This is a genomic window from Streptomyces sp. NPDC047043 (assembly GCF_040644055.1).
Lineage (GTDB): Bacteria > Actinomycetota > Actinomycetes > Streptomycetales > Streptomycetaceae > Streptomyces.
On sequence record NZ_JBEYVO010000004.1, the window covers coordinates 335,568 to 390,012 of the forward strand.

A 54,445-nucleotide genomic window follows, 5' to 3' on the forward strand; every position below is an offset into this window, starting at 1 on the left:
GACGGGGCGCCGGGATGTCGTACGGCGGTCCGGTCACCCTACGCGAGCAGCGCGGACGGTCAGCTGCCGGACCGGATCAGCCCGGTCAGGTACCGCCACAGCGACGACCGCCGCTTGGCCGCCTGGTCCGGGACATCCGGTACGTCCGCTGCGGGCGCCACCGGCGCCGGGGCCTCCGGCACCGGTCCGGCGAGCTCGTACCGCACCGGAAGCGAGCGCAGCCCGCGCATGAACGGCGAGGAGCGCCAAGGGAGTTGGTCGACCGGGAGGGCGAGCTCCAGGTGCCCGAACCGCTCGAAGACACGGCTCACGCCCGCCGCGGCGATCGTCGAGGCCAGCTCACGGGCCGGGCACTGGCGGCGGCCCGCACCCCACGACAGGTGCGCCCGGCTGCTGATGCCGGCGCCCGGTGCCATCTGTCCGGCGAAGAGGGGGTCGGCGTGCGCGGCGGCGGAGGAGACCCACACGGGGTCGCCGGCGCGGATGGTGTAGTTCCCGAGCGGTGTGTCCGCGGCGGCGAACCTCGGCACGAAGTTGACCAGCGGCGGCTTGCGCATGACCACGCGGTTCATGGTCTCGCGCACCATCCCGGCGGACAGGGTGGTGCGCACCCCGCCCTCGTTCTCGCCCGCGATCACCTCGACGACGGTGTTGGAGATGAGGATGCCGACGTGGTCGGAGGTCATGCCGAGCAGCATGAACAGCTCGCGGGCCAGCTCGTCGACCGACAGGTCCGGGTGGGCGGCGAGCAGGTGGGAGGGGAAGTCGTCGCCCGGCTTCTCGATCTTCGCGGCGGCGAGTTCACCGAGCGTCACCAGCAGGCGTGCCAGGGCGGGTTCCGCGTCCGGGCCGGCGTCCAGCACCCGCCACATGTCCATCAGGGCGTCGTCGCCCTGGGAGCCGGGGAAGCCGAGCAGATGACTCGCCGCCATCAGCGGGAGCGGGCGGGAGAACTGCGCCGACAGGTCGGCGAGGCCGGTGCCGCCGCCCTGCGCGAGCAGGGTGATCAGCTCGTCGGCATAGCCGGTGACGGCCGCCTTGAGCCGCTTGGCCTGCGGGTTGCGCGGGTCCTGGAACGGCCTGAGGGCCGCGTCCCAGGCGCCGCGCAGCGTGGGGTAGCCGGGGCCGCCCTGGATCAGTACATGGTTGACCTCGAGGGAGGGGCCGAGCGGCCAGTCGGCGGGGACGCGGCCCTCCGAGCGGGCCCGCCAGTTCTCCAGACCCTTCGGCCAGGCGGCGTCGTCCTGCAGCACCTGCAGCGACTCCCGGTAGCCCAGCACCAGCCACGCGGGCACGCCCAGCAGGTCGACCGGGGCGACCGGGCCGTGCCGCTCGCGCAGTCCCTCGTAGACCCGCGCGGGACGCGTCTCGTAGTCCCGGCTCAGCAGGGGTTCCGGCGCCAGGTCCTCCAGCCGCGTGCCGTCCGGCTCCGCGCCGCCCTCGTCGACCAGGTGGATTTCCATGCTTCTGCCGCCCCCTCGACACCGCCGGTGACCGGTCCGCAGCGTGCGGGTGCTCGCGGACCCCGAGGACCGTACCTCAGGCGTCACTCAGGTCACACTGCGGGGTACTCGCCGGTAGCAAACGAGGCCCCCTCAGCCGTCCTCCCCCTTCCCGGCCACCATGCGTTCCAGCCGGTCGAAGCGTTCGTGCAGTACGCGCGTGGTCTCCTCGCTCAACTCCCGTGCGGCACGCGCGAGATGGTGGCGCCGTCTCTGCTCCCGGCCGACGAACCAGGTCGCGAGGGCCGCGGTGACCATGCCGTACGTGGTGATGCCGACGACCATCACGATCGCGCCGATGACGCGGCCGCCGAGGGTCACGGGGTAGAAGTCGCCGTAGCCAACGGTCGTCGCCGTCTCGATCGACCACCACAAGGCCTGCGGGTACGTTCTCAAGTTGGCGCGCGGTGCGCCCTGTTCGGCGTCGACGACGGCCCACGCGCCGATGAGCATCACCACCGCCAGCACGACCGTCGCCCCGCCCGCCGCCCGCACATGCAGCGACCGCCCCTCGCGGCCGAGCAGCAACTCGACCGCCCTGGCGAGGAATCCGGGCAGCATGGTCACTCCTTGGGGGACGGCGGCATGGGGTCAGTGTCGCCGCGGGGACCGGAACGGGCACGCCGGACGGGGCGTTCGAGTTGCCGTACGACCTGGGGCGTTGTCCGCTGGAGCGGCACCCGTACCGCTTGTCTCCCGACGGAGGACCGAGTCCATGGCAGCGGATCCCCGCTCGGTACCGGAGACCTACGGCTTCGCATGCGCGGACTGCGGTCACGTCTGGACGGCCACCTTCCTGCTGATGTTCTTCACCGACCCGCTGGACGCCTCGGGCCTGACCACCCAGGAGTACGTCGACGAGGCGGGCCGGGCCGTCCGGTCCCCGCTCACCGAGGCGGTCTGCCCGAAGTGCGGTGGGCGCAAGGTGCGCGTGCGCGAGGAGCGCAAGCCCACTTGACGTTCCGCTCACCCGGACGGGCCAGTGCGCCTGGTGGGCGCGTGGGGCCGGTGGTGCGCTGAAGGGGACCCACCGGCTCCGGCCTCTGCGGCCTTCTGGAGGCACCCGAGATGACCACTCGTCCCTGCCGACCCGCCCGCGTGCTCGCTTCCGCGCTGGCCGTGAGCGCGCTGCTGACCACCGCGGCCTGTTCGGACGACGGCGACGACGGCGGTTCCGCGGCCTCCGGCGTCGTGGCGTCGCCCGTCGCCGAGAAGTCCCCGACCGCCTCGCCGAGGGTCACGCGGACGCCCACCGCCTCGGTGCCGCCCCGCCTCACCTCGGCCGGGGCGCGGGCCGCGCTGATCACCGAGGGCGACATCGAGGACGACTGGAACCAGGTCAAGGACGCCGCCACCTGGGGCGACAAGCTCCTCGTCGGCAAGGTCGACGTGGCCGCGTTCCTCACCGCGAAGGCCAACGCCGCCGAATGCCAGCGGCTCCTCGACGCCCTCTACGACGACGACCTGCTGGGCAAGCCGTCCGGCGCGGACGCGCTGACCGGCTTCGAGCAGGACGACTCCCGGCTCCTCTACCAGGTCGGCGCCTACAACGCCGTCCGGCTGAGCGCCTCGCTGGCCTGGCTGAAGTCGCTGCCGGTCAAGTGCGACCAGTTCACCGCGACCGACGCCAAGGGCGGCAAGCGGACGGTCCAGGTGACCACGGCCTCGGTGCCCAACCAGGGCGACGCCCGGCAGGGCCTGCACGTGACGGTGCAGGGCACCGCGAACGGCGAACCCGCCACGCTCACCCTGGACGTGGCCGCCGTGCGCGTGGGCAATGACGCGATCACCGTCACCGCCGGCGGCCTGGACGGCGGCGAGCACGACTCCCTCGAGCTGGCGGTGCGCAAGGGCGCCCAGCGGCTCAAGGACGTCCAGGCCGGAAAGACACCCGCCCCGGGCCCCGGCCGGACCGGCTGAACGGACAGCAACTGGCCGATTCCGCACACCTGATCAGCCGATTCCGGGGACACATTGATCACCGGGCGGCACAATGGCGACGACAACAGGCAGTGCGAGAAGGAGCTGAGCCGTGAGCGAGAGCCACACCCCGTCGGACGTGTCGGCGAGGCTGAACACCGGCGTGGCGCACAACGCGCGGGTGTGGAACTACTGGATCGGCGGCAAGGACAACTACGAGGTCGACCAGCAGGTCGGCGAGCAGGTCGCCGGGATGTTCCCGATCATCCGGGAGATCGCCCGCGCGGACCGCTGGTTCCTGGGCCGCGCGGTGCGGTTCCTCGCCGAGGAGCGCGGGGTGCGGCAGTTCCTGGACATCGGCACCGGGCTGCCCACGGTCGACAACACGCACGAGATCGCCCAGCGCATCGCGCCCGACGCGCGGATCGTGTACGTCGACAACGACCCGATCGTGCTCGTCCACGCCCGCACGCTGCTGACCAGCAACTCCGGGGGCGTCACCGACTACATCGACGCCGATGTGCACGACCCGGCCGCGATCCTCGAACGCGCCGCAGGCACCCTCGACTTCACCAAGCCGGTCGCGGTGATGATGCTGGGCATCCTCAACTTCGTGCTGGACACCGAGAAGGCGCGGGAGATCGTGCGCGAGGTGATGGCCGCCGTTCCCGCCGGCAGTTTCCTGGTGCTGACCCATCCCACCTTCGACGACGACCTCGGCGGCGCGGCCCAGATCCCGGCCATGAAGTTCTGGAACGAGAACGCCACCCCGCCGATCACCGCCCGCAGCGGCGAGGACATCGCCGCGTTCTTCGAGGGGCTCGACCTGCTCGAGCCGGGCCTGGTGTCGTGCTCGCGGTGGCGTCCCGAGCCCGGATCGCCCGCCGTGGTACCGCAGTTCGGCGCGGTGGCCGTGAAACCCTGAGGGACGTGCCGACCCTGGAGGACGTATGACCACCCTTGCCGATCCCGTCCCCGGCGGACGCCCGGGTGACGTCGACCGGGCCACCGCGCTGAGCGGCGAACTGTCGGGGCGGGGCGTGCACGGCATCGTCCTGGCCTACGTCGACACCGCGGGCATCGGCCGGGTCAAGACGATCCCGACGGCGAAGCTCGCCTCCGCGGCGGCCTGGGGCGTGGGCATGTCGCCGGTGTTCGACACGTTCCTGGCGAACGACTCCATCGTCACCACCGACGTCCTCGGCTCCCCGGACGGCGATCTGCGCCTGTACCCCGACCTCGACCAACTCGTCGTCCTGGCCGGGCAACCGGGCTGGGCCTGGGCCCCGGTCGACCGCATCACGCAGGAGGGCGAGCGGCATCCGGGGTGCAGCCGCACGGTGCTCCGCCGCATCGTCACCGAGGCCGCCGAGCGGCACGGCCTCACCTTCAAGGCCGCCGTCGAGGTCGAGTGGGCGGTCGGACAGGGCCCGTCCGCCGACGGCGACTTCGTACCGGCGCTCTCGGGACCGGCGTACGGAGCAACCCGCCAGGTCGAACTCAGCGACTACACCGCCGACTTGCTGTCCGCGTTCGCCGCGCAGGGCGTGGATGTCGAGCAGCTCCATCCCGAGTACGCGGCCGGGCAGTTCGAGATCTCCGTCGCTGCCCTCGACCCGGTGGCGGCGGCCGACCGCAGCGTCCTCGTACGGCAGACGATCCGCGCGGTGGCCCAGCGCCACGGGCTGGTGGTCTCCTTCGCCCCGGCGGTCTTCGCCCAGGGCGTCGGCAACGGCGGCCACCTCCACCTGTCCGCGTGGCGCCACGGCGTGAACCTGCACTCCGGAGGAGCGCACCGCTACGGCATGACGGCCGACGCCGAGTCCTTCGCGGCCGGCGTGCTCGCTCACCTCCCGGCCCTCACGGCGGTGACCGCGCCCAGCCCGGCCAGCTATCTGCGGCTCAAACCCTCCCAGTGGGCGGGGGTGTTCACCGCCTGGGGCCGGGAGACCCGCGAGGCCGCGGTGCGAGTCGTCACCGGCACGGCGGGCCTGCACGACCAGGCCGCGAACCTGGAGGTCAAACCCGTCGACCTGGCCGCCAACCCGTATCTCGCCCTCGGCTGCGTGATCGCGGCCGGGCTCGACGGCCTGACCTCGTCCGCACCGCTGCCCGAGGAGATCACCGGCGACCCGGCCCGCCTGGGCGAGCCGGAGGCGGCGGCCCGCGGAGTCCGCCGGCTGCCGACCTCACTCCAGGAAGCCGTCGAGGAGTTCCGCAAGGACGAACGGCTGCGCGCCGCCCTCGGGCCCGTCCTCGCGGACGCCGTGATCGCCGTACGACAGGGAGAGATCGCTGCGGTCGACGGACACGACGACGAACGGGTGGCGGCGGCCTACCGCTGGAAGTACTGAGATGAGCGGCCCGGTCCAAGAGGCGCTCGACGCAATGGAGTTGGTGGACCACCACTGCCACGGGGTGGTCACCGCCGACCTTGACGCCGGCCGTTTCGCGTCACTGATCACCGAGGGCGAGGCATGGCCGGGCGTGTCGCCCTTCGACAGCCCGGTCGGCCTGGCCGTCCGCCGCCACTGCGCTCCCCTGCTGGACCTGCCGCGCCACGCGCCCGCCGAGGAGTACCTGGCACGGCGGTCCGAGCTGGGCCGGCGCGAGGTGCACCGCCGTTTCCTCGCGGCCGCGGGGACCGGCGTGTTCTGCGTGGACACCGGGTACGCGCCGGACGCTCTGACCACTCCGGCGGAGCTGGCCGAGACCGCGGGCGGCACGGCGTACGAGGTCGTACGGCTGGAGGGTGTCGCCGAGGCGGTGACCGCGAAAGGCGTCGAGCCCGACGAGTACGGGACCGTCTTCCGCACGGCCGCGCAGGAGGCAGTGCGGCGGCCGGGCGTGGTGGGGGTCAAGTCCGTCGCCGCGTACCGCACCGGCTTCGACCTGGACCCGGCGCGCCCCTCGGACGCGGACGTCACCGAGGCGGCCCGGCACTGGCTCGCGCGGGGCGGCCGACTGGACGACCCCGTTCTCGTACGGCATCTGCTGTGGACCGCGGTCGACCTGGGGCTGCCGCTCCAACTCCACACCGGCTTCGGGGACAACGACATCCGGCTGCACCGCGTCGACCCCACCCACCTCACCGACTGGCTGCACCTGACCGCCGGCACGATCCCGGTGCTGCTCCTGCACTGCTGGCCGTACCAGCGTCAAGCCGCCTATCTGGCAGCGGTGTTCGAGCATGTGTACCTGGACCTGGGCCTCACCCTGCACTACGTCGGCCCGGCGCGTGCCCGGGCGATCGTCGAGGAGGCCCTCGAGATCACGCCGTTCCGCAAGCTGCTGTACAGCTCCGACGCGTACGGTGTGGCGGAGTTCTACTGTCTGGGTGCCCTCGCCTTCCGGCAGGGTCTGGCCGGTCTGCTGCAGGACCGGGTGGACGCCGACGAACTGAGCCTGTCCGACGCGCTGCGGTTCGCGGAGTGGGCGGGAGCACACAATGCACGCCGGGTCTACCGCTTTCCCGGCACCTCCTGAAAGTATGATCAAGCAATGTCTGACATGACCGACACCACGCCCGGCTGGCTCTCCCCCGACGAGCTGGAGATGGCGCGCGCCCGGATGCCGATCCTGTACGTCGAGGCCGTGCCCGTGCGCGTCGACGACAGCGGCGAAGTCACCAGCGTCGGCCTGCTGCTGCGCATCGGCCCGGACGGGACGGTCAGCCGGACCCTGGTCTCCGGCCGGGTACTGCACCACGAGCGGGTCCGGGACGCCCTGCTGCGCCACCTGGAGAAGGACCTCGGCCCGGTGGCGCTGCCCCGGATCCCGGCCTCCCTGCAGCCGTTCACCGTCGCGGAGTACTTCCCGACGCACGGTGTCACGCCGTACCACGACCCGCGCCAGCACGCGGTGTCCCTGGCCTACGTCGTCCCCGTCACCGGCGACTGCCGGCCCCGTCAGGACGCCCTGGACCTGGTCTGGTTCAGCCCGCAGGAGGCCGTGTCGGAGACGGTGCAGAGCGAGATGCCGGGCGGGCACGGAGTGCTGCTCAGGCAGGCCCTGGCGCACGTCGGCTGCTCAGTTTGAGCATCGCGCTGAACGGTGTGACGGGGCGCTCCAGCCGCTCCCCGTCCACGGTGATGTCGACGGCCTCGTTGTAGAACGCGAGGAGATCCTTGATCGGGCCCACTGCGGGCAGCGGGACCGGGTAGCTCCAGACGACGTTCGGCGGCACGTCGGCCTCGCCGCGCAGCGACCAGTACTGGGCCGTGCCCTTGTACGGGCAGCCGGTGTGGTGGTCGGTGGGTTCGAACAGGTCGAGTCGGACGTCCTCGGCGGGAATGTAGTAGCGCGTCGGCAGGCCGGTCTCGAAGAGCAGCACCGGCCGGTGGGTGTCGGCGACGACCGTGCCGTCGACGGTGATCTGCACGTGGCGGCTGCTGGGCAGGGCGTCGACGCGTTTGTGCGGGTCACGGGGGTGGATGAAGATCTCTTCCTCCTCCTCGTACCAGTGGTCCAGGCCCTTGCCGCTGCGCCGGAACCACTCGAAGGCGATGTACTCGGCCAGATCGGCGGCCGGGAAGGTCCAGGCGGCGTTCTCCAGCAGCTCGCCGTCGACCTCGAGGTCGTAGAAGATCTGCGATCCGGTGTGGCTGCCCGTCCGCGGGTTCTTCGCGGGGCGCAGCAGGTCCTCGCGTACGTCGCCGCGCGGGAAGGCGTACTGCGGCACGGGCAGTGACGGCTCCCAGACGAGCAGGGGGTGGCGGCTGTCGACGACGGTGACATCGCCCTTGCGGCCGCGGACCCAGCGTTCGCTGGGCTCCCACAGGAGGCCTTCGGGGGTGGTGCGGAGGGATCGTTCGGTGGGGAGTGCACTCATGACCGCTCTCCTTTCCTCGGTCCATGATGAACCCCATGGACCTTGAGCCGTACCGGAGCGAACTGATCGCGTACTGCTATCGGATGTCGGGTTCCTTCCACGAGGCCGAGGACCTGGTGCAGGAGACGATGCTGCGCGCCTGGAAGGCCCGGGAGCGGTACGACGCCTCGCGCGCGTCGGTGCGGACGTGGCTGTACCGGATCGCGACGAACGTGTGCCTGACCGCGCTGGAAGGGCGGGCGCGGCGGCCGCTGCCCTCGGGGCTGGGCGCGCCGAGCGAGAACCCGGGGGCGCCGCTGACGCCGGCCTTCGACATCCCGTGGCTGCAGCCGTTCCCCGATGCGCGCCACGACGTCGAGGTGCGGGCCGAGCTGCGGCTGGCGCTGGTGGCGGCGATGCAGGTGCTGCCCGCGCGGCAGCGGGCGGTGCTGGTGCTGCGGGAGGTGCTGGAGTTCAGCGCCGCGGAGGTCGCGGAGCAGCTCGGGACCACGGTCGCCGCCGTCAACAGCGCGTTGCAGCGGGCGCGGGCGGCCGTGGCCGACGTGGGCGACCCGGGCGGGATCGGTGAACCGGACGATGCCGGGGCGCGGGAGGTGGTCCGGCGGTACGCGCTCGCCTTCGAGGCCGCGGACGTGCCCGCGCTGGTGCGGCTGCTCACCGACGACGCCGTGCTGGAGATGCCGCCGGTGCCGCTGTGGTACCGCGGCCGCCGCGACTACGGCCGGTTCATGGAGCGGGTCTTCGAGATGCGCGGCACGGGGTGGGCCGTGCGCCACCTCACCGCGGGCGGCGAGCCCGCGTTCGCCGCGTACGCGCCGGGGCCGGAGGGCGGGTTCCGGCTGCACACGCTGCAGGTGTTCACGGTGGCCGGCGGCCGGATCGCACGCAATGTCGTGTTCGCCGATCCGCGCGTGTTCGAGGCCTTCGAGCTGCCCCTGGAGATTTCTCCGGACGAGTTCGTTCCTGGCCGATGAGTCCGGTCGGTGGCGCCGGTATGTACCGGTGACCACCGACCGAGACACAGAAAGGACAGCGCCATGAGCGTCGTCGTCATCGAGTTCATCACCCTGGACGGGATCGTCTCCGACCCGGACGGCCGGGCCGGCACACCCGGCGGAGGCTGGGCGTTCCGGCACGGCCCCGAGACGGTCGCGGGGGACAAGTTCCGGCTCGGGGCCACCTTGGACGAAGGGGTTCTGCTGCTGGGGCGCACCACCTGGGAGTTGTTCTCCCGGCTGTGGCCGGGACGCGACGACCCGTTCTCCGCGCGCATGAACGCCGTACCGAAACTGGTCGCCTCCCGCACCCTGACCGACGCCTCGGCGTGGGCGAACTCGCGGATCCTGGACGGCGACCTGGCGGACGCGGTCAAGCGCGAGCGGCGCGACGTGATCGTCACGGGCAGCCTGAGCGTCGTGCACGCCCTGATGGCAGAGGACCTGATCGACGAGTACCGCCTCCTCACCTTCCCCACGGTCCTCGGCACCGGCGCCCGCCTCTTCCCGGCCGGCGGCCCGCCCGCACATCTGGAGTGCCTGTCGGCCGAGCGGTCCGGCGCGGCCGTGCTCGCGAGCTACCGGAGGGACGCGTAGGTCAGTCGGTCTCCTCCGGCTTGCGCTGCGTGGTGCCGGGTTCGCCCGTGTCGCGGTGCCACTCGACGACCAGTTCGTCCTTGGTGCCGAAGCGGACCAGGTGGCGGCCCACGACGTCCTCGAGCAGGGCGAGGTTGTCGGCGTCCGTTTCCACCGTGAGGAGCAGGGCGCCCTCCGTTGCGGTGAGGGTGCCGGCGCCGTTCTGGAAGACGATGCCGCCCTCGCCCTTCTCCTCGTCCCAGCTGGTCTCGCTGCGGCGGCCCAGGTGGGAGGCGAGCTGCTTGGCGTAGCGGTGCGGGCGGTCGGTGGCGACGCGGGCTTCGGAGCGGGGCATGACGGACTCCCGGGGTGCGGTGGGCGGTACGAGTCGATGGTGCCTGAGGTGTGGGCCGGGCAGCTGCATTCCCGCCCGTCCCACGTCGCAAGGTATGGATGCCTCTCGCGTCGTCCCCGTCCCGTCAGTACGCCGCGTCCAGCCGGGCCCGCTGGTCCGCCGACAGTTCCAGGTCCACCGCGGCCAGGTTCTCCTCCAGCTGGGCCACCGAGGAGGCACCGGCCAGGGAGATGACCGGGAGTTCACCGCCCATCTGCCAGGCCAGTACGACCTGGTTGGCGGTGGCCCCGGTCTCGCGGGCGACCTCGTGCAGCACGGTGAGGCGGGCCGGGGTGCCGGGGTGGTCGTAGTCCGAGGGGAGCCTGTCCGGGTGGGTGTAGGTGCCCTTGAGGAGCGGTGAGTACGCGACCAGGGTCAGGGCGGGTTCGGCCCGAAGGTAGCCGAGCAGGTCGGGGCCCACGTGGCCGAGGCTGCCGTCCGGGAACATGTCGCTGGGGACGTCGGTGCGGGGGCGGAGGTAGCTGTGCGCGTACTGGAGCATCTCGTACCCCGGCAGCCCGGCCGCGGCCGCGATCGCGCGGGCCCGTTCCACCCGCCAGACGGCCTGGTTGCTCACGCCGAGCAGGCCCACCGTGCCCTCGGCGACCAGTTCCGCGAAGCCCTCGACCGTCTCGCGCTGAGGCACGGTCGGGTCGTCGATGTGGGCGTAGAGCAGGTCCAGCTTCTCCACGCCGAGGCGCTCGCGGCTGCGTTCGGCGGACTCGCGGATCACCTTCGCCGACAGGCCCTCCGGGTTGTCGGTGAAGCTGGTGCCGGGGGCGAGCGGGCGGGCGCCGAGCTTGGTCGCGATGAAGATCTCGTCGCCGATGCCGCGGCTGCGCCGCCACCGGCCGAGGAGTTCCTCGCTCTGGCCGCCCTGGCCGCCGTCGACCCAGAAGGCGTAGTTGTCGGACGTGTCGATGAAGTTGCCGCCGGCCTCGACATAGCGGTCGAGCAGGGCGAAGGACGTCTCCTCGGCGGTCCGGGAGCCGAAGAGCATCGCGCCGAGCGCGAGCACGCTCACCTCGCGGCGGTCCGCCGGGGCACTTCCGATCGTGCGGTACTTCATGGGTGTCCCTCCCGTACGCACCCGCCGGTGCGGGCACATACGGGAGTCTTCAGCTTGGAGCGCACGCGAAGTCAAGGGACCGCGCACCCTACTTGCTGAACGGCCCCTCCAGCGCCGCCCACTGCAGCAGCATGATGGTCTTGGCGTCGTTGATCTCGCCGGTGCGGATCATCTCCAGGGCCCGGCGGAAGGGCAGTTCGACGATCTCGATGTCCTCGCCCTCCTCGTCCAGGCCGCCGCCCTCGTGGGTGCGGGTCGAGGGGCCGTAGGCGGCGGCGTAGAAGCTGACGCGTTCGGTGACCGAGCCGGGGCTCATATAGACGTCGAAGACGTGCTGGACGTCGCCGATGGTGTGCCCGGTCTCCTCCACCACCTCGCGGCGGACGGCGAGTTCGGGGTGCTCGTCATCGTCGTCGAGGAGTCCGCCGGGGGTCTCGATCAGCATGCCGTCGGGGTGGCCGTTGACGTAGACCGGGAAGCGGAACTGCCGTGTGAGCAGGACGGTTTCGCGTTCGGTGTCGTAGAGCAGCATGGTGGCGCCGTTGCCGCGGTCGTGCGTCTCGCGCTGCTCGGTGCTCCAACTTCCGTCGGTGTGCTGGAAGTCGAAGGTGGTGGCGCGCTCGACGTACCAGTGGCTGGAGAGCAGTTTCACGTCCCGCACCTTCACGCGGGGGTTGCCGGTCAGGTCGAGGCCGGTGCGGTCCAGGCCGGTGCGGCCGCGGCGGTCCGGGGTGTCGATGCCGGCGGTCATCGCAGGCCGCCGGTCGTGCGTGAGTGGGTCATGTTCGCTGTCTATCACGGCCGTCGTTCAGGTCACGGTGAGCACATGGGTGTGCCAGGCGGGCAGGTCGACGAACAGGCCCGGGGCGAGCAGGGCGCCGCCGTCGCGGTCGTACGTCTGGTCCGAGAGCAGGTCGGACAGCCGGCAGGGGCGTCCGGCGAGGTCGGGCCAGGGCAGGGGGACCTGTCCCTGGGCCGGGGCGTCGGAGTAGTTGACGATCACCACGTGGCGGCTGTCGGTGCCGGTCCAGCTCCAGGCGAGCAGGTTGCGGTGGGTGTCGTTGTCCGGCCAGCCGGTGGTGGTCAGCAGGCGCCAGTCTCCGTCGCGTACGGCGGCCGCCGCCGGGATCAACTGGCCATAGAAGGTGCGGAGTTGTTCGTCCACGGGTTCCTGCGGCCGGCGGGAGAGGAACACCGGGAGGCGGACCTTGCGGCCCTCGAACTGGCCCTCGTGCCAGAGAGTGGCTCCGGGGAGGGTGGCGACGGTCACGGCGGCCGCGCGGTGCCGGGCGGCGTCCGGGAAGCCGGCGGCGGCACGGGGTTCGTCGTGGTTCTCCAGGAAGCGGACCAGGCCGCGCTGGTAGGCGAGGTCGGCCTGGAGGTGGGCGCGGGTCGACTCGGCGCGCTCGTGCAGGAGGCGGTCGTAGAGCCGTTTGTCGTAGCAGTGGTCGAAGCCCTGTTGCTGGAGGGCCCATTCGAGGTCCCAGTAGGCCTCCGCGACGAAGAGGAGGTCGGGATGGCGGGCGCGGACGCGCGGGACGACATACGGCCAGAAGTCCTCGGCGGGAGCGGGTCCGGCCCGGTCGCCCCAGGTCTTGGCGAAGACGTCGTTCATCAGCAGCATCGCCATGTCGCAGCGGACTCCGTCCGCCTGGTCGCCGATGGAGACGAGGGTGTCCACGGTCGCGGTGCGCAAGTCGCTGTCGAACGCGTTGAGTTGGACCACGTCGTGCCAGGGCGCGAAGAACGGGTCGCGGCCGTTGGCGTAGATCCGTCCGCCGACGTCGAGGAAGCCTTCGGGTGCCCGGGCCAGGTCTTCGCGGGTGCCCTGGATCAGACGCTCGGGGTGTTCGGCGAGCCAGGGATGGTCGGGGGCCACGTGGTTGGGGACGTAGTCGAGGATCAACCGCACTCCCCGAGACGCGAGTTGGGCACGGGCCTCGGCCAGGCCGTCGGGGCCGCCGAGGCTCGCGTCGACCACGTAGTCGCGTACGCAGTACGGGGATCCGGCGATGTCCGCCTCGGTGAGGTCGGGCAGGGCGTCGCGGAACGAGGCGCGCAGGGGCTTGTCGCGCAGGGCGATCGCGAGGCCGGCCGGGCTGCGTTCCCAGACGCCCATCAGCCAGACGGTGTCGATGCCGGGCCGGGCGACCTCGTCCCAGACCTCGCCGGGTACGTCGCCCAGGGTGACGCGGCGCCCGTACCGTGCGCCCAACTCGCCCAGCCAGACAAGGGTGTTGATCTCGTGGATGACGGTCATGACAGGGGCTCCTCCTCACCGGCGCCTTCGAACCGCTCGTCCACCGACCGTTCGTCCACCGGTCGCAGGGACTCGCGGCCGCCGCGGTGCCAGTCGTCGGCGCTGATGGCGTGGAACAGGGTCGCGGTGGCGGCCACCAGTCCCGTCCAGCCGGTCTGGTGGGAGGCGCCGAGGCCCGCGCCGTTGTCGCCGTGGAAGTACTCGTAGAAGAGGATCAGGTCCTTCCAGTGCGGGTCCTTGGCGAACTTGGGCTGTGCGCCGTGCACCGGACGGTGGCCGTCCTCGCCGGTCAGGAACGTGGCGGTGAGCCGGTCGGAGATCTCGCGGGCGACCTCGTAGAGGTTCTTCCGCCGTCCGGAGCCGGTGGGGCACTCCACGGTGAAGTCGGGGCCGTGGTAGCCGTGCAGGTTCAGCAGGGCGCGGATGAGCAGCAGGTTCATCGGGAACCACACCGGGCCGCGCCAGTTGGAGTTGCCGCCGAACATGGCCGAGTCGGACTCCGCGGGCAGGTAACCAACGCCGTACGTCCGGCCGTTGACGTCGAAGTGGTACGGGTGCTCGGCGTGGTACCGGGAGAGGGACCGGATGCCGTGCGGGCCCAGGAACTCCTCCTCGTCGAGCATGCGGGCCAGGATGCGGCGCAGCCGGTCCTCGCCGAACAGGGCGAAGAGGTAGCGGCCGTTCCTGTCGGCCTCGCCCAGCTCGTGCTGCTGGACGACGGCCTCGACGGCCGGGTGCCGCCTGATGAACTCCTGGGCTCCCTGGACCAGTTCGGGGAAGCGCTGGTCGGCCCGGCCGCCGATCACGCTGGTCGCCGCCAGCGGTATCAAGCCGACCAGGGACCGCACCTTCAACGGGGTGGCGCTGCCGTCGGGCAGCCGCAGGACGTCGTAGAAGAAGCCGTCCTCCTCGTCCCACAGGCTGGCGTTGTCCTTGCCGATGCGGTTCATGGCGACCGCGATCCAGGCGAAGTGCTCGAAGAGCATCTGCGCCTGCTCGACGTAGACCGGGTTGTCGACGGCGAGTTCGATGGCGATGTCGAGCAGGTTCTGGCAGTACAGCGCCATCCAGGCGGTGCCGTCGGCCTGGTCGAGCTGACCGCCGGTGGGCAGGGGTGCGCTGCGGTCGAAGACGCCGATGTTGTCGAGGCCGAGGAAGCCGCCCTGGAAGACGTTGTTGCCGTCGGCGTCCTTGCGGTTGAGCCACCAGGTGAAGTTCTTGATCAGCTTCTGGAAGGCGTTCTCGAGGAAGGCGCGGTCGGCCCGGCCGGTGCGGTGCTTCTCCAGTTCGTAGACGAAGAGGACCGCCCAGGCGTGCACGGGCGGGTTGACGTCGCCGAAGTTCCATTCGTACGCGGGGATCTGGCCGTTGGGGTGCAGGTACAGGCGGCGCAGCAGCAGATCCAACTGGCCCTTGGCGAAGCCGATGTCGACCATGGACAGGGCGAGGGTGTGGAAGGCGAGGTCCCAGGCCGCGAACCACGGGTACTCCCAGGTGTCCGGCATCGACATGATCTCGTCGTTGACCATGTGGTACCAGGCGCTGTTGCGGACCTTCGGGTCGGCGGAGAGCGGGTCGACGCCGTGTTCCGCGAGCCAGCGCTCCACGTCGAGGTAGTAGTACTGCTTGCTCCACAGCATCCCGGCGAGTGCCTGGCGCACCAGTCGGCGCTCGTCCTCGCCCATGCCGTCCGGGACGACGTCCTCGTAGAAGGCGTCGGCCTCGGTCCGGCGCATGTCCATGACGGCCGCGAACTCGGCCCAGGGGTCGGCGAGTTCGGTGTCGGTCAGACGGAGGCGCACGGTCGCACTCTCGCCCGCGGGGATCGTGATCGTGTGATGGACGGCGGCCTTGGTGCCGGTCTGCGCCGGGTTTACGGCACCGGTCTCGCCGTGGACGACGTGGCGGTCGATGCCGTCCTTGACGTACGGCGTGCTGTTCGAACTGCCGAAGATGCGCTCGTTGTTGGTCTCGTTCTCGGTGAACAGGGCGGGGGCGTCGGTGTCCCAGTACAGCCACCGCGGGCCGAGTTCCTCGTGGTCGGCGCGGATGGCGTTCGGTGTCCTGCGGAGGCTCGGGACGGCGGTGCCGCCGGCCCAGGACCAGGTGTGCCGGAACCAGAGGGTCGGCAGCAGGTGCAGGGAGGCCTCGTCGGGGCCGCGGTTGTGCGCGGTGATCTCGATCAGCAGGTCTTCCGGTCCCGGCTTGGCGTACTCGACGAAGACGTCGAAGTAGCGGTCCTCGTCGAAGACGCCGGTGTCGAGCAGCTCGTACTCGAAGTCGCGGCGGCCGCGGGCCTTGTTGGTGGCGACGAGGTCGGCGTAGGGGAACTCGCCCTGCGGGTACTTGTAGAGGTACTTCATGTACGAGTGGGTGGGCGTGTTGTCGAGGTGGAAGTAGTACTCCTTGACGTCCTCGCCGTGATTGCCCTCGGTGTTGGTCAGGCCGAACATCCGCTCCTTGAGGATCGGGTCGTGGCCGTTCCACAGGGCGAGCGCGAAGCAGAGCCGCTGCTTGTCGTCGCTGACGCCGGCGATGCCGTCCTCGCCCCAGCGGTAGGAGCGGGAGCGTGCCTGGTCGTGCGTGAAGTACGACCAGGCCTCGCCGTCCGGGCTGTAGTCCTCCCGGACGGTCCCCCACTGACGCTCGCTGAGGTAGGGGCCCCAGCGCCGCCATGCCTCTCGTCCGGCGTCGGCCTCCTGGAGCCGCTGCCGTTCGGCGCCCGTCGTGCCGCTGTCAGCCACCATCGTCCGCCGCCTCCTCACCAACCGGGCATCGCTCCCAGACTCGGACGTCCCGGACGGGCCTGCAATGGGTGGGCGGCGGAGGGGTTACTTCCCTATCCGGCGGTGGCCACCGCGGCCGGCTCCGGTTCGGCGACCGGCGGATGCGCGAGGTCGTAGGCGCTCTCGGCGTGCAGGTGGACGTCGACGCCGCCCTCCTCGACCTCGGGGCGGACCCTGAGGCCCATGGTCTTGTCGAGGGCCTTGGCGATCAGCCAGGTGACGGCGAAGGAGTACGCCAGGACGGCGAAGGCTCCCACCGCCTGCTTGCCGAGGAGGCCGAGACCGCCGCCGTAGAGCAGTCCGTCCACGCCGTTGGGGGCCTCGGAGGTGGCCAGCACGCCCACGAGCAGCGTGCCGGTGATGCCGCCGACCAGGTGGATGCCGACGACGTCGAGGGAGTCGTCGTAGCCGAGCCGGTACTTGAGGCCGACCGCCAGGGCACAGACCGCGCCGCCGATCGCGCCGAGGGCGAGCGCGCCGAGCGGGGAGACGGCACCGCAGGACGGGGTGATGGCGACCAGGCCGGCGATCGCGCCGGACGCGGCGCCGAGGCTGGTGGCGTGACCGTCGCGCAGCTTCTCCACGACGAGCCAGCCGAGCATCGCGGAACAGGTCGCGGTGAAGGTGTTCAGTACGACGACGGAGGCGGCGTTGGACGAGGTGAGCGCGGAGCCGCCGTTGAAGCCGAACCAGCCGAACCAGAGCAGGCCCGCGCCGAGCATCACGAGGGGGAGGTTGTGCGGGCGTTCCGCGCCGCCCTCCTTCTTCCAGCCGATCCGCTTGCCGAGGACCAGGATCACCGCGAGGGCCGCCGAGCCGGAGTTGATGTGGACCGCCGTACCGCCCGCGAAGTCGATGGCGCCGAGCTTGTTCACGATCCAGCCGCCGACCACGCCCTTGCCGTCGAAGGCGAACACCCAGTGGGCGACCGGCAGATAGACCAGCGTCACCCAGATGCCGGTGAAGGCCATCCAGGCGCCGAACTTGATGCGGTCCGAGATCGCGCCGCAGATCAGCGCGGCGGTCAGCGCCGCGAACAGGGCCTGGAAGGCGGCGAAGATCGAGAGCGGGATGACGGCCTTCGGGTCGTCCTTCATCACGCCGCTCATGCCGAAGTACTCGGTGATGTCACCGAGGATCCCGGCGCCGCCGATCGAGTCGCCGAAGGAGGCCGAGAAGCCGTAGACGACCCAGATGCAGCCGACCAGGGCGACGGATCCGAACGTCATCATGATCATGTTCAGGACGCTCTTGGCGGCGACCATGCCGCCGTAGAAGAGCGCGAGGCCCGGCACCATCAGACAGACGAGTGCCGTGCTCGCGAGCATCCAAGCGGTACTTCCGGTGTCCATGCGCACACTCCGAAGAGAGGTCCAACCCAGGGAAACGGTGTTTCACCGCAGTAGACCGAAGGTGCGTTACAGGACAGTTCCGTGGCTGATTAAGGCCGGGTTTCAGTGCTGGGGGCTGTCCCCGAAGGCCGTCACGGTGAGGAAGCGGATGGGGAGTTCGAGCAGGGTCTCCGGGCCGTGCGGGGCCTCGCCGTCGAACTGGAGGGCGTCGCCGGGGCGCAGCGTGTAGCTGGACTTGCCGTGGCCGTAGATCATGACGCCTTCGAGCATGTAGATGATCTCGGTGCCGGCGTGCTGGAAGAGCGGGAAGACCTCGCTCTGCTCGGTCAGGGTGACCAACAGGGCGTCCATCCGCTTGTGGGCGCCCCGCAGCGAGCCGAGCTGGGCGTACTCGTGGCCGACCTTGGTACCTCGCCGGACGATCCGGGCGCCGTGCCCGGCGGGGACGAAGACCGCCTCGCGTTCGTCGTCCATGCCACGGAACAGGGCGGTGACCGGGACGTCGAGACCGCGCGCGAGCCGGGAGAGGGTGGTGAGGCTGCACGCGGTCTGGGCGTTCTCGATCTTCGACAGCATGGCCTTGGAGATGCCGACCCGCTGCGCCATCTCGCCGACGGAGAGCCCGGCCGCCTGCCGGTACTCCCGGGTCCGGACCGCGATGATGCGCTCCAGGGCCTTGTCGTCGGCTTCCGCTGCGGGTTCGGGGTGCTCGGTCACCGGCGCATCCTATGCCGAGCGGTCCAGGCGGAAGCGCGGGTGGGGCTCGGCTCGGCCGGTGGCGAGGTCGGCGGCCATCGCACCGATGAGCGGCGCGAATTTCGCGCCGTGGCCGGAGCACGGGGAGGCGATGACGAACGGGCCGTGCCGGTCGACGACGAAGTCCTCGTCCCGGGTGGTGGTGTAGAGGCAGGTCGCCTCGGCCACCGGGTCGGGCTCGAGGCCGGGCAGGCGGTCGCGCACGAAGCCGCTCACCCGGGTCCGCGACGACGCGTCGACCACTCCGCTACGGGTGCGGGCGGTGGTCGGGGTGCCGCGGTCGTGCTCGGCGACCTTGACCGCGGGCAGCGGGCCGCCGTCGCTGCCCGACGGCAGGCCGTACAGGTGCAGGTCGCCGTCCCAGATGAGAGTCGGCCACCGGACGGAGGGGTCCCGCTGCCGGAAGTGGAAGACCTGCTGCTGGGTCACCTCCAACTGCGGTAGGGCGAAGGGCAGTTCGAGCTCGGGCAGCCAGGCGCCGGCTGCGATCACCACCGTGTCGGCGGTGATCTCGCGGCCGTCGTCGGTGCGCAGGAGCACCTTCTCGGGGGTGCCCTGGACGGCGACGCCCGTCACGCGGGCGCCGATGATCGCCTCCGCGCCGTGCTCGATCGCCCGCCGTACGCAGGCCGCGACCGTCTGGTCGGCGTCGACGACGCCCGCGTCCGGGTGGTACAGCACGGGGCCCGTGATGCGGATGTACGGCCAGCGCTCCGCGGCCGCTTCCGGGCCGAGGAGTTCATGGGGCACGCCGGCCGCGGCAAGGAGGTCGGCGATCGCCTTCGGGTCGCGGTCCTCGCCCATGTCGAGGCCACCGGCCTTGCGCAGCAGGGGAGTCGAGCTGTCGTCCTCCAGCTCCCGCCACTGCTCGTACGCCTGCCCGGTCAGCTGTACGTAGAAGGGGTCGGCGTACGCCCTCCGGATGATCCGTGAGCTGCCGTGCGAGCTGCCGTGCCGGTGCCCGATGTCGTACGCCTCGATCAGCGTGACCTCGTGGCCCCGACGGGCGAGTTGCCAGGCGGTGGCCGCGCCCATCAGACCGGCACCTACGACGGCGATCACAGACCCTCCCCGGGGATCCAGTTCGTGCCAGCGAGCGGGATGCGGGCCATGGCAGCGGACTCGATCGTAAGGGCCACCAGGTCCTCGGGCTCGAGATGCAGGAGGTGGGCCTTGCCGCAGGCGCGGGCGAGGGTCTGGGCCTCCATGGTCATCACGCGCAGGTAGTTCGCGAGCCGGCGACCGGCCTCCACCGGGTCCAGGCGGGCGGCGAGTTCCTCGTCCTGGGTGGAGATGCCCGCCGGGTCACGGCCGTCCTGGTAGTCGTCGAAGTAACCTGCCGCGGAGCCGAGTTCGCGGTACTGGGCGTCGTACTTGGGGTGGTTGTCGCCGAGCGCGATCAGCGCGGCCGTGCCGATGGCGACCGCGTCCGCGCCCAGCGCGAGGGCCTTGGCCATGTCGGCGCCGCCCCGGATACCGCCGGAGACGATCAGCTGGACCTCGCGGTGGACGCCCAACTCCTGCAGTGCCTTCACGGCTTGGGGCAGGGCGGCCAGGGTGGGGATGCCGACGTGCTCGATGAAGACGTCCTGGGTGGCGGCCGTGCCGCCCTGCATGCCGTCGACGACCACGACGTCGGCGCCCGCGTGGACGGCGAGCTTCACGTCGTAGTACGTCCGGGTGGCGCCGACCTTCACATAGATCGGCTTCTCCCAGTCCGTGATCTCGCGCAGCTCCAGGATCTTGATGGCGAGGTCGTCGGGGCCGGTCCAGTCGGGGTGGCGGCAGGCGCTGCGCTGGTCGATGCCGACGGGCAACGTCCGCATGCCGGCGACCCGCTCGGTGATCTTCTGCCCGAGCAGCATGCCTCCGCCGCCGGGCTTGGCGCCCTGCCCGAGGACCACCTCGATGGCGTCGGCGGCGCGCAGGTCGTCGGGGTTCATGCCGTAGCGGGACGGCAGGTACTGGTACACGAGGTGCTTGGAGTGGCCGCGCTCCTCGGGGGTCATGCCGCCGTCGCCGGTGGTGGTGGAGGTGCCGGCCTCACTGGCGCCCCGGCCGAGGGCCTCCTTGGCCTGGGCGGACAGGGCGCCGAAGCTCATGCCGGCGATGGTGACGGGAGTGGCCAGCCGCAGGGGGTGCCTGGCGTGCCGGGTGCCGAGGACGACATCCGTGTCGCAGCGCTCGCGGTAACCCTCCAGCGGATAGCGGGACATGGAGGCGCCGAGCAGCAACAGATCGTCGAAGTGCGGAAGCCTGCGCTTGGCGCCCCAGCCGCGGATGTCGTAGATACCGGTCTCGGCGGCGCGCTGGATGGCATGGATGGTGGCACGATCAAAGGTGGCCGACTCGCGCAGGCCGTGGGATGCGGGTTCCATTTTCTCCGAGCTCCCTTAGTACGACGCCGTGTTGTCGACCTTGAAGTGGTACAGCTCCCGGGCCGAGCCGTACCGGCGGAAGTCCGCCGGGTCCTCGTCCCGCTCGGCCGCCTTCAGCAACTCGGCGAGTTCCGCGAGATGTTCGGCGCGCATCTCCTTCTCGACACAGTCCGCGCCGAGCGACTTCACCGTGCCGCGGACGTAGAGGCGGGCCTCGTACAACGAGTCCCCGAGGGCGTCCCCCGCGTCGCCGCAGACGACCAACCGCCCGGCCTGCCCCATGAACGCGCTCATGTGGCCGACGTTGCCGCCGACGACGATGTCCACGCCCTTCATGGAGATGCCGCAGCGGGCAGAGGCGTCCCCGTCGATCACCAGAAGGCCGCCGTGGGCCGTGGCCCCGGCCGACTGGGACGCGTTGCCGCGCACACGCACCGTGCCGGACATCATGTTCTCGGCGACTCCGGTGCCCGCGTTGCCGCGGACGGTCACCGTGGCGCGCTGGTTCATGCCGGCGCAGTAGTAGCCGACGTGCCCCTCGATGTCGACGGCAAGGTCCTCGCGGATGCCGCAGGCCACGGCGTGCGCACCGCGCGGGTTGAGCACCCGCCAGGACGTGGCCTGCGGCGTGTGCAGGGCCTGGTTGAGCTCCCTCACCGGGGTCTCGGCCAGGTCGATCAGCGTCGCCATACGTACACCTCTTCCGGCTCGGGTTCGAAGATGCGGGCGTTCTCGATGCCCGGCAGGACGTCCAGCGCCCGGTACTCGGAGGCCATCGCCACCCACTCATCGGTCTCGGCGACCAGGGCCGGCTTGCAGGCGATGGCGTCGCGGACGACTGCGAAGGAGTCGCCGGTGGACACCAGCAACGTGTAGAAACCGTCGAACCGCTCGCACAGCAGCCGCAGCGCCTTCTCCAGGTCGGCGCCCTGCTCCAGCTGGTGGGCGACGAAGCGGGCGCCGACCTCGGAGTCGTTCTCGCTGTCGAACTCGACACCCTGGGCGCGCAGTTCGCGGCGGACGGTGGCGTGGTTGGCGAAGGAGCCGTTGTGCACCAGGCACTGTCCGGGACCGACGGAGAAGGGGTGGGCGCCTTCGGGGGTCACCGCGGACTCGGTGGCCATGCGGGTGTGGCCCACGCCCTGCCAGCCGGTCACCCCGGACAGCCCGAAGGCGTCCGCCAACTCGACAGGATTCCCGATGCCCTTGAGTACGGCCATGTCGGTGCCGGAGCCGATGACCGTGGCGTGCGGCAGGACTTCCGCGACGGCTGCGAGCAGGTCGGCGACCGAGAGGTCCGCGTGCACGACCGTCGTGGCGTCGGCCTCGACGGCCTCCGCCCCCGGAAGCTCGGCCTCCGCTTCCGCGGGTGTGACCCCGAGCAGCGAGACGACGGCGCGTCCCGGCGGGGACAGCCGCGGGTCACCGTAGACCGCGACACCCGCCGAGTCCGGCCCGCGCTCGACGACCTGGCCCAGCATCGCGGCCAGCAACTCGCCCAGCCTGGGTTCGAGTGAGGGCTCCCGCAGATGCAGCCCCACGATTCCGCACATCTCAAGTCCCTTCAGAACGCGGTCAGATAGCGGTCCAGCTCCCACGGGCCGACCGTGGCATGCCAGTCGAAGAACTCCTCGCGCTTGAGGTCGGCGAAGTACCGGCTCACTCCGGTGCCGGCCGCGTCCAGCGCGCCGCTGATCACCTCGTCCGCCTGGAGCGCCTCGACGGCGTGCAGCAGGGTCGGCGGGAGCTCCGGACCCTTGCCGGCCGCGCCCGGCTCGCCCGGGTCGAGGCCGCGCTCGATGCCGTCGAGACCGGCGGCGAGGGCGGCGGCAGCGGCGAGGTACGGGTTGGCGGCGCCGTCCCCGCCGCGCAGCTCGATGCGGTTGCCGTCGGGGACGCGGACGAAGTGGGTGCGGTCGTTGCCGCCGTAACTCGCAACGCGCGGCGACCAGGTGGCGCCCGAGCGGGTGGAGACCGCGCCGGTGCGCTTGTAGGAGTTGACCGTCGGCGCGATGACGGCCTGCAGCGCCCGGGCATGCTCGACGATCCCGGCGACGAAGGAGTAGGCGAGCGGGGACAGGCCGAGTCCGCGCTCGTCGGTGGCGGCGGGGAACGTCGGGTCCTCGCCCCGCCACAGGGACATGTGCAGATGCATGCCCGTGCCGGTGCGGTCGGTGAACGGCTTCGGCATGAACGTCGCCGTCATGCCCCGTTGTTCGGCCAGCACGGACACCAGGTACCGCATGGTGATGACCCGGTCGGCGGTGGTGAGGGCGTCGGCGTGCTTGAAGTTCTGCTCGAACTGGCCGTTGCCGTCCTCGTGGTCGTTGGCGTAGTTGCCCCAGCCGAGGTGGTTCATGGCGCCGGAGACCGCGGTGAGGTGGTCGTACATCCGGGTCAACCCGCGCGCGTCGTAACAGGGTTGGGCCGCGGTGTCCCTGGCGTCGGCGACGCTGAGCACGCCGTGCTCGTCCCGGTTGACGAGGAAGTACTCGACCTCGGCGCCGACGGACATCGACAGCCCCTGGGCCGCGGCCCGCTCCAGCAGGCTGCGGAGGATGACGCGCGGGGCGTACGGCCAGGGTTCACCCTCCACGTACGGGTCGCAGTGGACGAGGGCGAGGCCCGGCTTGATGAACGGGACGGGCGTGTACGAGCGGGCGTCCGGCCGGGCGATGACGTCCGGGTCGCTGGGCTGCTGGCCGAGCGCGCCGGCCGCGTATCCGGCGAACCCGACGCCCTCGTCGCGGAGTTCCTCGACGGCCTGGGCCGGGACGAGCTTGGCGCACGGCTTACCGGTCAGGTCGACGAAGACGGCGAGCACGAACTCGATGCCGTCGGTGCGGACGAGTTCCGCGAGATCGGGGGCGGTCACCATGGGCCCCTCCTTGGATGTCTACTGTCATGAATCATTGTTGCCTATGAGTAGACACTCTCGGCGTTACGGGGGGATTTCCACCAGGGAAGGTCCCGGTAAGCCGAAGGGCCGGGCACCGCCCCGAAGAGGCAGAACCCGGCCCTGACTTAACGTCAGGAGGCGACGGCGGACGGCTTTCCGGACGTCAGCTCGGCGGAACCCCCGGAGGGGCCCCGCACCCACAGCGGCTTGAGCCGGTGGGTCAGCAGATAGAGCACCACGCCGGCGCCCGCCGCCACGAACATGCTCAGGTCGCCCGCGCCGGGGAAGGCCTTCGAGAAGGGCCCGGTGTAGAAGCTCGACTGCCAGAACGGCACCGACGCGGCGACGCCCCCGGCCCAGGCGACGAAGCCCCAGTCCAGCACCCGGCGCCGGTCGTAGAGCTCGGCGATGCGGGACGGGTCGGAGCGGCCGCCGAGGTAGAAGTCGAGCAGCAGCACGGCCGCGAAGGGGGCGATGAAGTACGCGGTCAGGTTGAGGAACACCTTGAACTTGTCCTCCGTGCCCGACGCGCCCCACAGGCTGATCGCGTAGGCGAGCAGACAGATGACGGTGACCGCCTGGGAGCGGCTGACCGGGATCTTCAGCGTCTGGACGGAGATCGCGCCGCCGTAGACGTTGAGGAAGTTCTGCGCGAGGGCGGACAGGCCGACGGCGAGCAGGGCGGGGACCGCGAACGGGCCGGCCAGTTCGTGCAGGGCGGTGATCGAGTCGGAGCTGGTCGCGCTGCCGCCGACGACGACGCCGAGGATGCCCAGCCAGCAGATGGTGACGAAGTTGCCGAGGCCGGTGTACCAGGCGGTCCGGGTGACGACCTCGGGGGTGTCCGGCAGATAACGGGAGTAGTCCGAGGCGAAGGGCGCCCAGGCCACCAGGAAGGACAGGAACCAGCCGCCGAAGGTGACCCAGCCGCCGGTGGAGCCGATGTATCCGGACGCCTTCGGGTCGGCGTGGAAGAGGCTGCCGCCGCGCACCACCGCGACCACCGTGATCAGCAGGAACAGCGGGGTGAGGACGTAGGTCAGCACTTTCTGGAGGTAGTTGATCATGTTGTAGCCGTAGATCGACACCACCAGCTCGACCGCCGTGAGCACCCCGGCGCACAGCCAGAACGGCAGATGGGTCAGCTCGGCGAACGCCTTGCCGCCCAGGATGACCGTGACCGCCGCCCAGCCGACGCCTGCGAAGACGTTGATATAGGCCACGGGCAGGAAGTTGCCGAAGAAGCCGAGCGGGCCGCGGGCCTGGATCTGCTGCGGCACACCCAGCCGTACGCCCATCCGGGACATCACGGCCATCAGCAGCGAGCCCAGCGCGGCCCCGATGACGATGGCGGTGACGGCGGCGGAGAAGCTCAGCCCGAACCAGGCCGCGCTGAAGCCGAGCAGGATGATCGGGAAGTTGAGGCCGGCCGCGAACCAGACGAAGAACTGCGAACTGGGCCTGCCGTGACGCTCGTTGTCGGGGATGTGGTCGACACCGAAGGGCTCGACCTTGGTGACCGCGCTGCCGTAGACCGGCGCCGGTGTTCCTTCTGTCATGCGGTGCTCCCGGGGAGGAGGAGGGTCACCACGGCAACGGCGCGGTGTGCGAGATGTCGAAGAAGCCGCCGCCGCTGTAGACCAGCGGGGCGAGGTCGTCGTGGCGGGCGGAGACCACCCGGCCGGTGAACACGGTGTGGCTGCCGGCTTCGAGCCGCTCGCCGATCTCGACCTCCAGCTGCGCGCAGGAGCCGTCGATCAGCGGGGCGCCGAAGGCCCCCGGCGCCCAGCTGACCTGCGCGAACTTGTCGTCGCCCTTCGAGGCGAAGACCTTGGCCACGTCGAGCTGGTCGGCGGCCAGGATGCTGATGCCGAGGTGGCTCGCCCGGTGCAGCGCGGGATGGGTGGAGGAGCTGTGCTGCACGCAGACCAGGACCATCGGCGGGTCGAGCGAGATGCTGGAGAAGGCGTTGACCGCGAGGCCGCGCGGTGTGCCGTCGTCGTCCGTGGTGACCACGGTGACGCCGGTGATGAACTTGCGGTGCACCCCGCGCACCAGGTCGGCGTCGACCGCAGCCCGATGACCGGTGGTGATGATCCCGAGCGCCTCCAGGAGCTGCCGGGAGTCGAAGGTCACCCACTCCTCGGCGACCGACGGCCCGTCGAAGCGGGCGAAGGTCGCACCGGACACCTCGACGGGTTTCCCGGTGGGCGGCACCCCGAGGAAGGCGCCGGTGTGCCGGCCGGTGCTGCGCCAGCGGATCGCCAGCCGCTCGCCGTCCTCGACGATGTCCTCGATCTCCGTGCGCAGGTCGGGGAAGGCCTCGCGCATGGCCAGGATCGAGTCCTTGAGCTGGTCGCGGTCCTGGGCGACGGACGCGGGCCCTCGCCGGCGGACATAGCTGGGACTGAGCAGGTCGTCCAGGGCCTCGACGTGCCCCTGGTCCCAGGCGGCCCGCCAGGCGGAGCGGATCCGGGAGGTGCGGTCGGCCGCGGCCGTGCGGTCAAGAGTGTGGGTCATGGTGGGTCCCTCAGTCAGCTCTTGTATGGCAGAGGACCGTAGGGAGGGGGTGGACCGGTGTCAACACCTCAGTCAGAAAAGCCTGGTGATTACCGAGGTGGCGATCAAATACACAGGTCAGACTTGTTTCGGAGTGGTTAACCCTTGACGGCCCCGATCCGGACTCCTAGCCTCACTGCCATGGCACAGCGAGAGAGGGAAGGTCACGGGATGCGGTTCTCGATATTCCACAACCTCGGAGCGCCCGGCCGGCTCGGCGAGTACGCCCAAGTCATGGACGAGGCCCGGGAGTTCGCGATCGCCGCGGAACAGGCCGGGTTCTGGTCCACCTGGTACACCGAGCACCACTTCGGGCACGAGGCGATCGAGATCACCCCGAACCCGGTCCTCATGGGCGCCGACATCGCCGCCCGCACCTCACGCATCCGCATCGGCCAGGCGGCGTCCATCGCCACGTTCTGGCATCCGCTGCGGCTCGCCGAGGACATCGCGATGCTCGACCAGCTCTCCGGCGGACGCGTCGAGGTCGGCCTCGGCCGCGGTCTGTACGGCCGCGAGGCACTCAACCTCAACGCCCTCGCCGACCCGCGCGACCAGGAGCAGAACCGCGCGCTGTACGACGAGACGGTGGAGATCCTGCGCAAGGCGTGGAGCGGCGAGTTCTTCTCCCACAAGGGCCGCTTCCACGAGTTTCCGGCCCCCGGCGTGCAGTGGAACCACCCGCTCTCCCCCGGCACGGACGACTACACCACCGACGGCGTCATTACGAAGATGCAGGTCACGCCATTCCCGCTGCAGCGCCCGCACCCGCCGCTGTGGCAGGTGATCGACAGCCCGCGCTCGATCCGGGCGGCGGCAGCGGACGGCGTACAGGGCATGTTCTGGCTCCCGCCGGTCTCCGCCCTGAAGGACCGCTTCGAGCTGTACCGCTCCACGGCGAGCCAGGCCTCCGGCCGCGAGTACGCGCTCGGCGAGGGCATCGGCCTGGTCCGGGACGTGTACGTCGCCGACACCATGGAGCAGGCCCGCGCCGACTTCGAGGAGGCGCTGATGACGACGTACCGCTGGATCATGCACTGGCGGGGCCTGAGCAACCTCATGGAGGCGGGCGAGGAGCTCACGGACGCGCACGAGCTGTCCTTCGACTTCCTCCAGGACAGGAACCTGCTGGTCGGCACGCCCGAGTACGTCGCCGAGAAGGTGGCCGAACTGCGCGACGAGGTCGGCCTGGAGCACCTGCTGCTGTGGACCACGCACCCGGGCCTGGAGCACCGCAGGGCGATGCGCAGCCTGGAGCTGTTCGCGGAGAAGGTCATGCCGGAGTTCACCGCATGAGCCGCGCCTCCTGCGACATCCGGAAGGTCGTGACCGTCGTCGACGAGGTGCTGCTGGAGCTCGGCCGCCCGGTGGCGACTCCGGTACGACGGGTCGCGGTAGCCGCGGTCATCCGCAACCCGTGGGCGGGGCGCGGCTTCGTGGCCGACCTGCAGCCCGAAGTGGAGGCGGTGGCCCCGGAGTTGGCGCAGCTCCTCACCGGCAGGCTGATCGAGACGCTCGGCGGCGCAGACCGGGTGGAGGCCTTCGGCAAGGCAGCGGTGGTGGGCCTGAACGGCGAGATCGAGCACGGCGGCGCGCTGATCCACACCCCGTACTTCGGCAACGTCTTGCGGGAGTTGACCGAGGGCACGTCGATCATCGTCTTCAGCGACGACCGCCTGCCGGCGGGCGAGCCGCTCACCGTCCCGGTGTGGCACAAGACGGCGGCGGCGACCCGCTCCCACTACCAGACCGTCCAGATCCGCATCCCCGACGCACCCCGCCCCGACGAGCTGGTCGTGGTCGCCGCCGCCGCGTCCGGCCCCCGACCCAACGCCCGTATCGGAGACCGCCGTACGGACCCCGCCGTCCGACTCGCCGACCTGGAGAAGCTGGAGAGCGCCCGATGAACGTCCGCAAGATCATCACCTTCACGGAGGACATCCACACGGAGGGCGGCCGCCCGGTCGACCCGCCCGCGCGTACGGCCGTGGTCCTCGCCGTGATCGAGAACCCGTGGGCGGGCCAGGGCTTCGTCGACGACCTGCTCCCCGGCATCGACGAAATCGCCCCGAAACTGGGCGAGTTGCTGGCACCGCGGGTGGTGGAGGCGCTCGGGGTGCCGGTGGAGGCGTACGGCAAGGCGGCGATCGTCGGCCTGGACGGCGAGATCGAGCACGGCTCGGCACTGATCCACACCCTGAAGTTCGGCGACCACTTCCGCAAGGCGGCCGACGCCACCACCCTGCTCCCGGCGGTCGAGAAGCGGGCAGCGGCCGGGACGGTCTTCGACATCCCGCTCAAGCACATCACCGACGCGACCGTCCGCTCCCACCACCAGACGGTCGAGGCCCGCGTTCCGGACGGGCCTCGTTCGGACGAGATCGTGATCGGCCTCGCGGCGGCGGCGCAGGGGCGGCCGCAGGCCCGGTTGGCGCCGTTGTCGACGGAGCAGTGAGCGTGCCGGCCGCCCTGCGTCACGAGACCCACGGGGACGGTCCGGGTCTGGTGCTGCTGCACGGCGTGGGCCTGGACCGGACCATGTGGGCCCGCTGCCTGCCCGCGCTGACGGCCAGGCACCGCGTGACCCTGGTCGACCTGCGCGGCCACGGTGCCTCACCGGCCGCGGCGCCCGGGGTGTCCCTGCGGGAGCTGGCCGCGGACGTGGCAGCGCTGCTGGAGGGCCCGACTCACATGGTGGGCTTCTCACTGGGTGCGCTGGTCGCACAGCAACTCGCAGTCGAACAGCCCGAGTTGACTGCCTCGCTCACTCTGGTCAGCTCGGTCGCCGGGCGATCGCGGGAGGAGCGGGCATCGGTGCTACGGCGACGGGAGCGGGCCGAGGAGGACTTCGCGGCCTCGGCACACGCGGCGGTGGAGCGGTGGTTCTCGCCGGAATGGCGGGCACGGGAACCGGAGCTGGCGTGGTCGGCCCTCACCACCCTGCTGGACAACGACCGTACGTCCTATCTGGCCTGCTACGACGTCTTCGCCACGGCCGACGAGGACCTGTGGCCCGACCTCCCGCAGATCAAGGCTCCGACACTGGCGGTGACGGGGGCGGACGACCCGGGTTCCACCCCGGCGATGTCCCACTTGCTGGCCGAGCGAATCCCCGGCGCTCGCGCCCTGATCGTGCCCGACACCCGCCACCTGCTCCCGCTGGAACGCCCGGAGGAACTGGCGAGGGCGGTGCTTCTTCATGCAGGGGCGATTGCAACGCCCCGTTAGGGGCGCGAGGAACTGCGCGAGCAACCACAAACAACCCGCAGCCGAGGAGCAACCGTCATGACCCCCCTCCCCCGCCACCAGCACTACATCGCCGGCGAATGGACCGCCCCCGCTTCCGGCGAGTATTTCGAAAGCATCAACCCAACCACAGCCCAGCCCTGGTACGAGGCGGCAAACGGTACCGCCGAAGACATCAACCGCGCCGTATCAGCAGCCCGCACCGCCTTCGAGGACCCCGGCTGGCGCGACCTCAGCCAAACCAAACGCGGCCGTCTCCTGCGCAACCTCGCAGACCTGATCGGCGAACACGCGGAAGAACTCGCCCGCACGGAAACCCTCGACAACGGCAAACTCCTGCGCGAGATGCGGGCCCAACTCGCGGGCCTCCCCGAGTACTTCCACTACTACGCCGGCCTCGCCGACAAGATCCACGGCGAGGTCATCCCGGGCGCGAGCCGCGACCTCCTCAACTACACCCTGCGCGAACCGGTGGGCGTGGTGGGCGCGATCACCCCCTGGAACTCTCCCCTCCTCCTCACGGCCACCAAACTCGCCCCCGCCCTCGCCGCAGGCAACACCGTCGTCGTCAAACCGTCCGAACACACCTCCGCCTCCCTCCTGGCCCTGGCCCCCCTCTTCGAGAAGGCCGGCTTCCCACCCGGCGTGGTCAACGTCGTCACCGGCTTCGGCTCCACCGCGGGAGCGCCCCTCACCGAGCACCCCGACGTGGCCAAGGTGACCTTCACCGGCTCCACCGAGACCGGCCGCCGTATCGCCCGCACCTGCGCCGACCGTTTCGTGCGCTGCACCCTCGAACTCGGCGGGAAGTCCCCGAACATCATCTTCCCGGACGCCGACCTCGCCTCGGCCTCCATGGGCGTGATCGCCGGGATTTTCGCGGCCGCGGGCCAGACCTGCGTGGCGGGCAGCCGGGTCCTCGTCCACCAGGACGTCTACGACGAGGTCCTCGAGCGAGTGACCACCCGCGCCGCGACCATCCGTATCGGGGACCCGCTGGAGGACACCACCGAGCTGGGCCCGCTCGCCCTGGCCGACCAGCTGACGAAGGTCGAGTCCTACGTGGAGCTGGGGCTGGCCGAGGGCGGCAAGGTGGTGGTGGGCGGCGCCCGCCCGGACACCGGCCTCGACGGCTTCTTCTACTCCCCCACGGTCTTCACCGGCACGGACAACTCCATGCGCATCTGCCAGGAGGAGATCTTCGGGCCGGTCGCCACGGTCATGCCGTTCGCCTCCGAGGAGGAGGCCCTCGCCATCGCCAACGACTCGGCGTACGGCCTGGCCGCGGGCGTGTGGACCCGTGACGTCAACCGGGTCCACCGCATGGCGTCCCGCCTCGAGGCGGGCACGGTGTGGGCGAACACGTACCGGTCGATGTCGCCGATGTCGCCGCGCTCGGGCTTCCGCAACAGCGGCGCGGGCATCGAGCACGGCACCGAGGTCATCCGTGAGTACACACGGCTGAAGAGCGTGTGGATCAACGCGAACGAGGAACCGGTCGGCGACCCGTTCATCCTGCGGTCATGAGCTGCGTTGCATGGCAGGGTCCGGCAGCTGTGGCAGTTGACGTCGGACCGGCCCGCACATTACGTTCACGTACCATGCAAGAACCCACGGGACGAGCACGGAAGCCGCTGCAGCAGACCAGCATGCAGGCCAGGGTCGCCGAAGAGCTGCGCCAGATGATCATCAGTGGCGAGCTGCCGCCGCGTTCCAGCCTGTCCGAGATGGCACTGTCGGAGACGTTCGGCGTCAGCCGCACCCCCATCCGCGAGGCCCTGAAGCAGTTGCAGATCGAGGGTCTGGTGGAGGTGCGGCCGAGGGTCGGCACCTTCGTCGCCGTGCCGTCGCGGCGGGAGATCACCGAGCTGTTCCAGATGAAGGAACTGCTGGAGGGCGCGGCGGCCCGGATGCTGGCGTTCCGGGGCAACGTTCCCGAGGTGGAGCGTCTGGCCGACAACATGCGCGAGGCCGACGAGGCCGTACAAATGGGCGACGCCGAGCGGTACGCCCAACTGGTCCATGAATTCCACGACTTGATCGTCGCCGGAGCGGACAACACCAAGCTCGAGGCGCACTACCGCACGCTCATGAACCAGCTGGCGTACGCGCGCCTGGTCCGTACGTCCCTCGCCCAGCCGGGCCGTCTCAGCGAGTCCGACCAGGAGCACCACCGCGTGCTCGACCTGATCCTCGCCAAGGACGGCGACGGCGCGGAGCGCGTGATGCGCGAGCACGTCCGCCGCAGCCACCAGGCGCTGATGGCGGGCATGGACGACCGGCAGCAGCAACAGGACTGAGTTTCGGCAGGAATGAGCTCCGACAGGACTGCGAGAGCCGGGAGTTGACGCTCAGGCCGTCGGTGCCGGGAACAGCATGCAGCTGCTCGTGGCGTGGGCGAGAAGGCGGTCGGCCGGGTCGAGGAGCTGCGCCTCGGCGAGTGCCGTGCGCCGTCCGCTGCTGATGACCCGGCCGACGGCGCGGACCTTGCCCGTGTCGGACGTGATCGGGCGCAGGAGCTTCACCGTCAGGTCGAGCGTCGTGTAGGCCACGGCCTGCGGCAGGGTGGACTGGACGGCGCAGCCGGCCGCCGAGTCGAGCATGGTGGCGTAGACGCCGCCGTGGACGCTGCCGATGGGGTTGTAGTGCTCCTCGCCCGGCACGAGCGAGAACACCGCGTGTCCGTGGTCCACCTCTTCCAGGTCCATGCCCAGCGTGGCGGCGATCGGCGGCGCGGGCAGCCGCCCGGCCAGGATCTCGCGGAGAAAGTGCAGGCCGGAGCCCTGCCCGACGGCGGCCGCCGAGATCGCGGGGTCGTTCCAGTCGTACGTACGAGAGCGTTCCATGCGGCCGCGCTTCCTCCCTGACCGTCTGACTTTGTTTCTCGAAGCTAGCTCTCCGTCTCGCTGACTGTCAATGTCAAAGCCAGGTGCCCTACCATGGCGGCATGAAGTGGCTCGAGATGAGCACCGAGAACTGCACGGTCCGGCGCACCCTCGACGTGGTCGGCGAGAAGTGGACGCTGCTGCTCCTGCGCGACGCCTTCAACGGGGTGCGCCGCTTCGACGACTTCCGCCGCCATGTGGGGCTCTCCGAGGCGGTCCTCTCCGACCGGCTGCGCAAGCTGGTCGCGGCCGGGATCCTGTCGACCGTCCCCTACCAGGAGCGAGGCAGCCGGACCCGGCACGAGTACCGCCTGACCCCCAAGGGCCGCGATCTGTGGCCCGTCCTCGTGGCGCTGCGGCAGTGGGGCGAGACGTACGTGGCGGATCCCGAGGGCCCGGTCATCGAGATCCGGCACCGAGACTGCGGCGCCCCGGTGCGGGTCGTGGTCGAGTGCTCCGAGGAACACGACGCCCTTTCGCCGTACGAGGTCACGGTACGGCCGGGTCCTGCGGCCCGGGTCGGCTCGCCGACCGAGTGACCGCTTGCGGCTCACGCCTCGATGACGAGCCCCTTCGCCTCCAGCACCGCCGCGAGGTTGCTGACCTCGATGACGCTCTTCCCGGAGCGGTAGGCGGCGATGTAGGCGTCCTCGGCCTCGACCCGCGCCTGCGACTTGCGGATGACGTCGGCCACGTCGTCGCGCCGTACCACCACCACACCGTCGGCGTCCGCGCGGACCACGTCGCCCGGGTTGACGATCTCGCCGCCGATCAGCACCGGTTCGGCCATCGGCCCGACGGTCTCCTTGACGGTGCCCTTCATGCAGACGCTGAACGAGAAGACGGGGAAGCCGAGTTCGCGCAGTTCCTGGGTGTCGCGGACACCGGTGTCGGTGACGAGGCCGCCGAGTCCCTTGGCCACACAGGCGTTGGCGAGGACGTCGCCGAAGGAACCGGCCTCCGCGTACTCGCCGGCGGAGACCACGACGACGTCTCCGGGCTGTGCGTGGGCGATGGCGACCTGCAGCATGATGTTGTCGCGGGGAGCGCAGCGCACGGTGAAGGCGGGACCGCAGAGGGACATCGACGGGTCGACGGGCTTGATCGTCGAGTCGAGGGCACCCAGTCGGCCCTGTGCCTCGTGGATCGTGGCGGCGGAGTACTTGCCCAGCTGCTCGACCAGGGCCGGGTCCGGGCGGTCGAACTTGGTGTTGACGCGGATCATTTCGCTCCTTGAGGACGGGCAGGCGTCAGGACAGGTCGGCACAGGCGCGGGCGATGCGCTCGCAGGCTTCGGTCAGGACGTCGGTCGAGGTGGCGAAGGAGATGCGGAAGTAGCCCGGCGAGCCATAAGCCGCACCGTGGATGACCGCCACCTGCTGCGACTCCAGCAGGTACCGGGCGAAGTCCTCGTCGGAGCGGATCTCCTCGCCCGCCGGTGTCCGTTTTCCTTGTACGCCGGTGCAGTTGACGAAGGCGTAGAAGCCGCCGCTGGGCGGCGTGCAGGACAGGCCGGGGATGTCGTCGACGAGCTTCACCGTGAGGTCGCGGCGCCCGCGGTAGACGGCCACGCATTCGCGTACGAAGGTCTGGTCGCCGGTGAGCGCGGCGGCGGCCGCTGCCTGGCTGATCGAGGACGGGCAGGAGGAGATCTGCGACTGCAGGGCGTTGACGGCGGCGACCAGTTCGGCGGGCCCGGCACCGTAGCCGATGCGCCAGCCCGTCATGGCGTACGACTTGGAGACGCCGTTGGTGAGGAACACCCGGTCGGTCAGCCGGGGTTCGACGGCGGCGAGGCTCGGGACCTCGCCGGGCTCGTACCAGATCTCGTCGTAGATCTCGTCCGTGAGAACCTGGACGTGCGGGTGGGCGAGCAACACCTCGGCCAGTGCCTTGAGTTCGGTGGTGGTGTAGGCGGCGCCGGTCGGGTTGCTCGGGGCGTTGAGGATCAGCCAGCGGGTGCGGTCGGTGATCGCCGGTTCGAGGCGCTGGGGGGTGAGCTTGAAGCCGTCCCGCTCCGGGCAGTCGACAACGACCGGGGTGCCGTCGTTGGCGAGGACCATGTCCGGGTACGACACCCAGTACGGCGCCGGGACGATCACCTCGTCGCCCGTGTCCAGGGTGGCCATCAGCGCGAGGAAGATGACCTGCTTCGCTCCCCCGCCGACCGCGATCCGGTCGGCCGGGTAGTCGAGTCCGTGCCGTTCCTCGATCTTCTGCCGTATGGCGTCCCGGAGTTGGGGGGTGCCGTTGACCGGGGTGTACTTGGTTTCGCCCTGCCGGATCGCCTCGATGGCGGCTGCCTTCACATGGTCCGGAGTGTCGAAGTCGGGCTCGCCCACGGTGAGGTCGAGGATCCGGAGCCCCTCGGCCTTGAGTTCGCGGACGCGCTGGGCGGCCGCCGTGCTCGGGGACGGCTTGATGCGCCGTACGCGCTGAGCGGTCGTCATCGGTCGTTCCGCCTCTCGAAGTTGAGGCCCCCGGGCACCTGGAAGGTCGGCAGGATCTCCACGTGCCCGATGTTCACGTGGCGCGGCGACCCGACCGCGAACTCGATGGCGTCGGCGATGTCCTCGGGCTTGAGGGACTCGTAGCCGTCGTAGAACTGGCGCCGGGCCTCTTCCATGTCGCCGAGCAGGCGGCCGAAGATCTCCGTCTCCACCCGGCCCGGGCAGATCTCGGTGACCCGGATGCGCCGGCCGTATCCGTCGACGCGCAGCTGGCGGGAGAGGGTGTGCACGGCCGCCTTGGTGGCGTGGTAGATCGTGTTGCCGCCGAAGTTGTAAACCCCGGCGATCGAGCTGATGTTGACGATGTGGCCGCGGTCGCGTTCGGCCATCCCGGGCATGAGCAGCCGTACGAGATGCAGTACGGCCTGGAGGTTGACGGCGATCTGCTCGTCGACGGCGAACTCGTCGGCGGTGAGGATGTTTCCGGTGCGGGAGACCCCGGCGTTGTTGACGAGGACGTCGATCTCGAGGCCACGCACGGTCTCGGTCAGGGCCGCGGTGTCGGTGATGTCGACGGCGTGCGGGGTGCAGCCCGTACGCCGGGCGAGGTCGTCGAGCCGCTCGGCGCTACGGGCGATGGCGTGGACCTGGAGCCCTTGTTTGGCGAGCCGTTCGACGACCACCGCTCCGATTCCGGTGGAGGCACCGGTGACCAGGGCAGTCCTGTAGTCGGAAAAGGGCATGGGAGTGTGTCTCCTAGCGGGTTGAGGGGGTGGTTATGCGTCGCGCAGCGGCAGATGGGCCCTGTCCTGCACCCGGGACACGGCGAGCAGAGTGCCGAGGGCGGTGACGACGGCGTAGAAGGCGGGCATGTTGGTGTTGCCGGTCTTGTCGATCAGGTACGTCATCAGCAGGGGTGCCGTGCCGCCGAAGAGGGCGGCGGAGACGTTGTAGCCCAGGCCGTAGGCGGAGTAGCGGACGCGGGTGGGGAAGAGCTCGACGAGCAGGATGTGGATGACGCCGGTGTGGCCGGCGAAGATGACCGCCATGATGCAGGCGCCGAGGATGGCGAGGGGGACGCTGCCGGTGCCTATGAGCAGGTAACAGGGAACTCCCGCTGCGGCCATGGCGATTGCGGCGCCCGCGAGGACCTTCTTGCGGCCGATCCGGTCGGACAGACGGCCCATGTACGGGATCGCGATCGAGATCGCCACCAGGCTGGTCGCTGTCACGAGCAGGCCCTGCACCTTGCTGAAGTGCAGCTCGGTGTTCATGAAGGTCGGCATGTAGCTGAACAGGACGTAGTAGCCGGAGCCGTTCATCAGCGGGATGAACAGGGCGAGCAGCATCGCGCGGCGGTGTTCGGCGGAGGAGAAGGCCTCCTTGAGGGGGTTCTTCGAGAGGCCGCCGCCTTCTTGCAGACGGGTGAAGTTGGGGGTGTCACTGATCCGCTTGCGGATGTAGATGCCGGTGATGCCGAGCGGGATGGCGAGCAGGAACGGGATGCGCCAGCCCCAGGCCTCCATGCTGTCCGCGCCGAGGCCGCTGGTCATGGCGGCGGCGATCAGCGTGCCGGTGAGCAGGGAGAGGAACGAGGCGATCTGGGCGTAGCTGGTGTACAGGCCGCGCTTGCCCTCGGGGGCGTGTTCGGCGAGGAAGCTCATCGCGCCGGAGGCCTCGCCGCCGACAGAGAAGCCCTGCGCGACACGCAGCAGGATCAGCAGGACCGGCGCCGCGACGCCGATGCTGGCGTGCGAGGGCAGGAGGCCGATGGCCGCGGTCGCGACACTGATCAGCATGATGACGAAGACGAGCATGCGCTGGCGGCCGATGCGGTCGCCGAGGTGGCCGCAGATGATGCCGCCGAGCGGGCGGAAGAAGAACGAGACGGCGTAGCCGATGAAGACGAACTGGACGGCGGTCGCGTTGTCCGAGCCGGGGAAGAAGACCGCGGCGAGCGTGCCGGCCATGAAGCCGAAGATGCCGTTGTCGTAGAGCTCGGCGAAGATGCCGACGCAGCCGGCGAGGGTGACTTTCCTCGCCGTTCTCGGGTCGACTGTGTTGGGTACCGGCTGAGCGGCGGCCACGGTACTCATGGCGTCTCCTGTCTGGAGGTGGGACGGGGAGGTGGTGCTCACGGCTCGGTGCGGGTGTCGGTTGTCGGGCCCGGTCAGGGGCTTGGGGGGACGGGGATGCGCAGGGCCTGGAAGACCGTGCGGACGCGTGCCTTGAGGGCGTCGACGGCGTGGCGCTCGGCCCGGTGGGCGGTGACCGCCTCGGCGATGGTGCGGCGCCGGAAGCGGAGGGACTGGCCGGGTCTCGCCTGTCCCAGTGCGGACAGGCCGGTGGCGGTGACGACCGCGAGGACGGGGTAGCCGGCGGTGACACCGCGGCCGCGGTGCAGGACGAGCAGTTCGTCTCCGGTGGGGACTTCCACGGCCCCGACGGGGACGCCGCGCGAGAGGACCTCGCCGGTCACGACCCGGCGCGGTACGTCGCCGCCGAGGCGCAGCCCGATGTGGTTGCTCTGCGGGCTCACGGTGTACGGCGACCGGAAGAGCCGTTCGGCGGTGTCGCCGAACTCGGCGCGGTCGGGGCCGTCCGTGACGTCGATCGTCCACGTGGTGTGGAAGCGCGGCACGGGTGCCTTCAGGCGGAACAGCGGGATGCGGAAGTGCGGGTGGTCGAGGGGCGGGCAGGGGGTGCGCAGGCCGACTTCGTCGCCGTCGCGCAGGGTGCGGCCGAAGCCGAGGATGGTGTCGGGGGCGCAACTTCCTTGCAGCATAGGGGCGTTGACGGAACCGAGCACCGCCAGATAGACGCGGATGCCGAGCCGGATGCCGGTGACACGGATCGTCTGGCCGCGGCGGACGGAGACGGGCTCCCACTGGGGACGCGCGACACCGTCGACGGTCAGGTCCGCGGGCGCGCCGGTCACGGCGACGAGCACATCGGTCGAGGGGGTGCAGCCGAAGTCCGTTGCGGTGATCTCGATCAGCGGTGCGCTCTCGTCGTTGCCGCACAGCACGTTGGCCACGCGGGCCGAGTGCTGGTCGAGCGCGCCGTTGACGGGGAGGCCGTAGCGCGAGCGTCCGAAGCGGCCGAGGTCCTGCACGGTGGCGAGTCCGGCCCGGTGGACGGTGAGGGTGTCAGCCATGGGCCGCCGCCAGGGGCAGTCCGGCGTGGTCGTCCCACTCGTCGGCGCTGATCGGCCGGAAGCGGAAGGTGTCGCCGGGGCGGTAGGGGGTGAGCGGATCGGCGTCGAGGTCGAGCACGGACAGCGGCGTGCGGCCCAGGAGCGGCCAGCCGCCGGGCGACGGCATCGGGCAGATGACCGCCTGCCGGCCGGCCACCGCGACCGACCCGGGCACGACGCGTGTCCGTGGCGAGGCCAGTCGGGGAACGGGGTTCGGAAACGCCGGGCCGTCCATCATCGGGGCGCCGGCCGGCGCGCCGAGGCAGCGGACGGTCAGGTCGGCACCGGAGTGCAGCTCCACGACCTGCTGCTCGGTGAGCCCCAACTGCTGGGCCACGACGGGCAGGTCGGGCCCGTGCTCTCCCCCGTAGACCACGGGAACCACGAACCGCCTTGCCGCAACGGCCTGTTCGGGCCGCTCGCCGAGCCGGTCGGCCTCGCGCCGCAGCACTCGCCGTACCGTCTCGTGATCGGTGCCCGCACAGTCGAACTCGACGAGGAGCGCGTCGTACGTGGGCACGATCCCGTGCACCCCGTCCGGCCGTACGGCGTCGAAGGCGTCGGCGAGGGCGTGCACGAGCCGCCAGTCGCGCTGCGCGTCGCCGCGCACTGCCCGGGCCACGACGGCCGAGTCACCGCAGTCGACGATCACGACGCCGCCGTCCGGTTCAGTCATCGCGGCCGTCCAGTACGTCGGCGAGTGCCGTGATCTTGATGTCGGCGGCGAGGAGTTCGTCCCGGATGCGGTGCGCGAGGGCGACGGATCCCGGGGTGTCGCCGTGCAGGAGCACGGTGTCGCAGCGGACGGGCAGGTCACGGCCGCCGACGCTGCGGACGACGCCTTCGGTGACCATCCGGACGGTGCGTTCGGCGATCTCCGTCTCGTCGTGGATGACGGCACCGGGCTCGCTCCTCGGCACCAGCGTGCCGTCGTCGCGGTAGGCCCGGTCGGCGATCCCGACGATGCCGACGCGCAGGCCACGCGCGCGTGCCGCGTCGGCGAGTTCGCCGTCCTGGGCGAGCACGATCAGCGAGGGGTCGAGGGAGGCGACGGCGTCGGTCACCGCGGCCGCGTAGTCCGGGCGGACCGCGACCAGGTTGCCGAGCCGGCCGTGCGGGGCCACGTGCTGTACGCGGGTGCCGTGCGCGGCGGCGAACGCCTGCAGCGCGCCGACCTGGTAGAGCACGTCGGTGCGGACCTCGTCCGGCGTCAGGTCCATCGCGCGGCGGCCGAACCCGACGAGATCGGGAAAGCCGGGGTGCGCGCCGACGGCGACGCCGCGCCGTACGCAGTGGCGAACGGTGGCGTCCATGATCCGCGGGTCGCCCGCGTGGAAACCGCACGCGATATTGGCCGAGGTCAGCACCTCGAGGAGCGCCTCGTCATCGCCCATGGTGTAGGCACCGAATCCCTCGCCGAGATCGGCCACGAGATCGACCGTACGGGCCATGAGTTCCTCCCATGAGTTCCAGCAGAAAAGGACGAGAATGGCGTTCGTGACGCCGCCTGAATTTCTTCGAAATGAGCGAGGGATCCCCCGGCCGGGCGGCTGAAAATCTGCGTTTCGGTGAACGTAATACCAACGGGACGTGGCGGCAAATATGCGTTCTGCGTGACGTAATCACGGCTGGCTATGACCCGCGTCACCAGCGCACGGGCCCGTCCCCGCGGTCCCGCACCTACGATGAGGCCCCGCACCAGCTGGAAGGCCGCGTATGGACACCAGGCGTCTCTACTCGTTCGTGAAGATCGTGGATGCCGGGAGCATCACGCGCGCGGCCGACATCCTGCACATCGCGCAGCCCGCGCTCAGCCAGCAGCTCTCGGCTCTGGAGGCCCAGTTCAAGCAGCAGCTGCTGATCCGCAGCAAGCGCGGGGTCGCCCCGACCGAGGCCGGCCGTGCGCTGTACCGGCACGCGCAGCTCATCCTGCGCCAGGTCGAGCTCGCCCACGCCGCGGTCGACGTCTCGGGCCGCGCACCGGCCGGCAACGTCTCCGTGGGCCTGGCCCCGTACAGCATGGGCGCGGCACTCGCGCTGCCGCTGCTGACCGGCGTGCGCGAGCGCTACCCCGACATCCTGCTGCACATCAACGAGAACTTCGGCGGCGTCATCAGCGAGGCGATCATGACGGGTCGCATGGACATGGCGTTCATCTACGGCGCCGGGCCGCTGCGCGGGGTGCAGTTCGAGCCGCTGCGCACGGAGGACCTGTTCCTGATCGCCGCGCCGGGCGGGGCCGCGCCGCCCGGAGAGGGCGACGTCCCCCTGGAAGCGCTGGCCGACGTGGGCCTGCTGCTGCCGAGCCGTATCCACACCATCCGGCAGGTCGTCGAGGGCGCCTTCCAGCAGGCCTCGCTGCAGCCGCGGGTGGTCGGCGAGATCGAGTCGGTGCTCACCCTGGTCAGCGCGGTCGGCGCGGACCTCGGGGCGACGGTCCTGCCGTGGTCGGCGGCGCGCGCGATCCTCGACGTACGGAATCTGGTGGTGCGCCGGATCGTCGAGCCGACGATCCCGGTCAAGCTGTCGCTGTGCACGTCGGACAGCCAGCCGCTGTCGGAGCCGGCCCTCGCGGTACACGACCTGTTTCACGAACAGATACGCATTCTCGATGGCGTCACGTAAAACTTCTATTTGTTCCCCTGCGGTGCGCTGCCTAACGTTTCCGTCGATCGCCGTCATTCAATTCGTACGGCGCGGAAGACGACAGGAGAAATAGATGCGGCAGCGTGTGCTCGTCACCCGTGCGAACCTTCCCGGCGGCGGCCCGACCCGCCTGGCGTCCCACGCGGATGTCGTGGGTCCCGGTCCGGCGGTGGGCGGCGTGAGCGGGATTCTGGCGCTCGGCAACGACCGGGTGGATGCCGCGCTGCTGGACGCGGCGGGCCCGTCGCTGCGGGTCGTGGCGCTCGCGAGCATGGGGTACGACGCGGTCGACCAGGAGGCGGCGGCCGCGCGCGGTGTGGTCGTCACGCACACCCCGGGCGTGCTCGCGGAGACCACCGCGGATCTGACCTTCGCACTGATCCTCATGGCTCGCAGGCGGCTGGGCGCGGCCCGTGACTCGCTGGCCGCCGGGCAGTGGAACGTGTTCCGGATGGGCGACCATCTGGGTCTGGACGTGCACGGCGCCACGCTCGGTCTGGTCGGCTACGGCCAGATCGGCAAGGCGGTGGCACGCCGGGCGCAGGGCTTCGGCATGCGGCTGCTGCACCACGACCCGTACGCCCCCGACGACGCGCTCTCCACTTCCGTGGACCTGCCGACCCTGCTCGCCGAGTCCGACGTGGTCTCGCTGCACGTCCCGCTCACGCCACAGACCCGCCACCTCGTCGGCGCCGCCGAACTGGCCGCCATGAAGCCGACCGCCACGCTGGTCAGCACCTCGCGGGGTGGCGTCGTCGACGAGGACGCGCTCCTCTCGGCACTGCGCAACGGGGTCATCCACTCGGCGGGGCTGGACGTCTTCGAGCGCGAACCGATGGGCACCGAGCTGTCACCGCTGGTCGGCGACCCCCGCGTGGTGACACTCCCCCACATCGGCTCGGCCACCGAGGCGACACGGGCCGCCATGGTGGACCTCGCGGTCGACAACATCCTCGAGGTGCTCGCCGGCCGACCGGCGCGGACCCAGTTGCCGGGTACTGCCGCGTCGCCGGGTGCACGGAGCCTCGCCGGATCCCCCCGACCCGGCTGCTGAACACGGACGTCACCCACCCTCCGCGGCAGCCCTCCCCCAGGCCGACTCCCGCAACAACCGCAGCCCATTGAGCCCGACGACAACGGTCGAACCCTCATGCCCGGCCACACCCAGCGGCAGCGGCAACGTGCCCGCGAGGTCCCACACGACGAGACCCGCGATGAACACCCCGGCAATCACGAGGTTCTGCACGACCAGCCGCCGCGCCCGACGGGACAGCGCGATCACGGCGGGCACGGTGGCGAGCTCGTCGCGGACGATCACCGCGTCCGCGGTCTCCAGCGCCAGGTCGGAGCCCGCCCGGCCCATGGCGATGCCGCTGTGGGCGGCGGCCAGGGCCGGGGCGTCGTTGACTCCGTCCCCGACGACCAGGACCTTGCGCCCCGCGCCCTCCAGCTCCCGCACCGCGCTCACCTTGTGCTGCGGCAGCAGCCCGGCCCGTACGTCCTCGATGGCGACCTCGGCGGCCAAGTGCCCGGCGGCGCGCGGGTTGTCGCCGGTCAGCAGGATCGGGACGGTGCCGGTGAGCGCCGCAAGGGAGGCGACGGTGGTGGCGGCGTCCGGACGCAGGCGGTCGGCGAGGCCCAGCACTCCCACCGGAACACCGTCGACGACGACCAGGACGGCCGTACGTCCGCCCTCCTCCAGCTCGGCCGCGAGAACCGCCGCCCGTGCGGCCGTGGCGTCGCTCGCGTCGGCGAGGAGCCGGGCCGGAGCGCCGACGGCGACCCGCCGCCCGTCGACCGTTGCCGTCACACCCACACCCGGCGTGGACTCGAACTCCTCGGCCACGGACGGCGACAGCCCCCGTTCGCGCGCCGCGTCCACCACCGCCCGCGCCAGCGGATGCTCGCTGGGGTGCTCGGCGGCGGCCGCAAGCGCCGTCAACTCCCGCTCCCTCAGGCCGGATCCGGGCAGCGGCCGTATGTCGGTCACCCGCGGCATGCCCTCGGTCAGCGTGCCGGTCTTGTCCAGCGCGACGGCGCCGACCTGCCCGAGCCGCTCCATCACCACCGCCGACTTCACCAGCACGCCGTGCCGTCCGGCGTTGGCGATCGCCGACAGCAGGGGCGGCATGGTCGCCAGCACCACCGCGCACGGCGAAGCCACGATCATGAAGGTCATGGCCCGCAGCAGCGCCTCGGTCAGCCGGCCCCCGAGAGCGAGCGGCACCGCGAACACGGCGAAGGTCGCCGCCACCATGCCGAGCGAGTAGCGCTGTTCGACCTTCTCGATGAACAACTGGGTCGGCGCCTTGGTCTCGGAGGCCTCCTCCACCATGCGCACGATCCGGGCGATCACCGAGTCGGAGGCGTCCCGTTCGACGCGGACGCGCAAGGCACCCGTGCCGTTGACGGTCCCCGCGAACACCTCGTCGCCGGGCTCCTTGGCGGCCGGGAGCGGTTCGCCGGTGATGGTCGCCTGGTCGACCTCGCTCGCCCCGTCCAGCACCCGCCCGTCGGCACCGACCCGCTCGCCCGGCCGTACGAGGACCGTGTCACCGACCGCCAACTCCTCGACGGGTACGGCCTGTTCGGAGCCGTCCAGGGCGAGCCGGGTCGCCGTGGGCGGCGCCAGGTCGAGCAGTCCGCGCACCGAGTCGGCGGTCCGGGCGGCGGCCAGCGCCTCCAGCGCACCCGAGGTCGCGAAGATGACGATCAGCAGGGCGCCGTCCATCACCTGCCCGATCGCGGCGGCGCCGAGCGCGGCGACGACCATCAGCAGATCGACGTCGAGGGTCCTCTCCCGCAGCGCCTTGAGCCCCTCCCAGCCCGGCTCCCACCCACCACTGACGTACGCCAGGGCATACAACGCCCCCCAGCTCCAGGCCGGCGCACCGGTCAACTGCAGCGGCAGCGCGAGCAGGAAGAAGGCGGTGGCCACCGCGGCCCAGCGCACCTCGGCCGGCGCAGGGAACCGGGTCCGGCGGCGGGACGTACCCGCGTCGGACACGGGCGCAACCGGGCCGACCTGGGGCGGAGTGAGCGTGGAGGTCATTCGCCCACCATACAGGAATACATGAAGATCCATTCATTCCTTCATGTGGCGCCGGCCCGTACCTCCGTCCGACCGGGCTCCTTGCCGCCCGGCCTCCGTAGGATGAGCGGTATGGGCCACGGAGCTGACACCGACACCGCCGCCACGGCACGCGAGCGCCTCGAGACCGTGGGCGCCTCCGACGTGGCCGCCACGCTCCAGGCCCTGGCGACCCCGTCCCGGCTGCGCATCCTGGCCCGCCTCCAGGAGGGCCCCTGCGCGGCGACCGAACTCGCCGACGCCGTGGGCATGGAACAGTCCGCCTGCTCCCACCAGCTGCGCCTGCTGCGCAACCTCGGCCTGGTCACGGGCGAGCGCCGCGGCCGCTCGGTCATCTACGCGCTCTACGACAACCACGTCGCCGAACTCCTCGACCAGGCCCTCTACCACGTGGAGCATCTGCGCCTGGGCCTGCGCGACGCCGCGAGCGCGGTGGACGCGACGACGACGGCAGGCTGACCCCGGCGAAGCCGACGGTACGCCGCCGCCCCCTCCCCGAGCTCCGCCATCCGGGCGACCGAACACCTGCCCCAACTCGCCGCGCCGACCAGCCAGTTGGCCCCGCGAGATTTGACAGCGCACAGCCATGCCTCCAACCTGTGCTCATGACATCCATTTCCAATAAGAACGGCCAGTCATGCGCGTCGCGTTCGTAGGCAAGGGCGGCAGCGGCAAGACCACCCTGTCCGCCCTCTTCTCCCGCCATCTGGCCCGCTCCGGCGCGCCGGTCGTCGCCATCGACGGCGACATCAACCAGCACCTGGCGTACGCCCTCGGCCTCCACGAGGACGAGCTCTTCACCGCGCCGCCGCTCAGCGCGCGGACCGGTGAGATCAAGGACTACCTCCGGGGCACCAACCCGCGGATCCCGTCGCGCGCCGCCATGGTCAAGACGACCCCGCCCGGCCGCGGCTCCCGTCTGCTGCGCCCGCTCGGCGACGACGAGATCCACGCCCACCACGTCCAGGAGGTCGCCGGTGTGGCCCTGATGGTCACCGGGGCCTTCGACGAGAGCGACCTCGGGGTGGCCTGCTACCACTCCAAGCTGGGCGCGGTCGAGCTGTACCTGAACCACCTCGTCGACGGACCCGGCGAGTACGTCGTGGTCGACATGACGGCCGGCGCCGACGCGTTCGCCTCGGGCCTGTTCACCCGCTTCGACATGACCTTCCTGGTGGTCGAGCCGACCCGGAAGAGCGTCTCGGTCTACCGCCAGTACCGCGACCACTCGGCCGAGTTCGGCATCCCGGTCGCCGTCGTCGGCAACAAGGTGACCGGCGAGGACGACCTCACCTTCCTGCGGGAGCACGTCGGCGACGACCTCGTCGCCCACTGCGAGCAGTCGTCGTTCGTCCGGGCGCAGGAGCAGGGCCGCACCCCCGGCGAGCTGGAGCCGCACAACGCGCGCACCCTCGAGAGGCTGCGCGAGGCCGTGGACGCCCGCCCCAAGGACTGGGCCGCCTTCCAGCGCCACGCCGTCGAGTTCCATCTGCGCAACGCCACCGCCTGGGCCAACGAGGCCACGGGCCGCGACCTCACCGCCCAGGTCGACCCCGACTTCGAGCACGGCCCCGCGGCTCTCGCGGCCTTCGCCTGAGCCCATCCGCAAAGAACCGCACCAATGACCGCACTACAGAACAGGACAGCCCTTCATGTCGCTCGACGTCTCCCCGCAACTGCTCGCCGATGCCGAGAACGGCGAGGTGCGGGAGAAGGACTTCGTGGAAACGGTCCGCACGTCCCTGCCGTACGCCTATGACCTGATCGCCCGCCTGGCGGACGAACTCCGCGCTGGTAGCGCCGAGTTCGCCGACAACCAGACCCCGCCGCCCTCCGAGAACGAGCGCGGCCAGCTGCTGCGGGCGCTGTCCAGTGACGCTATCCGCGGCAGCCTCGAGCGGCACTTCGGCGTGGCCCTCGCCTTCCAGAACTGCCATCGCGTGGCCGTCTTCCACCCCGAGGACCTCGGCGGCGAGACGCACACCCGCTTCACCTCCCTGCGCTCCCAGATCCTCAACCAGTCCCCCGAGTTCCGCGACTGCTGACCTCGCGGGACGCGTCAAGAGTTGGCAACGGTTTTCATAAGGGCCGGGCCGGGCATGGTTTCGACAATCGTTTTCATTTAGCGTGAGGGGGCAGCCCGGTCCACACCGGGCTGCCCCCTCATCGTTGACACCCCTGTTCCGACCCGTCGTGGAGGATCCATGCCCGCGTCCCCGTCCCGTCGCCCGGCCGCCCTGATCGGCGGCGCCTGCCTGGCCCTGCTGGCAGGCTGCGGCAGCTCGTCGGGCTCCGGCAGCGACTCGCAGACTCCGGCAGCCTCGTCCGCGATACCGGTGGTCGCCTCCACGAACGTCTACGGCGACATCGTCCGGCAGATAGGCGGCGCGAAGGTCGACGTCACGTCGATCATCGCCGACCCCGATCAGGACCCGCACTCCTACGAGGCCAACACCCAGAACCAGTTGGCGCTGTCGAAGGCGAAGGTCGTCGTCGAGAACGGCGGCGGCTACGACGACTTCGTCGACCGCATGCTGAAGAGCGGCCACTCCTCCGCCACGGTGATCAACGCCGTCAAGGTCTCCGGCAAGACCGCCCCGAAGGGAGGCGAGCTCAACGAGCACGTCTGGTACGACTTCCCCACCGTGGCCCGGATCGCCGACCGTATCGCCGCCGCGCTGGGCAAGGCCCACCCCTCCGGCGCCGCCGCCTTCGCCAAGAACGCCGCGGCCTTCAAGGCGAAGCTCCAACCGCTGGAGGCGAAGGAGGCGCAGATCAAGAAGGCTCACCGCGGCGAGGCCGTGGCCATCACCGAGCCCGTGCCGCTGTACATGATCGAGGCGAGCGGGCTGAAGAACGCGACGCCCGCAGAGTTCAGCGAGGCCATCGAGGAGGGCGACGACGTCTCCGCCAGGACACTGCAGACCACGCTGGCCCTGTTCAGCGGCGAGAAGGTCGAGGCGCTCGTCTACAACGAGCAGACCTCCGGCCCGCAGACCGAGAAGGCCGAGGCCGCGGCCAAGGCGGCCGGCATCCCCGTTGTACCGGTCACCGAGACCCTGCCCAAGGGCAAGGACTACCTCGGCTGGATGACCGCCAACGTCGACGCGCTCGCGAGCGCGCTGGCCAAGTGAGGCACCCGGCTGCGGTTCCGCGGCCCCGTCAGGGCAACGGCAACGCCGACACCCTGATCAGTCTGCGCGAGGCGGCCCTGTCGTACGGAGACCGCGTGGTCTGGAGCGGCCTCGAACTCGACGTGAAAGCTGGGGAGTTCGTTGCCGTGCTCGGGCCGAACGGAGCGGGCAAGACGAGTTTCGTACGGGCGCTGCTGGGCCGGCAGCCGCTGTCCGCCGGGTCGCTGACCGTGCTCGGCCGCAGTCCGCGCGAGGCCGCCCGGCACCTCGGATACGTGCCCCAGCAGGCGGAGTTGTCCGCGCAGGCGATGCTGCGCGCCCGCGATCTGGTGCGGTTCGGGATCGACGGGCACCGTTTCGGGCCGAGGTTGCGCTCGGGTGCCGTACGCCGTCGGGTGGACGAGATCCTCGAGTCCGTCGGGGCGTCGTCGTACGCCGATGTACCGCTCGGGCTGCTCTCCGGGGGCGAGCGGCAGCGGGTGCGCATCGGGCAGGCACTGGCGACAGGTCCCCAAATCCTGCTGTGCGACGAGCCGTTGCTCTCCCTCGACCTCCATCACCAGCGGGCCGTCACCGAGTTGGTGGACGCCCGGCGACATTCCCACGGCACGGCGGTGGTCTTCGTGACCCATGAGATCAACCCGGTACTCGGCCTGGTGGACCGGGTGCTCTACCTGGCACGCGGCGGCCACCGGGTCGGGACGCCGGAGGAGGTGCTGACCTCCGAGTCGCTGTCGCAGCTGTACGGCACCCGGGTCGACGTGGTCCGGGTGCACGGCCGTGTGGTGGTGGTCGGCGCCCCGGACGACCCGGCCACGCCACCGCATCACGCCCACGAGACACAGGAGTTGCGCGCATGACGCTCGCCGAGGGGGTCTGGCACCAGATCTTCGGTTTCGAGAACTACGGCGAACTCCTGGCGCTGGTCCGCAACTCCCTGATCGCCGGGGTGGCGCTCGGTCTGGTGGGCGGGCTGGCCGGGGTGTTCGTCATGATGCGCGATCTGCCCTTCGCAGTGCACGGCATCAGCGAGTTGTCCTTCGCGGGCGCGTCGGCGGCACTGCTGCTGGGGGTGAACATCGTGGCGGGCTCGATCGCCGGCTCGCTGCTGGCGGCAGGCGCGATCGGCGTCCTGGGGACGCGGGCCCGTGACCGCAACTCGGTGATCGGCATCATCATGCCGTTCGGCCTCGGGCTGGGCGTGCTCTTCCTCGCCCTCTACAAGGGCCGCGCGGCCAACAAGTTCGGCCTGCTCACCGGGCAGATCGTCGCCGTCGACACCCCGCAGACGGCCTGGTTGCTGGGCACCTCCGCGCTGGTCCTCGTCGCGCTCGCGGTCATGTGGCGGCCGCTCGCCTTCGCCAGCGCCGACCCGGACGTCGCCGAGGCGCGCGGGGTGCCGGTGCGTGCGCTGTCCTTCGCGTTCATGATCGTGCTCGGTCTCGCGGTGGCCCTGTCGGTGCAGATCGTCGGCGCACTGCTGGTCCTCTCCCTCGTCGTCACTCCCGCCGCGGCCGCCGCCCGCCTCACCGCGTCTCCGGTGGTACTGCCACTGCTGAGCGTGGTGTTCGCCGTGCTCTCGATCGAGGGCGGCATCCTGCTCGCCCTGGGCAGCTCCATCCCCATCAGTCCGTACGTCACGACGATCTCGTTCACGATCTACGCCGTCTGCCGATGGGCGGGCACTTGCCGCACCCGGCGATGGGGAGCACCGCGAACCGCCTGAGCCCAGTGGAGGCCCTCGCCCTACCGGCCCGTCGCGCCGGCCCAGCCGATCAGGGCGCCGCGGAGCGCGGCGAGCAGGCGGGCGGCCGCCTCGTCCTCGGTCCGTCCGGACTTGATCAGGTCGAGGACGTCGCGTGCGGAAGGCGTGCCGGACCTCCTCCACGGAGGAGAAGTGCCGGTAGGCCGTCGCGGTGGACACCTCGGCGTGCTTGGCGATCTCGGCCAGGCTGACCGGCGTGGGCGAGTTCTCGAACAGCATCGCGGCGGCCTTGATCAGCTGCCTGCGGTTGCGCTCCGTGTCACTGCGCATTGGTCGGCTTCCCCGTTGCATTACGACTCGCCGTTCAGCTTCAACGAAGGGCCGAGAGGCCGCCCGCCAGACTTCGGACCCCCTCGGTGATGGATTCCGGGCCGGCAGAGCACGACAACCGCAGGTGACCCGCGCCGCGGGCACCGAACTCGCTCCCGGGCCGGACCGCGACCCCGTTGCCGGCGCCGCGACCGGCGGCAGCTGTGGTCCTCCGCCATCGCGCGTACCTCCTGGCCGCCTTCGCGTACGGCGGTGAGGGCGGAGGTAGCCGATGCGCCAGCCCGTCATGGCGCACGCCTTGGAGAGGTCCGGCAGTAGATCGTGCGGTCGGCCGGCGACGGGATCGCGAGCGCGGAGGTGAACGGCTCGCCCCCTGCACCTCCCCTAAGCGGCCCGGTGAGCAGCACTTCAGTCCTAGGGTGATCGCCATGAGCGACAGTGACTTCGCCGATCTCCGCGGCAAGGAGTTCGAGCGCGCCGACATGGCCGGGGCGCGGTTCACCACGGTGAACCTCAACGGGGCGACGCTGCGGGCGTGCGTGCTCAACCGGGTCGTGATGCGCGGTGTCGAGCTGGTCGACACCACCATCGACGGTGAGATCCAGAACCTCGTCATCAACGGCGTCGACGTCGCACCACTGGTCGAGGCGGAACTCGACCGCCGGCACCCCGACCGGCCCAAGTTCCGGCCCACCACCCCCGAGGGGTTCCGGGAAGCCTGGGACCTCAACGAGCGGTTGTGGGAGGCGACCGTCGCCCGCGCGCGGCGGCTGGACCCGGAGAAACTGCACGCGTCGGTCGGCGGCGAGTGGTCGTTCATCCAGACCCTGCGCCACCTCGCGTTCGCGACCGAGTCCTGGGTCTCCCGAGCCGTCCTGGGCAACCCCCGCCCGTGGCATCCACTGTCCCTGCCGTGGGACCAGATGAGCCCGCGACCAGGAGTGCCGCACGACCGCGAGGCTCGCCCGTCGCTCGACGAGGCGCTCGCCCTGCGACTGGCGGCAATGGCGACGATGCGGCGGGTCGTCGACGGCCTGACCGACGCGCAGCTCGACAGCCGTACCGAACCCCTGGAGGGCCCCGGCTGGCCCGACGAGGGCGACACCTTCCCCGTACGCGAATGCCTGCTGGTCGTCCTCAACGAGGAGTGGTGGCACCGTATGTACGCCGAACGCGATCTCGCCGTCCTCGAACAGGGAGACTGAACCCGATGGAACTCGCCTTCACCGGCCGGGTGATCGAATGGCGCGGACCGGCGCCGTACTACTTCGTCCCCGTGCCGGACGAGGAGTCCGCCGACATCCGCGAGGTGGCCGCAATGGCCACCTACGGCTGGGGCGTGATCCCGGTCCAGGTCCGGATCGGTGAAGTCGCCTTCGAGACCTCGCTCTTCCCGAAGGACGGCACCTACCTGCTGCCGCTCAAGAACGCCGTGCGCAAACCGCAGGACATCTCGGCAGGCGACGACGTAACGGTGGAGATGACCGTCCGCCTCGGCGCCTGACCCGCCCTCGGCCTACGCGGCCTTCCACCGTGCCGTCGTCGCGGCCACGGGCAACGAGTCGCTGCTCACGCTCCTGGAGGGCATCTCCGGCCGTACCCTGCGGGCCCGCATCTGGCGCGGCCTGGTCGACACCCGGGCCGCGGGCCGCCGCGCTGCTGCAGGTGAGCAGTACGGAGACGTGGCTGAGGGACCACCTGCACGACCACCTGCCCACCGAGTGAACGTATTCTTCGACGGTGTCCGAGAGCGAACCGATGCGGCTTCCCGACATGCCGCTGCACGACCCGTTCGTCGTAGCCGACGAGAAGACCCGCACCTACTACCTCTACACGTCCAACGACCCTTCCGTGTCAGGCGTGGACGGCACCGGCACGATGGTCTACCGCAGCCAGGACCTGCTCGACTGGACGCGCCCCGTCGTGGTCTTCCTGACCGCCGAGCAGCAGGACCTCTGGGCCACCGACGGCGCCTGGGCTCCGGAGGTGCACGAATGCGGCGGCAGGTACTACCTGTTCACCACGCTGCACAACCAGGACAGACCGCTGCCGGTGCCGCCCGCCAACCAATGGGGCACGCCGTTCCAGCTCCCGAACCACATGCGCGGCACGGTCACCGCCGTGTCCGACTCGCTGCTGGGCCCCTTCACCGTCGTCGACCCCGCGCGGCCCACCCCGCCCGAGAACCTCATGACTCTCGACGGGACGCTCCACGTCGACCCGTCCGGACAGCCCTGGATGGTGTACGCGCACGAGTGGCTGCAGACCATCGACGGCACCATGGAAGCGATCCGGCTGACCGCCGACCTGTCCGGCACGATCGGCGACCCGGTCTTCCTCTTCAAGGCCTCGGACGCGTCCTGGATCGGCGAACAGATCCCGGCCGGCGTCCCGAACCAGCTCCCGCCTTACATCACCGACGGCCCCCAGCTGTACGGCACGCCCGACGGCTCCCTGCTCATGCTGTGGTCGACGTACGAGAAGAATCTCGTCGGCAAGGACGGCACCATCAGCGGCGGCTATGTGCAGACGTACGCGGTCTCCAAGTCCGGTGACCTGGCCGGGCCTTGGGAACAGCACCGGCCGCTGGTCCGCGACGACAGCGGCCACGGCATGCTGTTCCGTACCTTCGACGACCGCCTGATGATGATCCTCCACCGGCCCTTCGAGAACGCGCGCGGGAAGCTGTACGAGATGCAACTCGACGGTCACGAACTACGCGTACTCCGCCAACGCACCGACCTCGACGGCGGCGGATGACCGTCGACCGCGGGCGGACGTGGGACTCGACGGTGGTCTCCGCGCCGGAGAGGCGGGTGGCGATCTCGGCGTTGCACAGGCCGGTGGCGACGACGCAAACCTCGCGTTGGCGCCGACCGCGTCGCCGACGGCCAACGCGCGGTGCGTGAGCGGGAACCCGCGGACTCCGGCGCGCAGGGCGTCGCAGGTGCACTCGTCGAGGTCGCGCTCAGCCCGACCGGGAGCGCTGACGACGGTCAGCCCGGCGAACACCACCGCCGAACCTGCCGTGCCCAGGGCCCGCCGGCGACCTCCTCCGGTTCATGCCCGTAGCGGATACCGCTGCCGTAGCGGGAGACGATGAACAGGGCGTAGTCGATGGCCACCGCCAAGCCCGGCATCAACGCCGGCGTCGAGGCGCTGGAGCCCATGTCGAAGACCGCGATGGCCGTCGTCAGCGCGAAGATCGCGGTCAGCAGCGGCAGCCCGGGCGCGAGCCGTTGCCCGACCATGACTTCCCGGGCGCCCGTACGACAACGGTCTCTGTACGTTCCTGGAGCGCCTGCTGCACTCGCGAGTCAGGTCATCACGCGGGCAGCGGTGAGCCGGGCCCAGGTCTCCGGGCCCGGCTCTGTCTGGTCCACTGAGGTGCCGTCAGCACCGGTCGATGCGGGGAACCTTCGGGGTTTCGCGGTGTTTCCCGGCGGCGGCTACAGAAGCGCTGGTGGTCGCCGGGTCGAGGGAGAGTGCGCCTGTCGCGAGGCCGTTTTCGCCGGCCAGACTCACTTCGACGGGTGTGACGGGTAGTTGGGCTTCGTCGGCAGGTCCGGCTTGCTCGGGAGGTCAGGCTTCGTGGGAAGCTCGGGCTTCGCGGGGTGTGCGGGGTAGGCGGGCTTGACTGGGAGTTCGGGCTTTGCGGGGTAAGCGGGCTTCACCGGAAGCTCAGGCTTCGCGGGATAGGCAGGCTTCACCGGAAGCTCAGGCTTCACCGGAAGCTCAGGCTTCGCCGGGTAGGCAGGCTTCGCCGGGTAGGCAGGCTTCACCGGAAGCTCAGGCTTCGCCGGATAGGCAGGCTTCACCGGAAGCTCAGGCTTCGCCGGATAGGCAGGCTTCACCGGAAGCTCAGGCTTCGCCGGAAGCTCCGGCTTCGCCGGATAGGCAGGCTTCACCGGAAGCTCCGGCTTCGCCGGATAGGCAGGCTTCACCGGAAGCTCAGGCTTCGCGGGATAGGCAGGCTTCACCGGAAGCTCAGGCTTCACCGGATACGCAGGCTTCACCGGAAGCTCAGGCTTCGCGGGATAGGCAGGCTTCACTGGGAGTTCAGGCTTCACCGGAATCGCCGGGTACGCGGGCTTGACGGGAAGCTCGGGCTTCGCGGGGTAGGCGGGCTTCACCGGAAGCTCGGGCTTCACCGGATAGGCAGGCTTCACCGGAAGCTCAGGCTTCGCGGGATAGGCAGGCTTCACCGGAAGCTCAGGCTTCACCGGATACGCAGGCTTCACCGGAAGCTCAGGCTTCACCGGATACGCAGGCTTCACCGGAAGCTCCGGCTTAACCGGGTGCGCCGGATAAGCAGGCTTGGCCGGAAGCTCGGGCTTCACGGGCTTTGCCGGATAGGCGGGCTTCGCCGGGAGCTCAGGCTTCGCTGGGTAAGCAGGCGTCACCGGGTATGCAGGCTTGACCGGAACCTCAGGCTTCACGGGGTGCGCCGGATACGCCGGCTTCACCGGCAGCTCAGGCTTCGCCGGATGGGCCGGGTACGCAGGCTTGACCGGAACCTCAGGCTTCATGGGATGAGCCGGAAACGCCGGCTTCACCGGGTGCTCGGGATAGGCGGGCTTGACCGGGTGCTGCGGATAGGCAGGCTTGACCGGATGCGCCGGATACACCGCCCTCGCCGGGAGCTCCGGATACGCCGGCTTCGGCGGAACCTCAGGCTTTGCCGGGGTCGGCGGGTGCGGCACAGGGTGGTCCTGAGCGTGGGTGGTTCCGGCGCTCCCCAGCGCGGCTGCGGCAAGCGCTGCAGCCACGGCGGATGACGCCAGGACAGATCGCCATCTCGGCGATGTCGTCATTTTCTCCACTCTCCTCGACTTGGTTCAGAGCTCGTGACGGCTGGTCAGCACCAAGAGCCGGACAGTGGAATGATCAGGAAATCGGACACCCGAATAACGCAATTAGGCGCATAAGCCACCGGATGGTGTAGCGCGGGCGGGCCAGTTGGCCCGGATACCGCCCGCCAAGCGGCAGAAGGCTCTGGAGCGCACCACGCATCTCAGACCTGCACCCGGCGAACGCCTCGACGCGGCACCCGCCAAGTTGACGACGCGTCAAAACCACCACGCCCGCACGGTTCGCGCCCTCGCGAGGCAGCGCTCGGCCCTACCTCCCGTACGTAAGAATCCGCGCACGCAGAATGGACTACGACGCGCGCCCGGCCACGCCCACCTTCAACCGCACCCGACCGCGGCAACCGGCATCGCCACCGTCACGCCCGCCCGACCGACCCAGGTCGCACGGCACGGCACGGCACGGCATCCGCAGAATCGACCCCACTCCGCGCCACCAACCCACCGGTACGACCTCAGCCCACCGACCCGCGACCCCGCCCCAAGATCCCCCGCCCCAAGATCTCAGCCCACCACCACCGGCGGTCCGCTGGTCCCGCGTACGACCAGCTTCGGCTCCAGGACCGCCTCGCGCGGCTCCAGCTCCGGATCCTCCAGCCGCTCCACCGCGAACCGCA

At 70.7% G+C, this 54,445-nt stretch carries 53 protein-coding genes and 3 pseudogenes; 27 read left to right on the forward strand and 29 right to left on the reverse strand.

What is annotated here, in order from left to right; genetic code table 11:
* Positions 1 to 59: 59 nt before the first annotated feature.
* On the reverse strand, positions 60 to 1,463 hold the full coding sequence (locus ABZ880_RS08730; RefSeq protein WP_361259064.1) for a cytochrome: 1,404 nt from the start codon (positions 1,461 to 1,463) through the stop codon (positions 60 to 62).
* A 132-nt stretch (positions 1,464 to 1,595) separates the two neighbouring features.
* Complete coding sequence (locus ABZ880_RS08735; RefSeq protein WP_361259067.1) at positions 1,596 to 2,063, reverse strand: potassium channel family protein; 468 nt, start codon at positions 2,061 to 2,063, stop codon at positions 1,596 to 1,598.
* A 154-nt stretch (positions 2,064 to 2,217) separates the two neighbouring features.
* On the opposite strand from ABZ880_RS08735, the gene ABZ880_RS08740 reads away from it, so the two are divergent.
* The 6 genes from ABZ880_RS08740 to ABZ880_RS08765 all read left to right on the forward strand — a co-directional run bounded on the left by ABZ880_RS08740 (position 2,218) and on the right by ABZ880_RS08765 (position 7,460).
* Positions 2,218 to 2,460 carry a hypothetical protein gene (locus ABZ880_RS08740; protein WP_361259070.1) on the forward strand — a complete coding sequence of 81 codons (243 nt, stop codon included), beginning with the start codon at positions 2,218 to 2,220 and terminating at the stop codon, positions 2,458 to 2,460.
* A gap of 110 nt (positions 2,461 to 2,570) precedes the next feature.
* Positions 2,571 to 3,422: a hypothetical protein gene (locus ABZ880_RS08745; protein ID WP_361259073.1), complete on the forward strand. Its 852-nt coding sequence runs from the start codon at positions 2,571 to 2,573 to the stop codon at positions 3,420 to 3,422.
* 112 nt (positions 3,423 to 3,534) lie between these two features.
* On the forward strand, positions 3,535 to 4,347 hold the full coding sequence (locus tag ABZ880_RS08750) for an SAM-dependent methyltransferase (protein WP_361259076.1): 813 nt from the start codon (positions 3,535 to 3,537) through the stop codon (positions 4,345 to 4,347).
* A gap of 25 nt (positions 4,348 to 4,372) precedes the next feature.
* On the forward strand, positions 4,373 to 5,776 hold the full coding sequence (locus ABZ880_RS08755; protein WP_361259078.1) for a glutamine synthetase family protein: 1,404 nt from the start codon (positions 4,373 to 4,375) through the stop codon (positions 5,774 to 5,776).
* Between the two features lies 1 nt (position 5,777).
* Positions 5,778 to 6,908 (forward strand): amidohydrolase family protein, encoded by a 1,131-nt coding sequence (locus ABZ880_RS08760; protein WP_361259081.1) that lies wholly within the window; start codon positions 5,778 to 5,780, stop codon positions 6,906 to 6,908.
* Positions 6,909 to 6,923: 15 nt separating this feature from the next.
* The gene (locus ABZ880_RS08765; protein ID WP_361259084.1) at positions 6,924 to 7,460 is read left to right on the forward strand and encodes an NUDIX hydrolase family protein; all 537 of its coding nucleotides are present in this window, start codon (positions 6,924 to 6,926) and stop codon (positions 7,458 to 7,460) included.
* Here the strand turns inward: ABZ880_RS08765 and ABZ880_RS08770 are convergent.
* Positions 7,423 to 8,253 (reverse strand): DUF427 domain-containing protein, encoded by an 831-nt coding sequence (locus ABZ880_RS08770; RefSeq protein WP_361259087.1) that lies wholly within the window; start codon positions 8,251 to 8,253, stop codon positions 7,423 to 7,425. The two genes, ABZ880_RS08765 and ABZ880_RS08770, sit on opposite strands and share 38 nt — an antisense overlap.
* 35 nt (positions 8,254 to 8,288) lie before the next feature.
* Between ABZ880_RS08770 and ABZ880_RS08775 the strand changes: the two genes are divergently transcribed.
* A complete protein-coding gene (locus ABZ880_RS08775; RefSeq protein WP_361259090.1) occupies positions 8,289 to 9,227 on the forward strand; it encodes a sigma-70 family RNA polymerase sigma factor in 939 nt (312 codons plus the stop codon).
* Positions 9,228 to 9,290: 63 nt separating this feature from the next.
* Positions 9,291 to 9,845: a dihydrofolate reductase family protein gene (locus ABZ880_RS08780; protein ID WP_361259093.1), complete on the forward strand. Its 555-nt coding sequence runs from the start codon at positions 9,291 to 9,293 to the stop codon at positions 9,843 to 9,845.
* A gap of 1 nt (position 9,846) precedes the next feature.
* On the opposite strand, the gene ABZ880_RS08785 is transcribed toward ABZ880_RS08780, so the two are convergent.
* The 14 genes from ABZ880_RS08785 to ABZ880_RS08850 all read right to left on the reverse strand — a co-directional run bounded on the left by ABZ880_RS08785 (position 9,847) and on the right by ABZ880_RS08850 (position 26,238).
* Positions 9,847 to 10,179, reverse strand: coding sequence for a DUF2218 domain-containing protein (locus ABZ880_RS08785; protein ID WP_361259096.1), 333 nt, complete (start codon positions 10,177 to 10,179; stop codon positions 9,847 to 9,849).
* Between the two features lie 124 nt (positions 10,180 to 10,303).
* The gene (locus ABZ880_RS08790; protein WP_361259099.1) at positions 10,304 to 11,287 is read right to left on the reverse strand and encodes an aldo/keto reductase; all 984 of its coding nucleotides are present in this window, start codon (positions 11,285 to 11,287) and stop codon (positions 10,304 to 10,306) included.
* 88 nt (positions 11,288 to 11,375) lie between these two features.
* Positions 11,376 to 12,038 carry an NUDIX domain-containing protein gene (locus tag ABZ880_RS08795; protein ID WP_361259102.1) on the reverse strand — a complete coding sequence of 221 codons (663 nt, stop codon included), beginning with the start codon at positions 12,036 to 12,038 and terminating at the stop codon, positions 11,376 to 11,378.
* A gap of 57 nt (positions 12,039 to 12,095) precedes the next feature.
* On the reverse strand, positions 12,096 to 13,547 hold the full coding sequence (locus ABZ880_RS08800; RefSeq protein WP_361259105.1) for an alpha-amylase family glycosyl hydrolase: 1,452 nt from the start codon (positions 13,545 to 13,547) through the stop codon (positions 12,096 to 12,098).
* The gene (locus tag ABZ880_RS08805; RefSeq protein WP_361259108.1) at positions 13,544 to 16,294 is read right to left on the reverse strand and encodes a glucosidase; all 2,751 of its coding nucleotides are present in this window, start codon (positions 16,292 to 16,294) and stop codon (positions 13,544 to 13,546) included. Before ABZ880_RS08805 ends, ABZ880_RS08800 begins: the two co-directional genes overlap by 4 nt.
* Before the next feature lie 92 nt (positions 16,295 to 16,386).
* Positions 16,387 to 17,685: an ammonium transporter gene (locus ABZ880_RS08810; protein ID WP_361259111.1), complete on the reverse strand. Its 1,299-nt coding sequence runs from the start codon at positions 17,683 to 17,685 to the stop codon at positions 16,387 to 16,389.
* A 102-nt stretch (positions 17,686 to 17,787) separates the two neighbouring features.
* Positions 17,788 to 18,402, reverse strand: coding sequence for an XRE family transcriptional regulator (locus ABZ880_RS08815; RefSeq protein ID WP_361259114.1), 615 nt, complete (start codon positions 18,400 to 18,402; stop codon positions 17,788 to 17,790).
* 9 nt (positions 18,403 to 18,411) lie between these two features.
* Positions 18,412 to 19,503 (reverse strand): FAD-dependent oxidoreductase, encoded by a 1,092-nt coding sequence (locus tag ABZ880_RS08820; protein ID WP_361259117.1) that lies wholly within the window; start codon positions 19,501 to 19,503, stop codon positions 18,412 to 18,414.
* Complete coding sequence (locus tag ABZ880_RS08825) at positions 19,500 to 20,819, reverse strand: FMN-binding glutamate synthase family protein (protein WP_361259120.1); 1,320 nt, start codon at positions 20,817 to 20,819, stop codon at positions 19,500 to 19,502. The genes ABZ880_RS08820 and ABZ880_RS08825 overlap by 4 nt, the downstream gene beginning before the upstream one ends.
* 15 nt (positions 20,820 to 20,834) lie before the next feature.
* On the reverse strand, positions 20,835 to 21,509 hold the full coding sequence (locus tag ABZ880_RS08830) for a glutamate synthase (RefSeq protein ID WP_361259123.1): 675 nt from the start codon (positions 21,507 to 21,509) through the stop codon (positions 20,835 to 20,837).
* Positions 21,497 to 22,372, reverse strand: a complete 876-nt coding sequence (locus tag ABZ880_RS08835) for a glutamine amidotransferase family protein (RefSeq protein WP_361259126.1) — start codon at positions 22,370 to 22,372, stop codon at positions 21,497 to 21,499. Before ABZ880_RS08835 ends, ABZ880_RS08830 begins: the two co-directional genes overlap by 13 nt.
* Positions 22,373 to 22,383: 11 nt before the next feature.
* The gene (gene glnT / locus ABZ880_RS08840) at positions 22,384 to 23,697 is read right to left on the reverse strand and encodes a type III glutamate--ammonia ligase (protein WP_361259129.1); all 1,314 of its coding nucleotides are present in this window, start codon (positions 23,695 to 23,697) and stop codon (positions 22,384 to 22,386) included.
* Positions 23,698 to 23,849: 152 nt separating this feature from the next.
* Positions 23,850 to 25,277: a cytosine permease gene (locus ABZ880_RS08845; protein WP_361259132.1), complete on the reverse strand. Its 1,428-nt coding sequence runs from the start codon at positions 25,275 to 25,277 to the stop codon at positions 23,850 to 23,852.
* Positions 25,278 to 25,302: 25 nt separating this feature from the next.
* Entirely contained in the window at positions 25,303 to 26,238 is a 936-nt protein-coding gene (locus ABZ880_RS08850; RefSeq protein ID WP_361259135.1) for a flavin reductase, read from the reverse strand.
* A 180-nt stretch (positions 26,239 to 26,418) separates the two neighbouring features.
* Here ABZ880_RS08850 and ABZ880_RS08855 point away from each other — a divergent pair, with 180 nt between their 5' ends.
* The 6 genes from ABZ880_RS08855 (at position 26,419) to ABZ880_RS08880 (ending at position 31,823) form a co-directional block, all read left to right on the forward strand.
* Positions 26,419 to 27,573 carry an LLM class flavin-dependent oxidoreductase gene (locus tag ABZ880_RS08855; RefSeq protein WP_361259138.1) on the forward strand — a complete coding sequence of 385 codons (1,155 nt, stop codon included), beginning with the start codon at positions 26,419 to 26,421 and terminating at the stop codon, positions 27,571 to 27,573.
* Positions 27,570 to 28,184: an amino acid synthesis family protein gene (locus ABZ880_RS08860; protein WP_361259141.1), complete on the forward strand. Its 615-nt coding sequence runs from the start codon at positions 27,570 to 27,572 to the stop codon at positions 28,182 to 28,184. Before ABZ880_RS08855 ends, ABZ880_RS08860 begins: the two co-directional genes overlap by 4 nt.
* Positions 28,181 to 28,732, forward strand: coding sequence for an amino acid synthesis family protein (locus ABZ880_RS08865; protein WP_361259144.1), 552 nt, complete (start codon positions 28,181 to 28,183; stop codon positions 28,730 to 28,732). Before ABZ880_RS08860 ends, ABZ880_RS08865 begins: the two co-directional genes overlap by 4 nt.
* Complete coding sequence (locus tag ABZ880_RS08870) at positions 28,729 to 29,505, forward strand: alpha/beta fold hydrolase (protein WP_361259147.1); 777 nt, start codon at positions 28,729 to 28,731, stop codon at positions 29,503 to 29,505. Before ABZ880_RS08865 ends, ABZ880_RS08870 begins: the two co-directional genes overlap by 4 nt.
* A gap of 57 nt (positions 29,506 to 29,562) precedes the next feature.
* Entirely contained in the window at positions 29,563 to 31,050 is a 1,488-nt protein-coding gene (locus tag ABZ880_RS08875; RefSeq protein WP_361259149.1) for an aldehyde dehydrogenase, read from the forward strand.
* Positions 31,051 to 31,124: 74 nt separating this feature from the next.
* Positions 31,125 to 31,823, forward strand: a complete 699-nt coding sequence (locus tag ABZ880_RS08880) for a GntR family transcriptional regulator (RefSeq protein WP_361259152.1) — start codon at positions 31,125 to 31,127, stop codon at positions 31,821 to 31,823.
* Between the two features lie 51 nt (positions 31,824 to 31,874).
* On the opposite strand, the gene ABZ880_RS08885 is transcribed toward ABZ880_RS08880, so the two are convergent.
* A complete protein-coding gene (locus tag ABZ880_RS08885) occupies positions 31,875 to 32,369 on the reverse strand; it encodes a PaaI family thioesterase (RefSeq protein WP_361259155.1) in 495 nt (164 codons plus the stop codon).
* A gap of 101 nt (positions 32,370 to 32,470) precedes the next feature.
* Here ABZ880_RS08885 and ABZ880_RS08890 point away from each other — a divergent pair, with 101 nt between their 5' ends.
* Entirely contained in the window at positions 32,471 to 32,947 is a 477-nt protein-coding gene (locus tag ABZ880_RS08890) for a helix-turn-helix domain-containing protein (RefSeq protein ID WP_361259158.1), read from the forward strand.
* A gap of 11 nt (positions 32,948 to 32,958) precedes the next feature.
* On the opposite strand, the gene ABZ880_RS08895 is transcribed toward ABZ880_RS08890, so the two are convergent.
* The 7 genes from ABZ880_RS08895 to ABZ880_RS08925 all read right to left on the reverse strand — a co-directional run bounded on the left by ABZ880_RS08895 (position 32,959) and on the right by ABZ880_RS08925 (position 39,505).
* Positions 32,959 to 33,633 (reverse strand): 4-carboxy-4-hydroxy-2-oxoadipate aldolase/oxaloacetate decarboxylase, encoded by a 675-nt coding sequence (locus ABZ880_RS08895; RefSeq protein ID WP_361259161.1) that lies wholly within the window; start codon positions 33,631 to 33,633, stop codon positions 32,959 to 32,961.
* Between the two features lie 25 nt (positions 33,634 to 33,658).
* Positions 33,659 to 34,858 carry an aspartate transaminase gene (locus ABZ880_RS08900; RefSeq protein WP_361259164.1) on the reverse strand — a complete coding sequence of 400 codons (1,200 nt, stop codon included), beginning with the start codon at positions 34,856 to 34,858 and terminating at the stop codon, positions 33,659 to 33,661.
* Positions 34,855 to 35,601, reverse strand: coding sequence for an SDR family oxidoreductase (locus ABZ880_RS08905; protein WP_361259166.1), 747 nt, complete (start codon positions 35,599 to 35,601; stop codon positions 34,855 to 34,857). The genes ABZ880_RS08900 and ABZ880_RS08905 overlap by 4 nt, the downstream gene beginning before the upstream one ends.
* A 33-nt stretch (positions 35,602 to 35,634) precedes the next feature.
* Positions 35,635 to 36,954, reverse strand: coding sequence for an MFS transporter (locus ABZ880_RS08910; protein ID WP_361259169.1), 1,320 nt, complete (start codon positions 36,952 to 36,954; stop codon positions 35,635 to 35,637).
* Between the two features lie 74 nt (positions 36,955 to 37,028).
* The gene (locus ABZ880_RS08915; RefSeq protein ID WP_361259172.1) at positions 37,029 to 38,015 is read right to left on the reverse strand and encodes a biotin-dependent carboxyltransferase family protein; all 987 of its coding nucleotides are present in this window, start codon (positions 38,013 to 38,015) and stop codon (positions 37,029 to 37,031) included.
* Positions 38,008 to 38,730, reverse strand: coding sequence for a carboxyltransferase domain-containing protein (locus ABZ880_RS08920; RefSeq protein ID WP_361259175.1), 723 nt, complete (start codon positions 38,728 to 38,730; stop codon positions 38,008 to 38,010). Before ABZ880_RS08920 ends, ABZ880_RS08915 begins: the two co-directional genes overlap by 8 nt.
* Complete coding sequence (locus tag ABZ880_RS08925) at positions 38,723 to 39,505, reverse strand: 5-oxoprolinase subunit PxpA (protein WP_361259178.1); 783 nt, start codon at positions 39,503 to 39,505, stop codon at positions 38,723 to 38,725. Before ABZ880_RS08925 ends, ABZ880_RS08920 begins: the two co-directional genes overlap by 8 nt.
* Positions 39,506 to 39,770: 265 nt before the next feature.
* On the opposite strand from ABZ880_RS08925, the gene nac reads away from it, so the two are divergent.
* A complete protein-coding gene (gene nac / locus ABZ880_RS08930) occupies positions 39,771 to 40,679 on the forward strand; it encodes a nitrogen assimilation transcriptional regulator NAC (RefSeq protein ID WP_361259181.1) in 909 nt (302 codons plus the stop codon).
* A 94-nt stretch (positions 40,680 to 40,773) separates the two neighbouring features.
* On the forward strand, positions 40,774 to 41,754 hold the full coding sequence (locus tag ABZ880_RS08935) for a D-glycerate dehydrogenase (protein ID WP_361259184.1): 981 nt from the start codon (positions 40,774 to 40,776) through the stop codon (positions 41,752 to 41,754).
* 9 nt (positions 41,755 to 41,763) lie between these two features.
* Here the strand turns inward: ABZ880_RS08935 and ABZ880_RS08940 are convergent, their stop codons facing one another.
* Positions 41,764 to 43,752, reverse strand: coding sequence for a heavy metal translocating P-type ATPase (locus ABZ880_RS08940; protein ID WP_361259187.1), 1,989 nt, complete (start codon positions 43,750 to 43,752; stop codon positions 41,764 to 41,766).
* 111 nt (positions 43,753 to 43,863) lie between these two features.
* Here ABZ880_RS08940 and ABZ880_RS08945 point away from each other — a divergent pair, with 111 nt between their 5' ends.
* The 6 genes from ABZ880_RS08945 (at position 43,864) to ABZ880_RS08970 (ending at position 48,651) form a co-directional block, all read left to right on the forward strand.
* Positions 43,864 to 44,250: a metalloregulator ArsR/SmtB family transcription factor gene (locus ABZ880_RS08945; protein WP_361259189.1), complete on the forward strand. Its 387-nt coding sequence runs from the start codon at positions 43,864 to 43,866 to the stop codon at positions 44,248 to 44,250.
* A gap of 178 nt (positions 44,251 to 44,428) precedes the next feature.
* Positions 44,429 to 45,388 (forward strand): ATP-binding protein, encoded by a 960-nt coding sequence (locus ABZ880_RS08950; RefSeq protein ID WP_361259192.1) that lies wholly within the window; start codon positions 44,429 to 44,431, stop codon positions 45,386 to 45,388.
* Positions 45,389 to 45,443: 55 nt separating this feature from the next.
* Positions 45,444 to 45,836, forward strand: coding sequence for an SCO5389 family protein (locus tag ABZ880_RS08955; protein WP_361259195.1), 393 nt, complete (start codon positions 45,444 to 45,446; stop codon positions 45,834 to 45,836).
* Between the two features lie 159 nt (positions 45,837 to 45,995).
* A complete protein-coding gene (locus ABZ880_RS08960; protein ID WP_361259198.1) occupies positions 45,996 to 46,925 on the forward strand; it encodes a zinc ABC transporter substrate-binding protein in 930 nt (309 codons plus the stop codon).
* A 53-nt stretch (positions 46,926 to 46,978) separates the two neighbouring features.
* Positions 46,979 to 47,785: an ATP-binding cassette domain-containing protein gene (locus ABZ880_RS08965; RefSeq protein ID WP_361259244.1), complete on the forward strand. Its 807-nt coding sequence runs from the start codon at positions 46,979 to 46,981 to the stop codon at positions 47,783 to 47,785.
* Positions 47,782 to 48,651 (forward strand): metal ABC transporter permease, encoded by an 870-nt coding sequence (locus tag ABZ880_RS08970; RefSeq protein ID WP_361259200.1) that lies wholly within the window; start codon positions 47,782 to 47,784, stop codon positions 48,649 to 48,651. Before ABZ880_RS08965 ends, ABZ880_RS08970 begins: the two co-directional genes overlap by 4 nt.
* 204 nt (positions 48,652 to 48,855) lie before the next feature.
* On the opposite strand, the pseudogene ABZ880_RS08975 reads toward ABZ880_RS08970, so the two are convergent.
* Positions 48,856 to 49,248, reverse strand: a pseudogene (locus ABZ880_RS08975) (hypothetical protein); the annotation flags it as partial.
* A gap of 140 nt (positions 49,249 to 49,388) precedes the next feature.
* Between ABZ880_RS08975 and ABZ880_RS08980 the strand changes: the two are divergent.
* From ABZ880_RS08980 to ABZ880_RS08995, 4 genes and pseudogenes are all read left to right on the forward strand, one after another.
* Positions 49,389 to 50,165 (forward strand): DinB family protein, encoded by a 777-nt coding sequence (locus tag ABZ880_RS08980; protein WP_361259203.1) that lies wholly within the window; start codon positions 49,389 to 49,391, stop codon positions 50,163 to 50,165.
* A gap of 5 nt (positions 50,166 to 50,170) precedes the next feature.
* Positions 50,171 to 50,464 carry a DUF1905 domain-containing protein gene (locus ABZ880_RS08985; RefSeq protein WP_361259206.1) on the forward strand — a complete coding sequence of 98 codons (294 nt, stop codon included), beginning with the start codon at positions 50,171 to 50,173 and terminating at the stop codon, positions 50,462 to 50,464.
* Between the two features lie 16 nt (positions 50,465 to 50,480).
* Positions 50,481 to 50,685: pseudogene (locus tag ABZ880_RS08990) on the forward strand (GntR family transcriptional regulator); the annotation flags it as partial.
* A gap of 33 nt (positions 50,686 to 50,718) precedes the next feature.
* Complete coding sequence (locus ABZ880_RS08995) at positions 50,719 to 51,720, forward strand: glycoside hydrolase family 43 protein (RefSeq protein ID WP_361259247.1); 1,002 nt, start codon at positions 50,719 to 50,721, stop codon at positions 51,718 to 51,720.
* 222 nt (positions 51,721 to 51,942) lie between these two features.
* Here ABZ880_RS08995 and ABZ880_RS09000 read toward each other — a convergent pair.
* Together ABZ880_RS09000 and ABZ880_RS09005 are read right to left on the reverse strand one after the other, a co-directional pair.
* A pseudogene (locus tag ABZ880_RS09000) lies at positions 51,943 to 52,196 on the reverse strand (MMPL family transporter); the annotation flags it as partial.
* A 285-nt stretch (positions 52,197 to 52,481) separates the two neighbouring features.
* The gene (locus ABZ880_RS09005; protein WP_361259209.1) at positions 52,482 to 53,774 is read right to left on the reverse strand and encodes a hypothetical protein; all 1,293 of its coding nucleotides are present in this window, start codon (positions 53,772 to 53,774) and stop codon (positions 52,482 to 52,484) included.
* Between the last annotated feature and the right edge of the window lie 671 nt (positions 53,775 to 54,445).

Bases quoted from the DNA above. Each gene is read 5' to 3' on its own strand.
- ABZ880_RS09005 (WP_361259209.1), bottom strand. From the start codon at position 53,774: ATGACGACATCGCCGAGATGGCGATCTGTCCTGGCGTCATCCGCCGTG.
- ABZ880_RS08835 (WP_361259126.1), bottom strand. From the start codon at position 22,372: ATGTGCGGAATCGTGGGGCTGCATCTGCGGGAGCCCTCACTCGAACCC.
- ABZ880_RS08730 (WP_361259064.1), bottom strand. From the start codon at position 1,463: ATGGAAATCCACCTGGTCGACGAGGGCGGCGCGGAGCCGGACGGCACG.
- ABZ880_RS08875 (WP_361259149.1), top strand. From the start codon at position 29,563: ATGACCCCCCTCCCCCGCCACCAGCACTACATCGCCGGCGAATGGACC.
- ABZ880_RS08865 (WP_361259144.1), top strand. From the start codon at position 28,181: ATGAACGTCCGCAAGATCATCACCTTCACGGAGGACATCCACACGGAG.
- ABZ880_RS08760 (WP_361259081.1), top strand. From the start codon at position 5,778: ATGAGCGGCCCGGTCCAAGAGGCGCTCGACGCAATGGAGTTGGTGGAC.
- ABZ880_RS08985 (WP_361259206.1), top strand. From the start codon at position 50,171: ATGGAACTCGCCTTCACCGGCCGGGTGATCGAATGGCGCGGACCGGCG.
- ABZ880_RS08775 (WP_361259090.1), top strand. From the start codon at position 8,289: ATGGACCTTGAGCCGTACCGGAGCGAACTGATCGCGTACTGCTATCGG.
- nac (WP_361259181.1), top strand. From the start codon at position 39,771: ATGGACACCAGGCGTCTCTACTCGTTCGTGAAGATCGTGGATGCCGGG.
- ABZ880_RS08935 (WP_361259184.1), top strand. From the start codon at position 40,774: ATGCGGCAGCGTGTGCTCGTCACCCGTGCGAACCTTCCCGGCGGCGGC.
- ABZ880_RS08900 (WP_361259164.1), bottom strand. From the start codon at position 34,858: ATGACGACCGCTCAGCGCGTACGGCGCATCAAGCCGTCCCCGAGCACG.
- ABZ880_RS08785 (WP_361259096.1), bottom strand. From the start codon at position 10,179: ATGCCCCGCTCCGAAGCCCGCGTCGCCACCGACCGCCCGCACCGCTAC.
- ABZ880_RS08735 (WP_361259067.1), bottom strand. From the start codon at position 2,063: ATGCTGCCCGGATTCCTCGCCAGGGCGGTCGAGTTGCTGCTCGGCCGC.
- ABZ880_RS08825 (WP_361259120.1), bottom strand. From the start codon at position 20,819: ATGGAACCCGCATCCCACGGCCTGCGCGAGTCGGCCACCTTTGATCGT.
- ABZ880_RS08890 (WP_361259158.1), top strand. From the start codon at position 32,471: ATGAAGTGGCTCGAGATGAGCACCGAGAACTGCACGGTCCGGCGCACC.
- ABZ880_RS08880 (WP_361259152.1), top strand. From the start codon at position 31,125: ATGCAAGAACCCACGGGACGAGCACGGAAGCCGCTGCAGCAGACCAGC.
- ABZ880_RS08920 (WP_361259175.1), bottom strand. From the start codon at position 38,730: ATGACTGAACCGGACGGCGGCGTCGTGATCGTCGACTGCGGTGACTCG.
- ABZ880_RS08860 (WP_361259141.1), top strand. From the start codon at position 27,570: ATGAGCCGCGCCTCCTGCGACATCCGGAAGGTCGTGACCGTCGTCGAC.
- glnT (WP_361259129.1), bottom strand. From the start codon at position 23,697: ATGGTGACCGCCCCCGATCTCGCGGAACTCGTCCGCACCGACGGCATC.
- ABZ880_RS08950 (WP_361259192.1), top strand. From the start codon at position 44,429: ATGCGCGTCGCGTTCGTAGGCAAGGGCGGCAGCGGCAAGACCACCCTG.
- ABZ880_RS08915 (WP_361259172.1), bottom strand. From the start codon at position 38,015: ATGGCTGACACCCTCACCGTCCACCGGGCCGGACTCGCCACCGTGCAG.
- ABZ880_RS08925 (WP_361259178.1), bottom strand. From the start codon at position 39,505: ATGGCCCGTACGGTCGATCTCGTGGCCGATCTCGGCGAGGGATTCGGT.
- ABZ880_RS08740 (WP_361259070.1), top strand. From the start codon at position 2,218: ATGGCAGCGGATCCCCGCTCGGTACCGGAGACCTACGGCTTCGCATGC.
- ABZ880_RS08850 (WP_361259135.1), bottom strand. From the start codon at position 26,238: ATGACCCACACTCTTGACCGCACGGCCGCGGCCGACCGCACCTCCCGG.
- ABZ880_RS08770 (WP_361259087.1), bottom strand. From the start codon at position 8,253: ATGAGTGCACTCCCCACCGAACGATCCCTCCGCACCACCCCCGAAGGC.
- ABZ880_RS08845 (WP_361259132.1), bottom strand. From the start codon at position 25,277: ATGACAGAAGGAACACCGGCGCCGGTCTACGGCAGCGCGGTCACCAAG.
- ABZ880_RS08980 (WP_361259203.1), top strand. From the start codon at position 49,389: ATGAGCGACAGTGACTTCGCCGATCTCCGCGGCAAGGAGTTCGAGCGC.
- ABZ880_RS08945 (WP_361259189.1), top strand. From the start codon at position 43,864: ATGGGCCACGGAGCTGACACCGACACCGCCGCCACGGCACGCGAGCGC.
- ABZ880_RS08830 (WP_361259123.1), bottom strand. From the start codon at position 21,509: ATGGCGACGCTGATCGACCTGGCCGAGACCCCGGTGAGGGAGCTCAAC.
- ABZ880_RS08765 (WP_361259084.1), top strand. From the start codon at position 6,924: ATGTCTGACATGACCGACACCACGCCCGGCTGGCTCTCCCCCGACGAG.
- ABZ880_RS08940 (WP_361259187.1), bottom strand. From the start codon at position 43,752: ATGACCTCCACGCTCACTCCGCCCCAGGTCGGCCCGGTTGCGCCCGTG.
- ABZ880_RS08790 (WP_361259099.1), bottom strand. From the start codon at position 11,287: ATGAAGTACCGCACGATCGGAAGTGCCCCGGCGGACCGCCGCGAGGTG.
- ABZ880_RS08810 (WP_361259111.1), bottom strand. From the start codon at position 17,685: ATGGACACCGGAAGTACCGCTTGGATGCTCGCGAGCACGGCACTCGTC.
- ABZ880_RS08905 (WP_361259166.1), bottom strand. From the start codon at position 35,601: ATGCCCTTTTCCGACTACAGGACTGCCCTGGTCACCGGTGCCTCCACC.
- ABZ880_RS08970 (WP_361259200.1), top strand. From the start codon at position 47,782: ATGACGCTCGCCGAGGGGGTCTGGCACCAGATCTTCGGTTTCGAGAAC.
- ABZ880_RS08960 (WP_361259198.1), top strand. From the start codon at position 45,996: ATGCCCGCGTCCCCGTCCCGTCGCCCGGCCGCCCTGATCGGCGGCGCC.
- ABZ880_RS08800 (WP_361259105.1), bottom strand. From the start codon at position 13,547: ATGACCGTCATCCACGAGATCAACACCCTTGTCTGGCTGGGCGAGTTG.
- ABZ880_RS08955 (WP_361259195.1), top strand. From the start codon at position 45,444: ATGTCGCTCGACGTCTCCCCGCAACTGCTCGCCGATGCCGAGAACGGC.
- ABZ880_RS08995 (WP_361259247.1), top strand. From the start codon at position 50,719: ATGCGGCTTCCCGACATGCCGCTGCACGACCCGTTCGTCGTAGCCGAC.
- ABZ880_RS08805 (WP_361259108.1), bottom strand. From the start codon at position 16,294: ATGGTGGCTGACAGCGGCACGACGGGCGCCGAACGGCAGCGGCTCCAG.
- ABZ880_RS08745 (WP_361259073.1), top strand. From the start codon at position 2,571: ATGACCACTCGTCCCTGCCGACCCGCCCGCGTGCTCGCTTCCGCGCTG.
- ABZ880_RS08885 (WP_361259155.1), bottom strand. From the start codon at position 32,369: ATGGAACGCTCTCGTACGTACGACTGGAACGACCCCGCGATCTCGGCG.
- ABZ880_RS08910 (WP_361259169.1), bottom strand. From the start codon at position 36,954: ATGAGTACCGTGGCCGCCGCTCAGCCGGTACCCAACACAGTCGACCCG.
- ABZ880_RS08895 (WP_361259161.1), bottom strand. From the start codon at position 33,633: ATGATCCGCGTCAACACCAAGTTCGACCGCCCGGACCCGGCCCTGGTC.
- ABZ880_RS08780 (WP_361259093.1), top strand. From the start codon at position 9,291: ATGAGCGTCGTCGTCATCGAGTTCATCACCCTGGACGGGATCGTCTCC.
- ABZ880_RS08855 (WP_361259138.1), top strand. From the start codon at position 26,419: ATGGCACAGCGAGAGAGGGAAGGTCACGGGATGCGGTTCTCGATATTC.
- ABZ880_RS08755 (WP_361259078.1), top strand. From the start codon at position 4,373: ATGACCACCCTTGCCGATCCCGTCCCCGGCGGACGCCCGGGTGACGTC.
- ABZ880_RS08795 (WP_361259102.1), bottom strand. From the start codon at position 12,038: ATGACCGCCGGCATCGACACCCCGGACCGCCGCGGCCGCACCGGCCTG.